This window comes from Pseudomonas sp. R25(2017), from assembly GCF_002112565.1.
Classification (GTDB): Bacteria; Pseudomonadota; Gammaproteobacteria; order Pseudomonadales; family Pseudomonadaceae; genus Aquipseudomonas; species Aquipseudomonas ekonensis.
Map to the genome: position 1 here is coordinate 283,450 of NZ_NEHZ01000005.1, position 52,104 is coordinate 335,553.

Sequence of the window (52,104 nt, forward strand, 5' to 3'; positions counted from 1 at the left end):
GCTGTCGCCGGTGCGCGGGCACAGCAACGTGCAGGGCGACCGCACCATGGGCATCAACGAACTGGCGCCCAAGGATCTGATGGATGCCCTGGAGAAACGCTTCAAGTTCAAGGTGCCGCGCCTGCACGGGCACAACACCGTCATGGCCATCGGCGCCATGGAACGGGGCGAAGCCAAGGTCTTCATCGGCCTGGGCGGCAACTTCGCCCAAGCCACCCCGGACACCCCGCGCACCCACGCGGCGATGCGCAACTGCGACCTGACCGTGCACATCTCCACCAAGCTCAACCGCAGCCATCTGGTGACCGGCCGCGACGCGCTGATCCTGCCGTGCCTGGGCCGCACCGACATCGACGTCCAGGCCGAAGGCCCCCAAGGCGTGACCGTGGAGGACACCTTCAGCATGGTGCACCTGTCGTTCGGCCAGCTCAAACCCAAGTCGCCGCACCTGAAATCGGAACCGGCGATCATCGCCGGCATCGCCGCCGCGACCCTGGGCAAGCACCCCATCGACTGGGAATGGGCGGTGGGCGACTACGGGCGCATCCGCGACCTGATCGCCGACGTGATTCCGGGCTTCGAGCGGTTCAACGAAAAACTGCTGACCCCCGGCGGCTTCCATCTGGGCAACGATGCCTCCGACCGGGTCTGGAACACCGCCAGCGGCAAGGCCCAGTTCACTCCGTGCGTGCTGCCCGAGCACCTGATCAGCGAAGGCGTGCGCAACCTGCCGGTCAAGCCGCACCTGATCCTGCAGACCATGCGCTCCCACGATCAGTACAACACCACCCTGTACGGGCTCGACGACCGCTACCGCGGGGTGTACGGCATGCGCGACGTGGTGTTCGCCAACGAGCAGGACATCCGCCGGCTCGGGTTCGAACCGGGGCAGAAGGTCGACCTGGTGGCGCTGTGGGACGACGAGCGCGAGCGGCGGGTCAGCGGTTTCACCCTGATCGCCTACGACATCCCCGCAGGGCAGGCCGCCGCGTACTACCCGGAGACCAACCCGTTGGTGCCGCTGGAAAGCTACGGCGACCGCACCTACACGCCGACGTCCAAGTTCGTGGCGATCCGCCTTGAGGCGGCCGAGGCGAGCAACCTGATTCCGTCGTCGGTGGCGTAACCGCCCGAAGCGATCCGACCCTTTCGCAATTCGACTGGCTGCAGGCGTTCGCGCCTGGCGGTGGCCCGGCCGTGTGCCGCCGCTTTTCAGCCTTGATGAGGACATCATCATGTTCAACCTGGAGGCACTGGACCTGGCGCGGATTCAATTCGCGTTCACGGTTTCGTTCCACATCATTTTCCCGGCGATCACCATCGGCCTGGCGAGCTTCCTGGCGGTGCTCGAAGGCCTGTGGCTCAAGACCGGCAACGACACCTACCGCGACCTGTACCATTTCTGGTCGAAGATCTTCGCCGTCAACTTCGGCATGGGCGTGGTGTCCGGCCTGGTCATGGCGTACCAGTTCGGCACCAACTGGAGCGGCTTCTCGGACTTCGCCGGGAGCGTCACCGGGCCGTTGCTCACCTATGAGGTGCTCACGGCGTTCTTCCTTGAGGCCGGGTTCCTCGGCGTGATGCTGTTCGGCTGGAACCGCGTGGGCCGGGGGCTGCACTTCTTCGCCACGGTGATGGTCGCCATCGGCACGCTGATCTCGACCTTCTGGATCCTCGCGTCCAACAGCTGGATGCAGACCCCGCAGGGCTTCTCGGTGGTGGACGGGCGGGTGATGCCGCTGGACTGGCTGGCCATCGTGTTCAACCCGTCGTTCCCGTTCCGCCTGGCGCACATGGCCATCGCCGCGTTCGTCGCCACGGCGTTCTTCGTCGGTGCGTCGGCGGCCTGGCACCTGCTGCGGGGCAACGACACCCGACAAGTGCGCAAGATGTTTTCCATGGCGCTGTGGATGGCGCTGATCGTCGCGCCGATCCAGGCGGTGGTCGGTGACGCCCATGGCCTGAACACCCTGGAGCACCAGCCGGCGAAGATCGCCGCCATCGAGGGCCACTGGGAAAACCACGGCAACGAGCCGACCCCGCTGGTGCTGTTCGGCATCCCGGACATGCAGGCGGAGAAGACCCAATACGCGCTGGAGATCCCGTACCTCGGCAGCCTGATCCTGACCCACAGCCTCGACAAGCAGATCCCGGCGCTCAAGAGCTTCCCCAAGGAAGACCGGCCGAACTCGACCGTCATCTTCTGGAGCTTCCGGGTCATGGCCGGGCTGGGCATGTTGATGATCCTGGTCGGCGTGCTCGGCTTTGCGCTGCGGCGCAAGGGCGCGGTTTACCGCCACCGAGGCTTCCAGCGCCTGGTGCTGCTGATGGGGCCGAGCGGTCTGGTCGCGCTGCTGGCCGGCTGGATCACCACCGAAGTCGGGCGTCAGCCGTGGGTGGTGTACGGCCTGCTGCGCACCCATGACGCGGCGTCGCACCACTCGGTGGCGCAGATGAGCACGTCGCTGGCGCTGTTCGTGGTCATCTACTTCTCGGTGTTCACCGTGGGCATCGGCTACATGATGAAACTGGTCGCCAAGGGCCCGCAGCCGCACCACGACCACGATCCTGAGGACGACAGCCAGCAGGCACCGCGCCGGCCGCTTTCGGCCGCCAACGTCCACCTCGAATCCGCCAGCCGGATCCACTGAATAAGGAGCGTTGAGACATGGGTATTCAAGGCATCGACCTGTCATTGATCTGGGGCGTGATCATCGCCTTCGGGGTGATGATGTACGTGATCATGGACGGCTTCGATCTGGGCCTCGGGATCCTGTTCCCGATGATCCCGGACGGGCAGGAGCGCGACGTGATGATGAACACCGTCGCGCCGGTGTGGGACGGCAACGAAACCTGGCTGGTGCTGGGCGGGGCGGCGTTGTACGGCGCGTTCCCGCTGGCCTACGGGGTGATCCTGGAGGCGCTGTACCTGCCGCTGGTGTTCATGCTGGCGGGGCTGATCTTCCGGGGCGTGGCGTTCGAATTCCGCTTCAAGGCGCCGGCCGAGAAGCGGCATCTGTGGGACTTGGCGTTCATCGGCGGTTCGCTGCTGGCGACGTTCTCCCAGGGCGTGGTGATCGGCGCCTACGTGGCCGGGATCCCGGTGGTGGACCGTCAGTTCGCCGGCGGCAGCCTCGACTGGCTGGCACCGTTCCCGCTCGCCTGCGGCGTCGGCCTGGTGGTGGCGTATGCGCTGCTGGGCAGCACGTGGTTGCTGGTCAAGACCGAAGGCATGCTCGAATCGCGGATGCGCCACTACAGCCGTCCGCTGGCGTGGCTGCTGCTGGCGATGGTGGTGGTGATCGGCGTGTGGACGCTCAAGCTGCATCCGGAACTGGCGGGGCGCTGGTTCACCCATGCGCACCTGACGGTGTTCGCGGGGCTGGTGGTGTTGGCGCTGCTGGCGCTGTTCGGCCTGCTGCGCTCGCTGCGCCGGCGTCACACCCATTGGCCGTTCGTGTTCACCCTGGTGCTGATGTTCCTGGGCTACATCGGCCTGGCGCTGAGCATCTGGCCGAACATCATCCCGCCGTCGGTCAGCCTGTGGGCGGCGGCGTCACCGGCCACCAGCCAACTGTTCGCCCTGATCGGCGCGCTGTTCATCCTGCCGGTGATCCTGATGTACACCTTCTGGAGCTACTACGTGTTCCGCGGCAAAGTGAGGATCGGCGATGGCTACCATTGAGCGACGTGACGTGAAACCGCAGCGCTGGCATCGGCGCCTGGGCTGGCTGTTGCTGATCTGGCTGGGCAGCGTCGCCTCGCTGGCGGTGGTGGCCAGCGTGCTGAAGCTGTTGATGTATGCGGCGGGGATGAGGACCCACTGACCCTGCAGAAAAGACCGGAGCCTGGCTCCGGTTTTTTAATGCGCCCAGGAAACCTGTGGGAGCCAGCCTGCTGGCGATGGCGTCACTCGGCGCCGAACAGGGCGGTCCAGTAGATGCCCGCGTCGCTCTTCGGGTCCACCGCGTAGGCGGCGCCGAGTTCGCGGTACTGCGGGTTCATCAGGTTGGCGCAATGGCCGGGGCTGGCGAGCCAGCCGGCCACCACTTTCTGTACGGTGTCTTGGCCGGCGGCGATGTTCTCGCCCACCTGCTGGCCGCCGTAGCCCGCCAGTTCGGCGCGGTCGCCCGGCGTGCGGCCGTCGCGGTCCTTGTGGTCGAAGTAGTTTTTGTTGGCCATGTCGCGGCTGTGGTCCTGGGCGACGGTGCCGAGCACCGCATTCCACGCCAGCGGCCCGGCGGCGGAGAACGCTTGGCCGCCGCACTGGCGCGGCTGGGCTCGGGCGGCGTTGAGTTGCTCCAGCAGTTTCTGGCCTTCGCTTGGCCCGTCGCCGAGGCGGGCGGACAGCAACGGCCGGGCCAGGGTGATGCGCCAGTCGCGGTCGCTGCGGCTGACGCCGACATCGACGAACTGCGGATCCAGCACCACCTGGCAGAAACTCTCCTGGATCGCCTTCATCGCCGCCGCCGCATCCCTCGGCCCGTTGAGGCTGATCGCCTGCACGTTGACCATCGGGTAGCTGGCGCGGGCCATGGCCTGCTGCAGGTCGACGACGCCGCTGGCCGGCAGGATCAGGCGCGGGTCGGCCGACAGCGGCGGCAGTTCGCTGGACGCCTGGGTGCCGCAGCGCTGGGGCTGGCTGCGGTAGCTGTTGATCGACTCGACCAGTTGCGACTCGTCGGTGGCCATGGCCGAGGCGGCGAACGCCAGGCCCACGGACAACGCGGCAAGGCGCAGAGCGGATGGCATGAAGCGCATGGAAATCTCCCTTGGGCTGAGTGCGCACATCATGCGCGAAAGGGCCCCGGTGGGTGCAATGCCTTTTTCTTCGCGGCGGCGATTTTTCCGCGCCCCATGGCCTCGGATTTTGCCGTCTACACTCTGCGAGAGCCCCGCAATCCGGGTGTCTCAGCCGCACAACACATTGCCCGGACCGGGCGCTGCCGGAAGTGTCGATCATGGGATTCAAAGGCGTGGTTGTCTGTCTTGCGTTGACCTTGTCGTGCGGCCCGGCGTTGGCCGCCGAACAAGCCCCGATCCAGGAAAAGGCCGAAGCCAAGGCCCAGGTGCTGGAGGAAAAGGCCGCCGACCAGGTCAGCGCCGCGCCGGCGCCCAAGTCGCAAGCCATCACCCCGACCGAAGTGCAGGCGGTCGATCCGGCGGGCGCGGCACCGTTGGACGATCCCATTACGTGCCTGGCGCGCAGCATCTATTGGGAAGCCAAGGGCAAGGACACCGCCGACATGGAAGGCGTGGCCAGCGTGGTGATGAACCGGCTCGGCCACGACGGGTTTCCCGGCACGGTCTGCGAGGTGGTCAAGCAGGGGTCGGAGACCAAGAGCTGCCAGTTCTCGTGGTGGTGCGACGGCAGGCCGGACCAGGTCAAGGAAGATGCCGAGTACGCGCTGGCCAAGGAGATCGCCGCCAAGGCCCTCAACCGCCAGCTGACGGATCGCACCCACGGCGCGTTGTATTTCCATGACCGCAACGTTCACCCGAGCTGGGCGAACGAGTACCGCAAGACCGCCGAGACGGCGAAATTCCTCTTCTACAAACCCGCCGGCGGCGACGCCCGTTAGGCGCAGACCTGGCGCACGCAGTCGCGCAGCCAACGGTGGGCGGGATCGGCGTCCATCCGCGGGTGCCAGAGCATCGAGACGGTCAGCGGCGGCAACGTCACCGGCAGGCTGAAACTGTGCAGGCCTGCGCGCAGGGAGCCGGTGTGGCGCTCCGGCACCGTGGCGATCAGGTCCGAGTCGCGCACCAGCGCCAGGGCGGCGGAAAAGCCGCCGACCAGCGTGACGATCTCCCGCGCCAGCCCTTGGGCGTGCAGCGCATCGTCCACCAGGCCGGTCTCGCGCCCGTGCCGCGACACATGGACGTGCGCGCCGGCGGCGAAACGCTTGGCGCTGACCTTGCCCGACGCCAACGGATGGCCCGCCCGCACGACACCGACCCAACGGTCCTCGAACAGGATGCGGCTGTGCAGGGTGTCGTCGGTGCGCGTGCCGACCACCCCGGTCTCCAGGTCGACCCGTCCTTCGCGCAGGGGGGCGCTGTCCTGGTCGGCTTTCTGCAGAAAGCGCAGGCGCACGCCGGGCGCCTGCGCCGCGATGAGGGCGAGCAGGGCGGCGGCGAAGGTCTCGACGAAACCGTCGCTGCTGCGCAGGGTGAAGGTGCGTTGCAGTTGGCCGAGATCCAGCGCCTGGACGGGGCGCAGCACCGCTTCGGCTTCCTGCACCAGGCGGCCGACCTGTTCGCGCAGGGCCACGGCCCGAGGCGTCGGCACCAGGCCGCGCCCTGCGCGCACCAGCAACGGATCGCCCGTGGTGTCGCGCAGACGGGCGAGGGCGCGGCTCATGGCCGACGGGCTCAGGCGCAGCCGCTCGGCGGCGCGGGCGACGCTGCCTTCGCTGAGCAGCACGTCGAGGGTGATCAGCAGGTTCAGGTCCGGTGCATTCATGACATGGCGTTTCATGCAGGTATGGAGTGCAAAGCATGCGTCTTCCGCCTTGTCTCGTCCAGACATAGGCTGCGCCCATGACCTTCGCGAAGAGCGCCTGCCATGTCCCCACAGCCTTTACACCGTTCCTCCCGCTGGGCCCTGACCGGCCTTTCCCTGTCCATGCTGATGCCGTCCCTGGACACCAGCATCGCCAATGCCGGCCTGCCGACGCTGGCGGCCGCCTTCGGCGCCGCGTTCGCGCAGGTGCAGTGGGTCGTCCTCGCTTACTTGCTGGCGATCACCACGTTGATCGTCAGCGCAGGTCGCCTCGGTGACCTGATCGGGCGGCGTCGCCTGATGCTGATCGGCATCGGCCTGTTCACCGCCGCGTCGTTGTGTTGCGCGCTGGCGCCCGGATTGGGGTGGCTGATCGCGGCGCGGGCGGTGCAGGGGCTCGGCGCGGCGGTGATGCTGGCACTGACGGCGGCACTGGTGGGCGATGCGGTGCCCAAGGCGCAGACCGGCCGGGCGATGGGGCTGCTGGGCACGATGTCGGCCATCGGCACTTCGTTGGGGCCGTCGTTGGGCGGGCTGCTGATCGCGCAGACGGGGTGGCCGTCGATCTTCCTGATCAACGTGCCGTTGGGACTGCTCAACGGCTGGCTGGTGTGGCGTCACCTGCCGGCGGATCGGGGGGTGGAGAAGCGGGTGCGGTTCGACCACGCCGGGACGTTGGCGCTGGCGCTGACCCTGGCGGCGTATGCGTTGGCGATGACCGTCACGGGAACGCCGGGCGCCACGGTGGCGCTGTTGTCGATCAGCCTGCTGCCTGGGCCTGTTTGTCGTAGTCGAGCGGCGTGCGGCGGCGCCTTTGATGCGCATGGCGCTGTTTGCCGATCCGCGCCGTGCTGCCGGTCTGGCGATGACGGCGTTGGTGGCGACGGTGATGATGACGACGCTGGTGGTGGGGCCGTTCTACCTGAGCCGAGGGTTGGGGCTGGGCAGCCTGGCGGTGGGCCTGGCGCTGTCGGTCGGGCCGTTGGTGGCGGCGCTCGGCGGCGTGCCGGCGGGATGGCTGGTGGATCGCTTCGGGACGCGGCGCATGGTGGCGGGCGGATTGGCGGCCATGGCCGGCGGCTGTGTGTTGCTGGCGGTGTTGCCGACGGGCCTTGGGTTGCCGGGGTATCTGCTGCCGATCGCGTTGGTCACCGCCGGGTATGCGCTGTTTCAGGCGGCCAACAGCAGCGCCCTGATGGCGGACGTCGGCCAGGACCTGCGCGGGGTGATGTCGGCGATGCTGGGGCTGGCCCGTAATCTGGGGCTGATCACCGGGGCGGCGGCGATGGGGACGGTGTTCGCCCGGGTCGCCGGCGATCCGGCTCAGGCACCGGCCGCGATGATTGCCGCAGGCTTGCACCTGACCTTTGGCGTCGCCGCGACGCTGATGGTCATCGCCATTGCCGTAAACGGCACGGCCCGCAACCTGTCGGCGTTGGTGGGGCAGCGGTAGCGGAGTGTCAGGTGATGGGGATGGCGGCAGTGCCGGCCTCATCGCTGGCAAGCCAGCTCCCACAGGTTTTGTGGTGTACCTGGATCCTGCAAACACCCAGGGTCCCCTGTGGGAGCCAGCCTGCTGGCGATGGCGGTGGGTCAGGCGACGGGGATGTCGGCTGGGCTGGCCTCATCGCTGGCAAGTCGAGTCGTCGCACCGCAGCTCCCACAGGGCCCAAGGTGAATACTGAACCCGCGCACACCACAAAAACCTGTGGGAGCCGGCTTGCCGGCGATGGCGGTGGGACAGGCGATGGGGATGTCGGCGGGTTCAGGGGTGTTCTCTGGACGGCGTTTGGCGGGCGGGGAAGAAGAGTTCGAAGCAGGTCTCGCCGTCGGCGCTGCTGGCGCTGTAGCGGCCTTGATGCAGTTGCATGATGGTGGCGACGATGGACAGGCCCAGGCCGTTGGACTGGGCCGAGCGCTGGCGGGACTGGTCGACGCGGTAGAAGCGTTCGAACAGCCGCGGCAGGTGTTCGGCCGGGATGGTCGGGCCGTGGTTGCGTACCCGCAGGCGGCTGCCGTCCGGTCCGGCGGCGGCTTCGACCCGCACCGTCGAATCCGCGGCGCCGTACTTGATCGCGTTGGCGCACAGGTTGGCCAGGGCCCGGCGCAGCAGCATCGGTTCGGCCCAGATCACACCGCTGCCGCGGGCCTCGATGCAGATGCCCGCGTCCGCCGCCAGGCCTTCGAAGTAGTCGGCGATGCGCTGCATCTCGTCGGCGGCGTCCAGCTCCTGGCGCTGGCTCATGGCACTGGCCGGATCGGTGCGGGCCAGGAACAGCATGTTGTCGAGCATCCGCGCCAGCCGTTCCAGTTCCTCGACGTTGGAGGCGAGCAGTTGCTGGTAGGCCTCGACGCTGCGGTTCTGCTGCAGCGCGACCTGGGTTTCGCCCAGCAGGTTGTTGATCGGCGTGCGCAGTTCGTGGGCCATGTCGGTGGACACCTGGCTCAGTTGCGCAAAACCCTTGGCGAGTCGGTCCAGCATGGCGTTGAACGCATCGATCATCGGCTTCAGCTCCCGGGGCGTGCCGTGGCTGTCGAGGCGCTCGCCCAGGTTGCCGACGCCGATGCCGTGGGCATGCCGCGCCAGCCGGCGCAACGGCAGCAGGCCACGGTACACCAGCAGGCAACCGATCAGCGCCAGCACCGCCGCCGCCAGCGTCGCCAGGCCGTAGACGCTGAGCCGGTAGGTGGCGAGCATCGCCGTGCGTTCGGTCATCAGGCGGCCGGTGAGCACTTGCAGGTTGCCCAGTTCGCCGGAGTCGATGGTCGCCGCCACCGCCGAAAACGGCACGCCGTTGATGCTCGGCAGATGCTTCACGTCGCTCAGCGCCATCGGGTGGCCGATGGGCACGGCGGGCACGCTGGGGGTGGCGAGGTTGCCGGGGTTGACCACCAGCAGCGGCGGTTGCCCCGGCGCGCCGATGGTGAGCAGGGCCTCGCGGTTGCCGAGCATGTTCTGGAACAGCGCCGGCTTGTTCTTGATCAGCTCCAGGGTGTTGCTGTCGTTGAGGAAGGTGCGCAGCTGATCGACCCGGCTGGCCAGTTGGATGTCGTCGCGGCGGATCAACTGTTCTTCGAGCTCGTTGTACAGTGCCGCCCCGAGGCCCGCCAGCGACGCGAAGGCGAGCAAGGCGAAGACCAGCGCCAGGCGCAGGGTCAGCGAATAGGTGCCGTTGGTTTTCATGGCTGAATGTCGAAGCGGTAGCCGATGCCGCGCACGCTGTGGATCAGCTTGAGCGCGAACGGATCGTCGAGCTTGGCCCGCAGGCGACGCACCGCGACATCGACCACGTTGGTGTCGCTGTCGAAGTTCATGTCCCACACCCGCGAGGCGATCAGCGAACGCGACAGCACTTGGCCGGTGTGGGTGGCGAACAGTTGCAGCAAGGCGAACTCCTTGTTGGTCAGGACGATCCGCGTGCCGGCGCGGGTGACCCGGCGCTTGAGCACGTCGATCTGCAGGTCGGCCACCTGCAGCTGTTCCTCTTCATGGATCGGCCCGCGCCGGGTCAGGGTGCGCAGGCGCGCCACCAGCTCGGCGAAGGAGAACGGCTTGATCAGGTAATCGTCGGCGCCCAACTCCAGGCCCTTGACCCGGTCGGCGATGTCGTCGCGGGCGGTGAGGAACAGCACCGGCGTGTCGGCTTCCTTGCGCAGCCGGCGCAGGACTTCCCAGCCGTCCATCTGCGGCATCATCACATCCAGCACGATCACGTCGAAGCCGTGCTCCAGCGCCAGGTGCAGGCCGTCGGCGCCGTTGCGCGCCAGGCTCACGCTGTAGCCCAGTTCCTGCAAGCCGTTGAGCAGGTAGTTGCCGGCCTTGGGTTCGTCTTCGACGACGAGGATGTTCATGGGCGTTTGGCCTCAATGGTCATTGGTGCAGCCGCTGCCTTGCACCTGATAGTCCAGCACATGTTCGCGGCCCTGGTGGTCGAGGTAGTTGAGCCGCGCCGGAATCACGCCGCAGGCCTGGGAAATATCGGTGCTGGACAGGACTTTGTCGATATCCAGATGAACGAAGAAGCCGCTTTGGTCGTGGATCACGGTCGGTTCCGGCGCAGGCGCGGCGAACGCGGAACCGGTGGCGAGGAGGGCGGCGAAGGCGAGGATCAGGGTTTTCATGATGGGGTCGCTCGGTGCGTGAAGTGGGTCGGCACAGGTGCCGGGACAACTTCAGGCTACCGGGCGATCCGCTCGGCAAACCGACAGCTTGATTACAAAGCTGTAATGAAACGGTGGTCGAGAAGGTCGGCGTGAGCGACGGTCTTGGCCGGTTCTGCGGTGCGTTCGCTGGCGCTATCGTCAGCAGTCTGGCGCCCGCAGGGGATTGTGCAGGGCTCCAATGATGCAGGGATCAGTTGCCGGCGGAGCTGATGATCCCGGCGACCTGCTGCGGCTGGCAGTTGAGGTACGGCGAGGACTTGAGCCAGTGCTGGTCGGGGTACCAGGAGAACATGAACTGGCCGTCCTTCAGGCTGTCGATCACTCGCTTGGCCACCTGCGGGCGCACCGCCGGGCAGCCCTGGCTGCGGCCGATGCGGCCCTGGCGCTGGCTCCACAACGGGTTCACGTAGTCGGCGGCGTGGATCACGATGGCGCGGTCGCGGGCCATGTCGTTGAAGCCCGGTTCCAGGCCGTCCATGCGCAGCGAATAGCCGTGGGTGCCTTCGTAGCTTTCCTGGGTGCGGAACAGCCCGAGGCTGGACTGGTAGCTGCCCTCGCGGTTGGAGAACTGGGTGGCGTAGTTTTCCCCGGAGTTGGAGCCGTGGGCGACCAGGTCGCGCAGCACCAGTTTCCGGCGGGCGAGGTCGAAGATCCACAGGCGGCGGGCCGTGGACGGCTGCGAGTAGTCGATGATCGCCAGGTGGCGCGATTGCCGGGCGCCGCTGTTGACCGCGCACTGCATGGCGTTCAGGGCACCTTTCAGCGCCTGGGGATTGAGTTCCGGTGCGGCGTGCGCGAGGCTGTTGTAGAGGGATGGCCGGGCAGTGCCGGCGGCAATGGCTGGGCTGGTCATCGAGGCGGCAATCAAGGCCGGGACGATGGCAGTCAGCAGAAGTCGGCGAAACGTCGTCAACATTTACAGAGAGTCCTCACTTGCTGCTTGTCTGGCTAGGCTCCTGACGTCCAGTCGTCCCCCGCAAGCCCGGGAATCGGGCCTGACTGTTCACCGCACCTGATGTAAGGTTGACCGTCATTCAGGACGGCCATGGATTGGAGTAAAGCAGTTGTTCAAAAAACATGCATGCTACTTGAGCATTTGTTTGCTCGCTGCGCCGTTTGTCGCTTGTGCCGGTGAGCCGTTGCCGGGGCTGCCGACGTTGCCGGCGGACGTGACGGTCGATGCGCCGGTGGCCGCGCCGGCGCCGGTGCAGAGCCCGTTGCAGGCGTCGCTGGTCAGCCTGCCCCAGGCCTGTCCGGCCGTGGCGGCCCGGCTCGACGCCCCCGCGCTCCAGCAGTTGCAGGCGTTCTATCAGCAGCAGGACTGGCTGCCCGTGTGGGCAGACCGCGAGCGGCTCACGACATTGCATGCGCAACTGCAACTGCTGGCCGATGACGGCCTCAATCCCCAACGCTATCCGGTGGCGGGCAGCGTACCCCAGGACGGCGACCTGTGCGCCGACATCGACATCAGCCGCCACTACCTGCAAGCCCTGCAGGACCTGCATTACGGCCGCCTGCTGCAATCGCACTTCGAACCTCTGTGGCATGCCGACGACACGCCCCGCGACCGGCAGGCCGAACTGCTGGACATCGCCGTGCCGGGCATGCACGACATCGCGGCGGCGTTCGACCGCGCCCGTCCGCGCCTGGCGCAGTACCGGGACCTGCGTCACCTCTACGCCGCCCAGCGCCAGCAAGCCTTGCCGCATTGGGGGCCCGTGAGCAACGGGCCGCTGCTGCGCCCGGACATGGCGGACAAGCGCGTGCCGGAACTCGCTCAGCGCCTGTACAGCGAAGGCTACCTGCACAGCGCGGCCGGTACGCCGGGCAACGCCTACGACGGCGTGCTGGTGGAGGCGGTGAAGAGCTTCCAGGCCAACCATTCGCTGCAGGCCGACGGCGTGGTCGGCCCCGGCACCATCGCCGAGCTCAACATCAGCCCGCTGACCCGCCGTGACCAGTTGCGGGTCAACCTCGAACGCTTCCGCTGGCTGGCCCAGGACATGGAGCCGGACGGCCTGCTGGTCAACGTCGCCGCCGCCGAACTGACCCTGTACCAGGGCGGCCTGCCGGTGTGGAAGACCCGAACCCAGGTCGGCCGCGCCGAACGCCAGACCCCGCTGCTCAAGTCCCGGGTCACCCGGCTGACCCTGAACCCGACCTGGACCGTGCCGCCGACCATCTGGAAGGAAGACAAGCTGCCGGAGATCCGCAAGGACCAGACCTTCCTCAGCCGCCAGAACCTGCAAGTGCTCGACGCCAACGGCCAGCCGCTGGCCGCCGCCGACATCGACTGGGACAACCCCGGCAACATCCTCCTGCGCCAGGACGCCGGGCCGCGCAACCCGTTGGGGCAAATGGTCATCCGCTTCCCCAACCCGTTCTCGGTGTACCTGCACGACACGCCGAGCAAGGCGCTGTTCGACAAGGGGCCGCGGGCGTTCAGCTCCGGTTGCGTGCGGGTCGAGCATCCGATGAAGCTGCGCGACCTGCTGCTCAGCCCGGCGGAAAAGGCGCGCACCGATACCTTGCTGGCCACCGGCACCACCCACGAATTCCGCCTGGCCAACCCGGTGCCGATCCTGATGACCTACTGGACCGCCCAGGTCGACAGCCACGGGCGCGTGCTCTACGCGCCGGACATCTACAGCCGCGACAGCGCGCTGCTGGCGGGGCTGGACCGGGCGCACTGACCTCAGCGGGCGTGGCGCCGCCAGAACACCCTGGCCAGCCACGCATCCACGCTGAGCTTGCCGGCCCCGGCGAACACCAGCGGCAGCAGCGCCGCCAGGTAAATGGCCGGCAGCTTGAAGTTGCCGAAGCCCTTGTTGGTGATCGCGTAGCCTTGGGCCAGTTCGCTCAGCGACGACCAGTCCGCCGGCCAGTGCACGGCGGCGGTGGCGACCACGGTCACCACGATCAGCGAGACCGCCGAGAAGCGTGTGCCGAGGCCGATCAGGATCGCCAGCGCGCCGATCAGCTCGGCCCACATCGACAGTTCCCAGTTCAGGGTCGCCGGCAGATGGTCGAAGGGGAAGGGGAACCGATCCTGGATGTCTTCGAACCAGTTCTGGCCGTTGAACTTCTCCAGGCCCGATTCGAAGAATTCCCAGGCGATGAACAGCCGCAGCGTCAGCGGCGCGAGCCATTGGCCGGCGCGGTCGAGGTTCAGGTGCAGGCCTTTGACGGCGGAGGAAAGAGAGGGGGTCATGATCAAACGCTCCATGGTTTACAGGGGAAACGGGGCAACGGCGTGCCCCGTGCCGGGCGTCATTCGCCGGCGCCGCACTTGCCTTCGCCGCATTTGCCTTCCGACGACTTTTCCGTGGCGTCGGCCTTGGCCTGGCTGTAGCCGTGATCCAGTTGCTTGACGCTGAAGGCCTCGGAGGCCGAAGCGGCGTTGGACAGGGCCAGGCCCGAGGCGATCAGCAGGCCGAGGGCGAGGGACTTTTTCGAGAGCTGAGTCATGGTGGTTCTCCGACGTATCGAGTGGTTTGAAAGGCTTGACCGGCAGTGCCGGTCGACAGGTTCATTTGAACGCCGGGGTGTATCGGCGATGTGTCGCGCAGAGGCAAAAGTGTGGGCGCCGTGTGTCTGCGGCGAGGCGGTACACACTGCGATACAGACCCAGGGGGTGTCAGGCATGGAATGCATCGACGGTGCGGGCCTCATCGCCAGCAGGCTGGCTCCCACAGGTTTTGCGTGCTGCACATCACTTGTAGGAGCCAGCCTGCTGGCGATGGCGTCGGTGAGGACACCACTCAATGGATTTGATCGGGCGCTGTGATCCGGCAGCGGTCCGCAGCGTCTAGCCACGGTGTCCCCGCGATCCCACGGGGCGAGACTTCGGAACCCGGCATGCAAGCGCTGTTGAACGAGATCCTTGACGCTGTCCGGCCCCTGATCGGGCAAGGCAAGGTGGCTGACTACATTCCCGCCCTCGGCACCGTGCCGGCCAATCAGTTGGGCATCGCCGTGTACGGCAACGACGGCGAAATGTACTGTGCCGGCGACGCCGACACACCGTTCTCGGTGCAGAGCATCTCCAAGGTGTTCAGCCTGGTGCAGGCCATCGAGCATTCCGGCGAGGCGATCTGGGAACGCCTGGGCCACGAGCCCTCCGGCCAGCCGTTCAACTCGCTGGTGCAGTTGGAGTTCGAGCGCGGGCGGCCGCGCAACCCGTTCATCAACGCCGGGGCGCTGGTGATCTGCGACATCAACCAGTCGCGCTTCGCCGCGCCGGCGCTGTCGATGCGCGATTTCGTCCGGCGGCTGTCGGGCAACCCTCAGGTGATGGTGGACGGCAAGGTCGCCGAGTCCGAATACCAGCACCGCGCCCGCAACGCAGCGATGGCGTACCTGATGCAGTCGTTCGGCAATTTCCACAACGACGTCGAGGCGGTGCTGCGCAGCTACTTCAGCCACTGCGCGCTGCGCATGAGCTGCATCGACCTGGCCCGCGCGTTCTGCTTCCTGGCCAACGACGGCTTCTGCAAGCACAGCGGCGAACAGATCCTGACCCGCCGCCAGACCCAGCAAGTCAACTCGATCATGGCCACCAGCGGCCTGTACGACGAGGCCGGCAACTTCGCCTACCGCGTCGGCCTGCCGGGCAAGAGCGGCGTGGGCGGCGGCATCGTCGCGGTGGTGCCGGGGCAGTTCACGGTGTGCGTGTGGTCGCCCGAGCTCAACACGGCGGGCAACTCGCTGGCAGGCATGGCGGCGCTGGAGATGCTCAGCGCGCGGATCGGCTGGTCGGTGTTCTGACCGGCACAGCCATTCGCCGAGTGTAGGAGCGAGCCTGCTCGCGATGGCGGTGGGCCAGGGACATAGGGGCCGGCTGACCTGACGCCATCGCGAGCAGGCTCGCTCCCACAGGGTTCTGTGGGTTGCCTTGGTGGCGGGCCTTCCTATACATTTTTTGCCCGCTCATTCCTATGGTGAATCCGCTTCATGTCTCTCGCGCTCGAACGTCTCGTCGCTGGCACGCCCATCCCTTTCGCCGGCAACCGCGTCACCGTGGTCAGCCCCGAACTGGCTGAGCGTTTCCGACCCGGTGACCACCTGCTCGTGGAGCAGGTCAGCGGTGAGCTGCTGCTGATTCCCGTGGCCGACCAGCAAGCGGCGGCGGTGGCGATCGAACGCGCCGCCGCTGCCTTCAGCGCATTGTCTTCGGTGTCGGACGAAGCCATCGGCCGCTTCTTCGACCTGTTCGCCCAACGCCTGGAGTCCGCCGAGTGCTGGGCCCTGATCGAAGCGGCCAACCTGGCCGACATCGAAAGGGCCAAGGCCCGCGGCCGTTCCACTACGCGCCTGCTGGCCGACGAGCGCATGCGCCGCGACATGATCGCCGGCCTGCGGGCCTGGCGCGATGCGCCGGCCACCCGTGGCCAAGTCATCAGCTGCGTCGAGCACGACGGCTGGAAAGTGGAGCAAGTGGTGTCGCCGCTGGGCATCGTCGCCTTCGTGTTCGAAGGCCGCCCGAACGTGTTCGCCGACGCGGCCGGCGTACTGCGCACCGGCAACACCGCCGTGCTGCGGATCGGCAGCGATGCGCTGGGCACCGCGCAAGCCATCGTCGCCCATGCGCTGAACCCGGCGCTGGCCGATGCCGGTCTGCCGGCCGGTGCGGTGTCGCTGGTGGAAAGCGTCAACCACGCCGCCGGCTGGGCGATGTTCGCCGACCGGCGCCTGTCGCTGGCGGTGGCCCGGGGTTCGGGCCGGGCGGTCAGCCAGTTGGGCAGCATCGCCCAGCAGGCCGGCACCGCCGTCAGCCTGCACGGCACCGGCGGCGCGTGGCTGATCGCCGACCGGGAGGCCGACGCCGAACGTTTCGCGGCGGTGGTGCGCAACTCGCTGGACCGCAAGGTCTGCAACACCCTCAACGTCTGCCTGATCCACCGCGAGCGCGCCGCCGAACTGGTGCCGCTGTTCCTCGATGCGCTGCGACAGGCCGGCGCCGCGCGCGGTCAGGCCTGCAAGCTGCACATCGTCGAGGGCAGTGAAGGATGCCTGCCGGATGAGTGGCGCAACGCGACGGTCGAGGTCTACCGCGCCGAAGGCTACAAAACCGAGGCCCAGGCTGAAGCGCTGCCCGAGGCGCAGCTGGGCCGCGAGTGGGAATGGGAAGAGACCCCGGAAACCAGCCTGATGATCGTCGACGGCCTGGACCAGGCGATTGCCTTGTTCAACCGCTACAGCCCGCAGTTCACCGTGTCGCTGATCAGTGAGAACGTCGCCGAACAGCAGCGCTTCTACAGTGCGGTCAACGCGCCGTTCGTGGGTAACGGCATCACCCGCTGGGTCGATGGCCAATACGCGCTGAACAAGCCGGAACTGGGGCTTTCGAACTGGGAGAGCGGACGCCTGTTCGCCCGCAGCGCGATCCTGTCCGGCGACGGTGTGTTCACCGTGCGCAGCCGCATGACCCAGGTCGACCTGGGCGTCAAACGCTGAACGGCAAAAGGCCGCGCCCGTCGGGATGACGGGCGCGGCCTTTTCGTTTCACTTCGCGGTGGCGGCCGCTTCGATCAGGCTGGCCACGGTTTTCGGATTCGACACCATCACCACATGGGACGCGCCTTTGACCACCACGGTCTGCCGGGCGTGGGCCCGTTCGGCCATGAACGCCAGCGCCTGGGGCGGGATGTTCTTGTCCTTGTCGCCGTACACGAACCACGACGGGATCGACTTCCACGCCGGCTCGCCCGACGCCTCGTTCAGCGCCGCTTCGGTGATCGGGCGTTGGGTGGCGGCCATCAGTTTCGCGTCGGCGTTCGGCACGTCGGCGGCGAACTGGTCGTGGAACTTGTCCTGCTGGATGTACAGATCCTTGCCGCCATCCTTCAAGGCCACGGGCGGGGCGAGGGTCGGGCCCAGGGTGCTGCCGGGGAAACGGCCGGCCAGCCCGGCCACGGTTTCGCCCGCCTCAGGGGCAAACGCGGCGACGTAGACCAGTGCCTTGACGTTGGCGTTGCCGTAGGCCGCCGCGCTGATCACAGGTCCCCCGTAGGAGTGGCCGACCAGCACCACCGGCGACTTGATCCCGGCCAGCACATCGGCCACCGATTGCGCGTCGCCCTTGACGGAGCGCAGCGGGTTGGCGGCGGCCACCACCGGATAGCCGTCCTTTTCCAGAATCTTCACCACGCCGTTCCAGCTGCTGGAGTCGGCGAAGGCGCCGTGCACCAGCACGACGGTGGGCTTGGCGTCGGCGGCCATGGCCGAGGCGGCGCCGGCCATGGCGGCGGTGAGGGCAAGTCCTGCAAACCACTTGTTCATCGTGTGTTCCTTGTGTCGGGAGGAGGGATACCGCGTTCAGGCCTATTGAAGGCGCTGGCTGTATCGGCGATGTGTCGGGCTCCCGCCGTGGATGCGTTGGACTGTGTCTGGCGACGCGCAGGCTACAGAGCGATACAAAGCGAACGCCCCGAAGGGTTCGGGGCGTCGGGTTCAGGCGGCTGCGGCGGACGTGGCCGGTATCGCGCAGGTGGCCGGGTGCTCGGCCAGCGACACGAACGTGCGGCGGTCGCTGCCGAGGGCGTCGACGGAGCCGGTCTCGATGTCGTAGACCCAGCCGTGCAGGTTGAGCAGGCCTTTTTCCTGGGCCAAGCGCACGCTGGGGTGGGTCTGGATGTTCGCCAGTTGCGCGATCACGTTCTCCCGCACCATCGAACTCAGCTTCGCCGCGTCATCGGCATGGGGCCGGGACTCGTTGACCACCTTCGCCGACTCGGCGTGCTGCAGCCAGCCGCTGACGGCGGGCAGGTGATCCATGCATTTGCATTGGGCGATGGCGGTCATCGCGCCGCAGTCGGAGTGGCCGCAGACGACGATGTCGGTGACGCCGAGCACGGCCACCGCGTACTCCACCGTGGCCGATACCCCGCCCGGGTGCGGGCTGTAGGAGGGCACGATGTTGCCGGCGTTGCGGATCACGAACAGCTCGCCGGGTTCTTGCTGGGTCAGCAGTTCCGGCACCACGCGGCTGTCGGAACAGGTGATGAACAGCGTGCCGGGCTGTTGGGTGGTGGCCAGGTGCTTGAACAGTTCGGTGCGTTGCGGAAACGCTTCGCTCTGGAATTTCAGGAAGCCTTCGATCAGGTTTTTCATGGTGTCGTCCTCTCAGTTGGAGCAGCCGGTGCCGAATTCGCTGTATTGAAGGATGTGTTTGTCGCCGTGTGAATCGAGGTAGGTCATCTCGACGGGCACCACGCCGCAGATGTCCGCGACCGGGGTGACGCTCACGACCTGGGCAATGTCCAGCGCCATGCCGTAGCGGTAGGCGACGGCTTCTTCATCGGCCTGGGCCTGGGCGGCAAGACCGGCGAGCAGGGCGAGGAGCAACGGAATCTTTTGCATGGGGCAGCCTCCAGACAAGTGGTGTGACGATGTCGGCTATCGGGGTAGGGGAGGCCCGCACGCCGGGTGCGGGCCGGGTGGATCAGAACGGACGCAGCGGCAGGAACTTGCCGTCGAGGGTGACCACGGCGCGGGAGCCGCCTTCTGGGTCTTCGACTTTCTTGATGTCGAGCTTGAAGTTGATCGCGCTGATGATGCCGTCGCCGAACTGCTCGTGGACCAGGGCTTTGAGGGTGGTGCCGTAGATCTGGATCATCTCGTAGAAGCGGTAGATGGTCGGGTCGGTCGGCACGCCGCTCAGGCTGCCGCGCAGCGGGATGACCTGCAGGGCGGCGACGTCGGCGGCGTCCAGTTCCAGCTTGTCGCCGACGGTCTGCGCGGCGGCCGCCGGCAGCGGGTGCTGGCCGAGCAGGGCGGCGGTGACGTAGGCCAGGCTCAGGCCGGTGTCGTCGGCCAGGTCCTGCCACGACAGGTCTTTGCGGGCCTTGGCGTCGAGGACGCGGGTGGTCAGGGCCAGGCTGGTGTCGTTGTAGGCGTGGGACTGTTGCATGGTGTCACTCCTTTCGGGGTTGGCTTGGGTGTGGAAGCGATCTTGCGCCGATCGATCCATAGCGTCCAAGATCGATATACAATGCTTCGCATAAGTCCTGCCTATAGATGGTGTGCCCATGCTGCTGCGACATCTGCGTTACCTGCTGGCCGTGGCCGACCACGGCGGCTTCACCCGCGCGGCGGAGGCGCTGCACGTGTCGCAGCCGACCCTGTCGCAACAGATCCGCCAACTGGAGGACAGCCTCGGCGTGACGCTGTTCGACCGCACCTCGCGCACGGTCCGCCCCACCGACGCCGGCCTGGCCTACATCGAATGCGCGCGGCGGGTGCTGGTGGAGCTGGAGGCGGGCAAGCGGGCGCTGCATGACGTCAAGGACCTGACCCGCGGCACCTTGCGCCTGGCCATGACCCCGACGTTCATGGCGTACCTGGTCGGGCCGCTGGTGCGGGATTTCGCGGCGCGGTTTCCCGGCATTCACCTGGAGATCTTCGAGCTGTCGATGGACGACATCGAGGCGGGGCTGGCGGACGACTCGCTGGACATCGCGATCGCGTTCGCACCGGCGCGCCATCCCGACATCGAGTGCATTCCCGCATTCGTCGAGACGTTGGGGATCATGGTCGGGCGCGGCCATCCGCTGTACGGACGTGAGTCGCCGCTGAGCCCGGACGAGGTGGCGCAGCTGGATTTCGCCTTGCTGGCGCCGGGGTTCATCACGCGCCAATCCACCGACGAATACTTCCGCCGGCAGGGCATCTCCCCCCGGGTGCAGATCGAGGTCAACTCCGTGAGCACGCTGCTGGAAGTGATACGCCACACGCCGATGGCGACCATGCTGCCGGAGGCCATCGCGACCCTGGACCGGGGGCTGCACAAGGTCCGCGCCGAAGGCGAGGCGCCAGAGCGCGGAGCGGCGGTGTTGCGGCGCCGCAACAACTACCACAGCGCCGCGTCGGTGGCGTTCATGAACCTGCTGCTGGGAACGCCTGACGCCTGAGCCTTCCTCCGCTAGGCTTTGGACAGCCTCACGGAGGAATGCAGCGATGCCGGTGATTGTGCTGATCGTGCTGATGGTGTTGACGGGCTGCACCCGGGATCCGCAGGATCAGAACCTCCGGGTCTCGAACGATCACCAACTGTCCGGGCCGAAGATCCAGTTCCTCGGTGTCGGCGGGTGGCTGCTGCACTGGAAGGGCGAGGGCCTGATGCTGGCGCCGTCGTTCAGCAACCCCAGCCTGTTCGGCCTGCGCGGCGTGCCTTCCCCGCTGGTGCTGGCCAATGAGCGCAAGATCGATGACGCCATGCGCGACGTGCCCGACGCCGCTGACGTGCGGATGCTGCTGGTGGGGCATGGCCATTACGACCATCTGCTGGATGTGCCGATCATCGTCCGCAAGTACACGCCTCAGGCGACGATCTACGGTTCGGAGACGGTCAAGCACATCCTCCAGGGGTTCGATGAGCTGAAGCGGTTTCCCGTTGTCGATGTTCAAGACGACATGGCGAAACTGAAAGGCTTCGGCGAGCCCGGCCCGCTGATGAAGGAGGGGCAATGGTTCCCGTCCCCCAGCGGCCGCATCCGGGTGATGCCGATCCAAAGCGAACACGCCGGCCATGTCGCCGGCCTGAACCTGGTGCCCGGCGACTATCACACCGATCTGACGAAACCCGAGCTGTCGCTGTGGCGGTGGAAGCCCGGCCAGAGCCTGGCCTGGGTCATCGACCTGATGGACGACGCCGGAAAGTACCCGGTCTATCGCATCCACTATCAGGATTCGGCGGCCACGCCGCCGCTCGGCTACATGCCGGCGCTGGCCGACGGCAAGGGCGTCGACGTTGAAATACTCTGCGCCTCGTCGTGGAAACAGGTACGCCACTATCCGCAGCGGGTGCTGGAGCGGCATAGGCCACGGATGGTGCTGATCGGCCATTGGGAAAACTTCTTCGGCAACGATCCCCATGAACCGAGGCTGTTGGTCGGGCAGGATGTGCGCTCGATGATCCGGGTGGTGCAGACCACGGTCGGCCCGCAGGTGCCGGTCGTGCTGCCGGCGCCGCTGTCCGAGGTGCGCTTTCCGGCGCCCGAAAAAAAAACCGCTCCCTTGAAGGGGAGCGGTTTTTCATGGCGTTCGCCGATCAGCAGAGGCGGTCGATGACCCGGGCCTCAGTCTGGTTCTGCATCGAGTCCCACGCCTGTTTCAGCGTCTGCAGGACATTGCCGATGAAGTCCTTGTCGGCGGCGGCCTTCTTGCCGACATAACCCTGGCCGCGGCGGTACATCTTCAGGCGGGCCAGCAGGTTCTGGTTGTTCTTGTCGAACTCTTCTTCACCGGCGTGGGGCGACAGGCAGTCGATCTGTACCTGCCCCGACTTGCTGATCCACAGGATATGGCTGTCGTGGGTGTCTTTCTTCGCTGCGAAAAGACGAGCCAATTCTTCGATGGTAGGTTGATTGTTCAGATTCATGTTCATGCCCCTTGACCAGTTTGGTGATCTTGCAAAGTTGATTCGCTAATACAGGTAGCCCATCGGTTAGTTGATCCCTGGCACCGAAACCAGGACGTCAGCGGTCGCCCGTGATAAGTACGGGGTCATGCGTCTGTTGCATGTAGTCGTGTTGAATAACTGCTACGCGATAGCGTCACAACGAAGAGAAACAGCGAAAACCGGGAGGCTCCTTGACGACTTTTTCAGGGTTCGCCACAAGCGACTTGAGAATTTTCGCCAGCGTTTCCCGTCCTTGTACTGGACGTTCAGGCCAGGTCAGCTTCTTCAATCTGCCTTGTGGGCAGCGTGTATCCGGAAAAAACAACTCGGCGGTCAGACGAGCTTGCTCAAGCGTGTTGCCAGTGCTCCCGATCGGGGAGACGTCTGCATCATGCAAAAGCCGAACGACGTCGTCAACGGTTTTGTAGTGATTATTTTTGGTCACTACATATTGTCGGACAAAGTCGTTTTGGAATGAGGAAAAGGGGAGTTCAGGCCATGGGAGCGGGGCTTTGGAGGCCGTAGACGGTGCAAGGGTAGCCGTCTATCACGCGTTGCTCGCAGGTGAATGCGCCGCTGCTCAGCGCCGGAATGGCTCCGGCCCAGAACCGCTGTGCCGGGCGGTTGGCGTCGATGTGGAAAATCTGCCATTGGCCGGGGATGCGGCTCAAGAGGTCAGAGACGACAAATTGCGCGACGCCTCGGCCACGCCAGCGCCGGCAGACGAAGAGATAGCCCAGGTTGTGCTCGGCGCCCTTGAGGTGTGTGTTGCCGTCCACGCTGATGAACCCCGCCAGTTCGTTGTCCACCCGGATCAGGAAGGCGCGGGTGGCGGGGTGGCGCCAGTAGTCGAGCGTCGGCCCGATGGGATAGAACCCGTTCTCCCCGAGTTTCAGCGGCAGCCATTCGCTGAAGTCGTGCAGGTAGAACTGCATCAGGCTGTCGAGGGTGTCGTGGTCGTCGCGGTGGGCGGCGTGCAGTTCGATGCTGGGCATGGCGCGGGTTCCTGGCAATCGCTTCAGACACTCTAGTGCGCGGTTTACGGTTTGGCGGCCGCTTTTGCCGTGCGTCTTCCGGCGCCGGCGGTTTTGCGTCCGGTGCTCTTGCGTTTTTTCTTCCACGGCGCCGCAGCCTTGCCGGAGGGTGGCGGGCCGCTGATGGTCAGGCTCAGGCCGGCGCAGCGGGTGACTTGCTTGCTCATCCAGGCCGCCTGTTTGGTGACGAACTCTTCCAGGCTCATCTCGCCGCTCTGCACCATGTCCAGCGCCTGTTCCCAGATCGCCGTGGTGCCGGGGTCGGCGATGGCCCGTGGCACGGCGTCGATCAGGCTGAACGCCGCAGGCGTCGCCGACAGTGCCTTGCCGTTCTTCACCAGGTAACCGCGGTCCAGCAGGCCCTGAATGATCGAGGCGCGGGTGGCTTCGGTGCCGATGCCGGTGGTGTCCTTGAGTTTCTGCTTGAGCAGCGGATCCTCCACCAGTTTGGCGACGTTCTTCATGGCCTTGATCAGGTCGCCTTCGGTGTAGGGCTTGGGCGGCTGGGTCCACAGATCCTTGAGCTTCACGTCCGCCACCGTGCAGTCGTCGCCCTGGCTCAGCGCCGGCAAGGTTTGCGGCGCCGGTGCCTCGCGCCCCCTGGCCGCGGCCAGCGCTTCAGGCAAGGCGCGTTTCCAGCCGGGCTCGACGATCTGTTTGCCGACGGCGCGCAAGGCCTGGCCGGCGCAATCGAAATCCGCCTGGGTGCGGTCGTATTCGTGGTCGGGCAGGAACTGCGCCAGATACCGTGCGCGGATCAGGGTGTACACCGCGCGGTGCTTGCCGGTGAGCCGTTCGAGGTTTTTCGCGGCGGCGGTGGGGATGATGCCGTGGTGGGCGCTGACCTTGGCGTCGTTCCAGGCGCGGGAGCGGCGTTGCGGTTGCAGGTGGCCGTGCAGGGCTTCGAGGCTCGGGTCGGCCTGACGCAGCGCCGCCAGGATCCCCGGTGCCTCGGCGTGCTGGCTCAGGGGCAGGTAGCCGCAGTCGCTGCGCGGGTAGGTGATGACCTTGTAGGTCTCGTAGAGGGCCTGGGCGACGTCGAGGGTCTCCTGGGCGCCGAGGCCGAGCTTCTTCGAGCAGACTTCCTGCAAGGTGCCCAGGTCGAAGGGCAGGGGCGCCACTTCCCGCAGGCGTTCGGTGCGCAGCTTCACCACCCGGGCGCTGGCGGCGCCGCGGATCGCGTCGGCCGCCTGCTGCGCCAACGCCTGGTTCAGGCAGCGGTCCTGGTCGTCGCAGGCATCGGACGGTGCGCGCCATTGGGCGGTGAACGGCAGGCCGTCGTGCAGCAACTGCACGTCGATGGCCCAGTAGGGCACCGGTACGAAGTCCGCGATGCTGCGGTCGCGATCCACCACCAGGCGCAGGGTCGGCGTCTGCACCCGGCCCACCGGCAGCACGCCCTGATAGCCCGATTGGCGGCCTAGCAGGGTGAACAGACGGCTCATGTTCATGCCGATCAGCCAGTCGGCCCGTGAGCGTCCCAGCGCCGAGTGATAGAGGCTGAAGGTCTCGGCCCCCGGCTTGAGCGCGGCCAGGGCCTTGCGGATCGAGGCTTCGTCCAGGGCCGACAGCCACAGGCGGCGGATCGGCCCGCGGTAGCGGCAATGCTCCACCAGTTCGCGGGCGATCATTTCGCCCTCGCGGTCGGCGTCGGTGGCGATGACCAGTTCGCTGGCCTCGCCGAGCAGGCGCTTCACTGCCTTGTACTGGCTGGCGGTGCGCGGCTTGACGGTCATTTTCCAGCGGTCGGGGATGATCGGCAGGTCCGCCAGCACCCAGCGCTTGTAGCGGGCGTCGTAGGCGTCCGGCGGCGCGGTCTCCAGCAGGTGGCCGATGCACCAGGTCACCGTGACGTCCGTTCCCAGCCAGCAGCCGTCGCCCCGGCGCTTGGCGCCCAGCACGGCGGCGATGTCTTTCGCCTGGGAAGGTTTTTCGCAGAGGTACAGCCGCATGGACACCGTCGTCGATCAAAGTCCGAAGAGGCGCACAGGATGGCTGGAGTTGCGCCGATGGGCAACTTTTATCTGTATGGATGTACAGCTTTCGTGTTGCCGGAGGTTGCCGCGCCTTGCGTTCCTGCCGACCGTTGCTTAACTGAGCAATCAGGGCGCCCCCGAACGGTTTCGGCGGAGCCCGTTTCGTTCGATGGCTGTGTCCTGCGGCGAATTCTCGGAACGAGACTCCTTATGGATCAGGCCCGGCCCGCTTCATCGGTGAAGCGGCGCGGCCACCTTGGAGCGTCCAGTGGAGAGGGCATTTGCATGATGCAGCCGAGCCGCGTTTCCCGTGCTTTCCTCCGGCATCCTTCCTTGCGCCAGCGTCGCCCGGCCATTGGCGGACTCTGCCTGTCACCCAGATCTTCCGGCCTCGCGGCCCAGGAGTTGCCATGGCCTATCTGATCGCTCGTCCCCTGCTCGGCGCGCCCGATGAGATCAAGCTGTGGGTGGGGGCGTTTGACGTGCCCAAGCCGCCCACCGTCAGTTTCACGGTCGGTTCCCAACCCTTCGTGCCGGTGGCTGCCGGCGTGTTTGCGCCGATCCGTGACCGCAAGCCGGGCAACCCGTACTCCAACTTTCAGGCGGTGTTCACCTTCAAGGCGCTGGGCGCCGGGGTCGAGCACCCCGTCCGGGTCGACGCCGGGGCCGGTTTCACGCCGTATTTCCTGCGGGTGACCTCGTTGCCGGCCAGCGTGCCGGCGAAGTTGCAAGGCAGCTTCAAGATCCTGCTCGCCTCGTGCTACTGCTGCGAAACCGACGCGGTGGACGTCGGCCGGTTCATTCAACGCCTGCCGGTCAAGCCGGACATGGCCCTGTTCGCCGGCGACCAGGTCTACCTCGATGCCCCGGCGCTGGAGTCCATGCCCCAGACCGAAGACGCGCTGCGCCAGGCCATCTCGCGCAAGTACCGGCACAACTGGCTCTCGGAGATGACCGGCGGCATCGGCCTCCAGCAAGGGCTGAGCAAGGCCCCGGCCTTTTGCCTGCCGGACGATCACGAGTTCTGGAACAACTACCCGTGGAGCCAGTTCTGGAAGAACGGCACCCAGACCGCGCCGACACCCGCCGGCGGCGTCAACCTGTGGGCCGACGCCGCCCGTGAGATGTACGCCGACTACCAGCAGGGCGGCACCGTGGCGCAGACCAGCCTGCGCCTGGACATCGAGCCGCTGAGCATGCTGTTTCTCGACACGCGCAGCCAGCGCATGGCCGATTTCAACCACCCCCAGGGCCTGATGCCGATCGATGCCGAGAACGCGTTCAAGCTGTGGGCCAATGACCTGATCGCTTCCCAAGGCAAGGGTCAGCCGCGCATCGGCGTGCTGGCCACCGGGCAGACGCTGTCGGCCCAGCCGGCCTTCATGGACAAGCTGGGCGACGCCGAGCTGGCCAACTACGGCGTGCAGTACAAGATGATGATCGACACCCTCGACCGGTTGGGGCAGCACGGCATCCAGGTGGTGTTCCTCACCGGCGACGTGCACTGGAGCCGGGTGATGCAGGCCAGCAACATGAAGACCTCGCGCACCTGCCTGACCGAGGTGGTCTGCTCGCCCACCAGCCTGGTGCCGACGCCGGTGGTGGATCAACTGGCCAAGGCGGGCGACTTCCTGCACGGCATCTTCGGCGACCGCCAGCAATGGCCGTTGCATTCCGATCCCGAAAAGGCCCCGGCCTCTTTCGGCAACAAGGCGTTCCGGCCGGACGAGCCGACGCGGCCGCAGGGCTGGCGGGGCAACCATGTCGCGCTGGTGGAGTTTTCCCGTTCAGGGTTCGGCGTGGAACTGAAGGTCACCTACTACCCGATCACCGCGCCACCCACGCCGGCGTCGTCCGCCGGCCCTTTCACGTTGCTCAATGCCTGATGACCCCGTTCATGGAGAACCGACATGCCCGTCAAATTCACAGAGGTCGCGCGGTCCAACCCGCAGATCAGCACCTTCAAGCGCAAGGCCAAGGAAGACAACGTCGGCTGGCTGGAGCGCGCCGTCGGCGAGCTGGCGGACAAGAAGAACCCCGACCAGTCCTATGTGCTGCTGGCCGGCGCCAACGACACGATGGCCTGGCGCTTGCGCACCGGCCAGTCGCACTTGCGCTTTGACCTGCTGCCGTCCTACTGGTCAACGTCAGCCTTCCTGAAACTGTCGCCCAAGGGCGTGGCGCACTCGACGATCCTGCACGTGCCGTTGTTCCAGCCCGAAGGCGGCGTGTTCGCCACCGAGCGCAACGGTGTGGTGGAGTCCCCGGTGCAGCTGCTGGCGGACGAGGGCCGCTGGAAAAACATCGCCGTGATCGCCTGGCCCCGTTCGCAGGAGGACGTGCTGAGCAAGCGCGAACTGTTCGAGAAGGGCCGGGCCTATGTCGATGCGCTGGAGCACGTCGTGCGTTGGCTGGCGTTTTCCTGGGGCGTGGCGCGCACGCCCAACCCGATCCACGACGGCATCGGGCTGCCTACGGCCTGCATGCTGGAAACCCTCTACGCGGCCACCGGCCTGGACCTCACGCCCGGCCTCGAATCGCGCGCCTCCAGCCCCGAAGCGATCTGGGCGACGGCGATGTACTGGTACGAATACTTCACCAAGAACAACGTGGCGCCGCCCAAGGGTCGGTACACCGCGCCGCACGACTACAACATCCACGACGGCAAGTGAGCCGACGGCAACTGAGGTGAAGGGAAGAGCGGGGACGCGGGCGGGAGTATCGAGAAATTGATTGGCGCCCTGTTTCGGGCTGTGTCAGGTTCACCGCGCCTGCCGTTTCGCGACGGCAGGGGCGAGTGACAGGACGGTCTCGCCGGAGATCGCCGTGGTCTGTCGGACACCGACAATTCTGAAACAAGGACGTACACCATGCCTCAAGCCTCTTCCCAGGCCAGCAACGCCTTCACCGAAATCGACACCTTCCGCCACCTGTACGACCGCGGCGACGGTCAGGTCAACGGCAAACCGTCGTTCACCGCCGACCAGGCCGCCGCCGAGATCCTGCGCAAGGGCATGTCCTGGCAGGACAAGAACGGCGACGGCAAGATCGACCTCAGCTACACCTTCCTGACCGACAAGCCTGCCAACTACAACCCGAAACTGGGCAACTTCGGCGAGTTCAGCGCCCTGCAGAAAGCCCAGGCCGTGCTCGCCATGCAATCCTGGGCCGACGTGGCCAACGTCACCTTCACCGAAGGCAACGGCGGCGACGGCCACATGACGTTCGGCAACTACGACGTCAGCACCGGCGGCGCGGCGTTCGCCTACCTGCCCCAAGGCAGCAGCTACGACGGCCAGTCCTGGTACCTGATCAACGACCAGTACCAGGTCAACAAGACCCCGGGCACCAACAACTACGGGCGCCAGACCCTGACCCACGAAATCGGCCACACCCTCGGCCTGTCGCACCCCGGCGCCTACAACGCCGGCAACGGCAACCCGACTTACGGTGACGCCAAGTACGCCGAAGACACCCGCGGCTACAGCCTCATGAGCTACTGGAGCGAAAGCAACACCGCCCAGAACTTCAGCAAGGACGGCAGCGGCGCCTACGCATCGGCGCCGTTGCTGGACGACATCGTGGCGGTGCAGAAACTCTACGGCGCCAACCTGCAGACCCGTGCCGACGACACCGTCTACGGCTTCAACTCCAACGCCGAGCGCGACTTCTACAGCGCCACCTCCAACAGTTCCAAGGTGGTGTTCTCGGTGTGGGACGGCGGCGGCAACGACACCCTGGACTTCTCCGGCTTCAGCCACAACCAGAAGATCAACCTCAATGAAGGTTCGTTCTCCGACGTCGGCGGCCTGGTGGGCAACGTGTCCATCGCCTATGGCGTGACCCTGGAGAACGCCATCGGCGGTTCGGGCAACGACCTGCTGATCGGCAACGCGGCGGCCAACGAACTGGTGGGCGGCGCCGGCAACGACCTGATCTACGGCGGTGGCGGCGGCGACACGCTGTGGGGCGGGGAAGGGGCCGACACCTTCGTGTTCGGCGCGGCCAGCGACTCGACCATGACCGCGCCGGACTGGATCATGGATTTCACCAGCGGCCTGGACAAGATCGACCTGTCGGGCATCGCCGGCTTCGCCACCGGCGCGGCCACGCTGAACTTCGTCAGCGGCTTCACCGGCCATGCCGGCGATGCGATCCTCACCTACTTCGCGCAGACCAACCAGACCAGTCTGATGATCGACCTGACCGGCCAAGGTTCGGTGGACTTCGCCGTGGGCGTGGTGGGGCAGGCGCTGGCAAGCGACATCGTCGCGTGACCTGACCTGCGCAAAAAGAAACCGCAGCCTGCGAAGGCTGCGGTTTTTTCATGGGCGGTGCGCCGTTCGGCTGCGGATCCGGCGCGGTCGGGTCGCATGGGTTATACCTGAACCGATCCCTGTACCGCCGTCAGGAGCAGTCGATGAAACGTTCAGGCCCCAGACCCGTCATCTCCCTCGAAGAGCTTTCCGGTTGCCTGCTGGTGAAATTCCACGGCATCCAGGTGGCCGCTTCCTCCCACGTGCTGATCCTCAAGGAAGCCAACTACCCGCCGGTCTATTACGTCCCCCGCGAAGACATCGACGAGAAATACTTCGCCCGCACCGACCACACCAGCTACTGCCCGTACAAGGGCGACGCCAACTACTTCAGCCTGCAGGTGCCCGGCCATGAAGGCGCCAACGCGGTGTGGACCTACGAACGCCCCAAAGTGTCGGTGGCGGCGATCCGCGACTACGTGGCGTTCTACCCCGATCAGGTGAAGTTCCAGGTGATCAGTTGAACCGCCGGGCTCAGCGCCAGACCTGCAACGTGACTGCCCCGGTGTTGTTGAAGTACATGATCCGCACATCGTTGGCGAAGCACCTGAGCTGACCGCTGGCCGGTGCGACCCAGCCGTCGGGCCAGCGCAGGCCGTCGCCGATGGGGAAGAAACTGTCCCGGTCCTTGTCGACCGCGCCGATCAGCGTGAACCAGGTGGCGCCTGGTGCCTTGCAGCGGATGTACGGCAGGAACTTGTCGAGTTTGGGTTGCGGCTCACCGTTGGCGTTGTGCTGTGTGCCCCAATCGAACCAGTTTCCCCAGGCCCGGAAGAAATAGCGTTCCCCGGCGGTCAGCATCACCGAGGTGGGGAACCAGGGTTCGACGGCCCGGACGTCGACGGTGCGCAGCAGTTCGCTTGCGCCCGGTGGAGCGAGGGTTGAAGGCGTCATGTGCGGGCTCCGGTGCTCAATAGTTCAGGTCGACGATGCGCTCTTTCAGGTTGACGTCGGGGTCGAGCCGCAGAATGGTCTTAAGGGCCGAGGTCATGACATTCACGTCGTTGTCGAATCCGCCGTGGGAGGTGTCGTGCTTGTCTTTGTCGTCGGGCCCGTACTTCATTTTCGTGTCGTTGTAGATGTGCAGGGTTCGTGCGGCCTCCTCGGTCAGGCCTTTGCCCGTCAGGGCGAAACCCGAAGGCGCATTGCCGTTCCAGTAGAAGTTGTTCCACTGCAGGGTCATGTCTTTGGCGGCGGGGTTCCATTCGCTCAGTTTGGGGTCGCTGAAGGTGTGATAGGCACCGTCGAGGCTCTTGGCCATGCCCAGCAGCGGCATGCGTTGCAGTTCCTCGAACGAGCGGGAGACGAGGTAAAGCAGCGATTTTTGATAGACGTGGATGACGTTGTCGTCCTGTTCGCGATTGTCGGACATGATGTGCAAGTGGAAGTCGCTGCGTTGCAAGCCGCCGTCTTCGATGACCCTGCGATAGGTCCGATTGGCGAAGTCGAGCGTGCAGGCCGGCGCCAACAGTGTGGACGTGGCGGTGGGCAAATGCCTGGACCAGAGCAACTGGATCAGATGCCCATTGATCAACGACCCGGCGGAGTGGCCGATCAGGTGCAGTTCGACGTTGGCTGGCCCCAGGTCGGCGGCGAGCGCCTGCAGATTGTCGGCTATCTCCACCAACGCCCGCGGTGTGAATCCGCTGACCGAACCGGCCAGCGCGTTCTGCTTCGTCTGGCTCCATTGGTCGCCGCCGAATTGTTTGGTGAGCATTTCCAGCGTGCGATCCATGTCCTCCACGAATTCGTCCTTGGCGTCTTTGATCGAGTCGATGATGCCGCCCGAGGAGAAAAGCAGGCCGGGGAAGTTGTCTTTGACGATATCCGCCACGGTCTCCAGCACGCCGGTGCGCCAGGTGATGAACAACGGGTAGACGCCGTTTGCGAGGAAGTAGGGGGCCATCGCGCAGATGCGATCGATCGAATCGCTCTCGGTGTTGAGGCCGCCGTGGGAGAAGACCGCGATACGCAGCTTGTCCGGCCGGTCTGAGTCCTTGAGGTTGCCGTACCACACCTTCGGCGCTTGCCGAACGATATGCATCACGGCGGTGCGCACGTTTTCCTTGTCTACGAGGCGTGGGCCGATGGCGCCGTTGTTTTCCATGACCACCGTCATTCCATAGGCGGCTTTCGGCTCCAGGGCGGGCAGGCCCTTGCGGGGCTTCTTGAACAGGTCGAACGACAACAGGGAAAGACCTGCGCGCTTGGCGTTGACCGGAGACAAGGCATCGATGAACGGGGACGAAGCACCGCCCCGGACGTCGGCAGGCTGCAGATTGCGCGCAACCGTTCCGTGCTTGATCGGCACCCCCAGCGACACTGTCCAGGCATCGGTGCCGTTGGCCAGCCAGTCTTCGAACGTCAGGATCGCAAAGCCCGAAAAGCCCCAGGCCGTGGACCAGGAGTTCTGCACGATGAACCCCTCGTGGGTGTAGCCGAGGAGGGCGAACGCGTGTCCGCCTTCGGGCTTGGACGTCCACTTGATCACCGGCAGCTGGGAGGTGCTGTGGAACGCCTGGGTGCCCGACTTGCCCTTGTGCTGCAGATCCCAGCCCTTGTGCACATTGGCCGACACGTAGAGCACTTTCGTTTCATGCAGCGCCGCCATCATCGCGGTGATGTCGTCTTTCTCGACGCGGTAGTAAACGCCCAGCGGCCGGGTCACGGCGTCCTGCGCCCAGTTGGCGGCCGGCGCTTCGAAGTCCGGCGCCGAGCCGTTCGGCGCGACGGTGTAGGGCCACAGGCTGCGTTCGCAGGCACCGTGCTTGTGCCAGCCCTTCAAGGCCCCGCGGCAGCTGGAGCCGGTGTAGTCCTCGCCCGGCCACTCGTCGTAGAGCTTGGCCAGATGGTAGAGCTGGCGCGGGCTGGTCAGCACCGACTGGCGGTCGCGCCACCACAGCAGGTAGTTGATGACCGCCGAAAGGCCGAAACCGGTGCAGGCCCCTTCGTTGCCCTGGTACAGCACCATGCCGCGGTTCAGGTAGTCGGCCAGCTCATGGATGATGTCGTCATCCGACGGGAACGCGGCGGGAAGCGACTGCACGCGCGGGGTGAAGATCCGGTCGCGCAGGTCCAGGCGATCCGGGCGGGCGTCGAGGGTGAGGGGAGTCTTGGCGAAGGAAAACACGGAAGCAGGCATGGGGAAATCCTCGATCCGAGAGGCGCGTACCCCCACGCCACGAACGCTTTCTGCGTCGCAGGGTTTCGTTGGTGAGGTTTAGCGTAGACGAGAATTTCCGGGCGCAGGCGCGGGGTACGGCGAGCCGATGAAGCGTGGTCGGCGAAGGGGTGCCCCTCGCCGACAAGGACCGGCGTCAGTTCTTGTTCAGGTCGATGTTCTTGGTCTCACGCAGGCACAGCATGCCCACCACCAGGCTCACCCCGGTGATCAGCACCGGGTACCACAAGCCGTAGAAGATGTCCCCGGTGTACACCACCAGCGCAAACGACACGGTCGGCAGGAAGCCGCCGAACCAGCCGTTGCCGATGTGGTAGGGCAACGACATCGAGGTGTAGCGGATGCGGGTCGGGAACAGTTCGACCATCAGCGCCGCCAGGGGGCCGTAGCACATGGCGGAGATGATGATCAGCGCCACGATCAGGGCGACGATCATCGGCTTGTTGATCTGCTGCATGTCGGCCTGCTGCGGGTAGCCGGCCAGGGTCACGGCGCCGCGCAGGGCGGCTTCGTCGAAGCCGTCGAGCTTGACGTCGCCGACGCTCACCTGCACGCCGCTGCCGGCCGGCAGGGCTTCGCTGTTGTAGGGCAGGCCCTGCTTGACCAGGAAGGTCTTGACCTTGTCGCACGGGCTGTCGAATTTGGCCTTGCCCACCGGATCGAACTGGAAGGTGCAGGTGGCCGGGTCGGCGGACACGGTGATCGGCGCCTGGCGGCTGGCCTGGTCGATGGCCGGGTTGGCGTAGTGCGCCAGGGACTTGAAGATCGGGAAGTACAGCGCCGTGGCCAGCAGCAGGCCGATCATCAGCACCGGTTTGCGCCCGACCTTGTCCGACAGCCAGCCGAAAATGATGAAAAACGGTGCGCCGATCACCACGCTGACGATCAGCAGGCTGTTGGCCACCGCCGCGTCCATCTTCAGGAACTGGGTGAGGAAGAACAGCACGTAGAACTGCGCCGCGTAGAAGGTCACCGCTTGCCCGGCGTTGATGCTGAACAGCGCGGTCAGTACCACCTTGAGGTTTTCCCACTTGCCGAACGACTCGCGGATCGGCGCCTTGCAGGTCTTGCCTTCCTCTTTCATCTTCAGGTACGCGGGCGACTCGTGCAGGCTCAGGCGGATCCAGGTGGAGATGCCCAGCAGCACGATCGACAGCAGGAACGGAATGCGCCAGCCCCACACCTCGAACTGATCGCCGGTGAAGTAACGGCAGCCGAGCACCACCAGCAGCGACAGCAGCAGGCCGAGGGTGGCGGTGGACTGAATCCAGCTGGTGTGGAACCCACGCTTGCCGATGGGCGCGTGCTCCGCCACATAGGTCGCGGCGCCGCCGTACTCGCCGCCCAGGGCCAGGCCCTGGAGCATGCGCAGCACCACCAGAATGATCGGCGCGGCGATGCCGATGCTGGCGTAGGTCGGCAGCAGGCCCACGGCGAACGTCGCCACGCCCATCAGGATGATCGTCGCCAGGAAGGTGTACTTGCGCCCGATCATGTCCCCCAGCCGACCGAACACCAGCGCTCCGAACGGCCGCACGATGAAGCCTGCGGCGAACGCCATCAGCGCGAAGATGAACGCCGTGGTGTCGTTGACCCCGGCGAAGAACTGCTTGCTGATCACCGCCGCCAGGGCGCCGTAGAGGAAGAAGTCATACCACTCGAACACCGTCCCCAGGGACGACGCGAAGATGACCTTGCGGGTATCGGGGGTGGTCTGCGTGGCGCCCACGGCGTCCAGCGGCTGAACGTGTTCTGACATATCGGTATCCCTCACAGTGATTGTTTTTGTTGTTTCCACTGGTGTTGCGTGTCCCGGTGACGCGCGATGTCTGTGAAGCGGGTGCAGCGTCCCCTGTAGGCGCCAGCCTGCTGGCGATAGCGGTAATTCAGGAGATCGCCAGCAGGCTGGCTCCCGCAAGGTCTGCGGCGACGGTCGGGGAAAGGATCAGTTGCGCCGCCTTCTCGGCAATCATCAGCGTAGGCGAACAGGTGTTGCCCGAGGTGATGCGCGGCATGATCGAGGCATCGGCGATGCGCAGGCCCGGTACGCCGTGCACGCGCAACTGCGCGTCCACCACTGCGTCCGCCCCGTGGCCCATGCGGCAGGTGCCCACCGGATGGAAAATCGTCGTGCCGATCTTCGCCGCCGCCTCGTGCAGTTCCTCTTCGGTCTGCAGGTTGGCGCCGGGCAGGTACTCCACCGGGTTGAACACGCGCAGGGCCGGGGCGGCGACGATGCGCCGGGTCAGGCGGATCGCGTCGGCGGCCACGCGCAAGTCTTCGGGATGGCTGAGGTAATCGGGCTGGATCAGCGGCGCCGCCTGGGGATCCGCCGAGCGGATCTCCACCCGGCCGCGGCTCTGCGGACGCAGGTCGCACACCGAGGCGGTGAAGGCGGGGAAGGGGTGCAGCGGTTCGCCGAAACGCTCCAGCGACAGCGGCTGCACGTGGTACTCAAGGTTGGCCGAGGTCTGCTCCGGCCCCGAGCGGGCGAACGCGCCCAACTGGCTCGGCGCCATCGACAGCGGCCCGCTGCGGTCATACAGGTAGCGCAGGCCCATGCCCATCTTGCCCCACGGGCTGGCGGCGATCTGGTTGAGGGTGCGGGCGTTCTCCAGCTTGTAGATCAGCCGCAGTTGCAGGTGGTCCTGCAAGTTGCCGCCCACGCCCGGCAGTTCATGGACGACACCGATGCCGAGGCGCTCCAGCAACGGCCGCGGGCCGATCCCGGAGCGCTGCAGAATGCTTGGCGACCCCACGGAGCCGGCGCACAGCACGATCTCCTTGCGCGCCTTGAACGCCTTCGCCTGGCCTTGCCAGCGTGCACGGACCGTATTGGCCCGGCCGCCCTCGAACAGCACCCGGTCCACTTCGGCCCCGGTCAGCACGGTCAGGTTGGCCCGGTCGCGGATCGGCTTGAGAAACGCCTTGGCCGCATTCCAGCGCACCCCGGCCTTCTGGTTGACCTGAAAGTAGCCGCAGCCCTCGTTGTCGCCCAGGTTGAAATCGTCGATGCGGGCAATGCCGCTTTGCTCGGCGGCCTCGCGGAACGCATCCAGGATCGGCCACGACAGGCGCTGCTGCTCGACCCGCCATTCGCCTTGGTCGCCATGGAACTCGGCGGCGCCGGCAAAGTGGTTTTCGCTCTGCTTGAACAGCGGCAGCACGTTGCGCCACGCCCAGCCGGGATTGCCCTCAGCGGCCCAGCCGTCGTAGTCGCCGGCCTGGCCGCGCATGTAGATCATGCCGTTGATCGAGGAACAGCCGCCCAGCACCTTGCCGCGCGGGTAGCTCAGCGCGCGGCCGTTGAGGCCGGGTTGCGCTTCGGTCTTGAAGCACCAGTCGGTGCGCGGGTTGCCGATGCAGAACAGGTAACCCACGGGGATGTGGATCCAGGGATAGTTGTCGCGCCCGCCGGCCTCCAGCAGCAGGACGCGGTGCCGGGCATCGGCCGACAGCCGATTGGCCAGCAGGCAGCCGGCGGGACCGGCGCCGACCACGATGTAGTCGTATTCATCAAGGGAAGTCTGCATTCCCTGACCTCGCTTCTTGTTTTTGTTGTCGGTCATCCTAGTTGTTAGCTTTCGTCAAAAGAATGTTAGTTTTTGCGCAGCCGCTGTGCGTTTTCAAACAGCGCCCCTCCCGCGTAGCCAACAAGGACAAGCGATGTTCGACTGGAATGACCTGCGCTTCTTTCTGGAACTGCAACGCAGCGGCCGCCTGCTCACCGCCGCCCGCCGGCTCAACACCACCCACGCCACCGTCGCCCGGCACATCGAGGCCATCGAGAAGAGCCTGGGCACCGCGCTGTTCATCCAGCACGCCCAGGGCTACGAAATGACCCCGGCGGGGGAGGCGCTGCTCAAGCACGCCGAAGCCATGGAAAACGTCGCGCTGCTGGCCCAGGAAGAGATCACCCAATCCACCGCGCCGCTGGGCAAGATCCGCGTCGGCGTCACCGAGGGGTTGGGCATCATGTTCCTGGCCAGCCGCATGGGCGGGCTGTTCGAGCGGTATCCGGGGCTGGAGGTGGAACTGGTGGCCGTGCCGCGCTTCGTCAGCATCCTCAACCGCGAGGCGGAAATCAGCATCCACCTCGAACGCCCGGCGGCCGACATGCTCGTCACCCGCAAACTCACCGACTACCGCCTGGCGCTCTACGCCAGCCGCGCCTACCTCGACGGCGCGCCGCCGCTGCGCAGCCGCGAAGACCTCGGCCGCCACGCCTGGATCGGCTACGTCGACGACTTGCTGTTCAGCCAGGAGCTGATGTTCCTCAACAGCTTCTGCCGCAACCCCCGCGTGGTGTTCCACAGCACCAGCGTGATCGCCCAGCAACAGGCGGCGCGCTCGGGGCTGGGGATCGCCGTGCTGCCGTGCTACATGGCCGCGTCCGACCCGGAGCTGGTGCCGCTGCTGCCCGACGAAAGCATCGAGCGCAGCTACTGGATCAGCACCCGGCGGGAACTGCACAAGTCGGTGCGGCTACGGGTGGTCTGGGATTATGTGGTGAGCCTGTGCGAGGCGGAGCGGGGGTTGTTGCAGGGGTGAAGTGGCGCAGAACGTTGCTGGGTTGAAGCATTGTTTCTGTGGTAAAGGGGCTTGTCGAATCGTCGCACCGTCCCGCTGGGGTGCGACGATTCGACAAGCCCCCTCACCACAGGTGCGGTGTCCTAGCGGTTCTTCACGTACTCGTCGTATGCCGATTTGCTCATCAAGGCCGTATTGCTTCTTTCAGAGGTTTTGATCTTGAACAACCATCCCTGATCCTCCGGGCTTTCATTGACGAGTTCGGGGGAGTCATTCAGCGCCTCATTGATCGCAATCACTTCTCCGGAGACGGGAGCCAATATTTCGGATTTTGACTTCACCGACTCTACTTCAGCTATGTATTCACCCTGACTGGCGTTTGTGCCGATGTTCGGTAAACCAACGTAGACAATATCGCCCAACGCATCCTGGGCATGAACCGTAATGCCCACCGTCACGATATCCCTGTCGAACAACAGCCACTCATGTTCCGTCGTATACATTTTCCCCATCTCGATCCACTCCAGGTCGATTGAATTATCCCTGTGGCGAGGGAGCTCGTTCCTGCGCAGCAGGTCACGCTTTTTTGGCTCGCTTCGCCATCCAGCCATTCCGTGAATGGGGCCAGCGTAATCAGAACCCGGCCAAAAGTGACCTGACAGAAATGACAGTCCGTTAGAGCGTTTGGCGATTCCCTCAATCACGGATAGATCGAAAAAAGCGTCGTCCGCTGGACGCCCCGGGCGTTCTGGACTTCAATCCGTCATCAAACCCAGGAGCCCGCCCCATGACCGATGACACCAAACCCAAGGGCCCGGCCTCGTACTTCCCGTCCATCGAAAAAAAGTAACGTCGGGCAAACGGCATTGCGGCGCACGCGCCAACGCTGCCGCTCAAGCCCCGTTGCCCAACAACCGGCTCAACGCCTCCAGCTCACCTTTCTCCACATCGGACACCAGCACGAAACGCATGTGATCCGCCTGCCACGACACCACGTTGAAGCCGCGTATCGTCTGCACCTGCTGCGGCTGATCGGCCCCCGGCGTGGGCAGGATGAACACATTGATCACGTGTTTGGCCCGGCCATAGGTCAGGGCCGCCGCCGTCTGGTGCTGCAGGTAGTCCAGCCGCCCACCCAGCAGCGGGAAGCCGTGCGCCGCGTAGTCGGCCACCGGCGGCGAGAAGTCGAGCTTGCCGGTGAACCAGGGCTTGACGGTGTGGCGGTCGGAGGACACCACATCGTTCAGGTGCCCGCCCATCAGCGAGCGCACGTGGCTGGAGACCGCCTCATCCATCAGCGGCTGTTCGCCGCCCGGCGTCGCCACATAAAGCACCATCGCCAGGGCCAACGCGGCGGCAGAGAACGCCGGCGCGAACCATGCACGCCAGCGCCCGGCGGTGCGCGGGGCCGGTTCGACCGCCGCCAACACACTGGCCGCCAACCCGGGCGGCGCCGGGTAATACGCCGCGTGCTGCTTCACGGCGGCCTTCAGCGATCGGTACTCGTCATGCAATTGCGCACACCCGACGCACGTGGCCAGGTGCGCCGCGACCTGTGCCGCTGCCGCCGGGTCGAGTGCCTGATCCAGGTAACCATGCAGCTGGGTGCGGCAAACCGTGCAGTCGAATTCATTCATGGTCGTGCAACTTCAGCAGTTCGAGCTTGAGCAGGGCGCGGGCCCGGGCGAGCCGCGACATGACGGTGCCGATGGGAATGTCCACCACCAGGGCGATGTCCTTGTAGGGCATGTCTTCCAGCTCCTTCAGCACAATCACCTCGCGAAAGGCCGGCGGCAGGGCACACAGCGCCTGCTGGAGCAACGCCGCGTTTTCCGTGTGGATGGCCGAAAGCTCCGGGCCCTGCTGGTGGGCGGGCGCCGTTTCGTCGACGCTCAGGTCGTCATCGATGGCCACCCAGCGGTGCCCGGCCGACGCCTTGAGCCAGGTGTAGCTTTCGTTGCGCACGATGGTCAGGAACCACGCCTTGGCATTGCCCTCGGCGAAACGCTGCAAGAACCGAAAGGCGCGCAAGGCGCTTTCCTGCACGACGTCGCGCGCGGCGCTGTCGTTGCCGGTGAGCCAGCGCGCGAGGTTATAGGCGGCGTCCAGATGGGGCGCAATCAGTTCCTCGAATCGCGTCATAGTGATTCCCGCACCGTCACACCCCTATAACCGTGATGCTTCGCCTTTTATTCCCTGAAAAGAATTTGTTTTTCGGCGCGGAATAAACCCGCGCCCCGAAAGGTTCATTCCCTGTCGGCTACATCACTGTAGCCCGCCAGCGAGGACACACCGATGGACATTCGATCAAAACACCCCCGGCGCACCGACGGCCCGGCCAACCCTGACCGCCGCACACTGCTCAAATGTTCGGCGTGGGCCGGCGCCGGGGTGCTCTGGGCCCTGAGCGGCGGCGTTCCCCGGGCGTTCGCGCTGGACGCGGCGGGCAACGTCAGCGACCCCAAGGCCCTGGACAGCACCTTCCACTTCGTGCAGATCAGCGACTCGCACATCGGCTTCAACAAGGAAGCCAACCCGGAGCCGGCCAAGACCCTGCAAGCGGCCATCGACAAAGTCGTCGCGCTGCCCAAGCGGCCCGCGCTGATCCTGCACACCGGCGACATCACGCACCTGTCCAAGGCCGAAGAGTTCGACACCGCCGCGCAATTGCTCAAAGGCCTGCCGTCCCCCGTGCACTACGTGCCGGGCGAGCACGACACCCTCGACGAGGGCGGCGGCAAGCTTTACCTGGAACGCTACGGCAAGGGCACCAAGGGCAACGGCTGGTACAGCTTCGACGACCACGGCGTGCACTTCATCGCGCTGGTCAACGTGTTCAACTTCCAGGCCGGCCGCGAAGCCAACCTCGGCGCCGAGCAACTGGCGTGGCTGGCCGACGACCTGCGGGCCGTGGCCACCAGCACGCCCGTCGTGGTGTTCACCCACATTCCGCTGTGGACGATCTACCAGCCCTGGGGCTGGGGCACCGAGGACGGCGACCAGGCCATCGCGATGCTGCGCAAGTACGGCTCGGTCACGGTGCTCAACGGGCACATCCACCAGGTCATCCAGAAGGTCGAAGGCAACATCACCTTCCACACGGCCCGCGGCACGGCGTACCCGCAGCCGGCACCGGGGGCGGCGCCGTCGCCGGGGCCGATGACCGTCGCCGCCGACCAGTTGCGCAACTACCTGGGCCTCACCGACGTGCGGGCGACCCAGGGCGAGCACCCGTTGGCGCTGATCGACTCGACACTGGTCTAGGGGAGGGCAGGCAAATGAAAACGCGACTGTTGGCCGTGGTCGGCCTGATGCTGTCGGTGCCGGCGTGGGCGCAGGACGTGAAGATCGACATCAAGGAATTCATGTTCGGCCCCAAGGACCTGACCGTGGCCGTGGGCACCAAAGTGACGTGGGTGAACGACGACCAGATCCCCCACACCGTGGCGGAAACCCACAAGGCGTTCCGCTCGGGGGCGCTGGACACCGATGACACGTTCTCCTGGGTGTTCGATACGCCCGGCGAGTTCGACTACTTCTGCGTGCTGCACCCGCAGATGATCGGCAAGATCGTGGTGACCCCATGAGCACCCGCCCAAGCGTGCCCCGCGCCGCGGCCTATAGTGAAGGGGTGGTCCTGCGGGGCCACCCCCCATGAACCCTGCGCACGAAGAGACTGTTATGGACAACACTCTGATTTCATTGATTGGTTTTGTACTGGGCATGAGCATCGCCACCGAACGGCTGGTCGAGATCGTCAAAGGCTTCATCCCGATGCTGAATCAGACCAGCGACGATGCGAAGGTCGAGGCGCGGCGCCGATCCTACCTGCAGATACTGGCCGTGGTCGGCGGCGTGGTGACGGTGCTGTTGTCCCGGGAAGCGATTCCGGCGGACATCCCGTTCTTGAGAAGCGACTTCGGCGTCGTTTGCCTGGGCCTGTTGGCCAGCGGCGGCTCCGGCTTCTGGAACACCGCCCTGACGTACGCCACCCAGGCCAAGGAACTGAAGAAAGTCGCGGTGAAGAAGGCCCAGGAGGCGCCAGTGATCGCACCGGTGGCAGCGGTTGCCGCTGTCGTGCCGGTGGGGCCTGCCGGTGACCCTGTCTGAGTTCTGCGACACCCTCCTGTTTGCCTGACCCCCTTCGCCCGGAGGGGGCCAGGTTTCATGTTGAAGCGGTTCGGTGGCGGGTTGTTTCAACAGCTGTCGGCGCTGCTGTTTAAGTGACGCATCCGGTCATGGGTCAGTGCCCACGATGCCTTGCGCCATGGCCTACGCGTGGGCCAGAATCCGCCGCTTTGTGCGCCTTGTGCGCCTTGGGGTGCGGGTTTTATCGTTTTCGGGTCACTGGGTCCCGGAAGGGCCTGGCAAGAAAAACCACTATCCACCCCAACCCTACGCCGAGTATCCAAAGTTCTTGGCGAGCTACAAGTCAGCTGGAGGCACTGCGAAATGAAGGCCCCGATCCTCTTGTTCCTCGCAATGTATGGCGCGGGAACCAGCTTGGCATTTGCCGGTGGTTCACAGGCGATAAACGACAAACAGGGGCCAGCAGGCATCGCCGTCGGTGAATCTTTGGTGGCGGCCAGGTCCAAGTTGATCAAACAAGGATGGAAGCCAACCCCGATGCACAACCGCGATGGCTATGAGTACAGCGGTGTCGAGCGCGAGCTGGCTGCACGCAAATTCCTGGAACTTGATACCTGCTCCTTTGATAGCTCGCGCTGCATCCTGTTCTATTCAAAGAAAGGCGCCTGCTTGCGCATCGACACCATCGGTGAGCAACTCAAAGACATGACGGTGACGCGATGGGCCGATGAATGCCCGCAGGCGCCTGCCGAACCCAATGGCGGCGACGCGGGTCAGTAACGAGCTTGTAAATGGGGCAAAGGGGGACTGATGTATTGCTCAAATACATCAGTCCCCTTTTTCTGAAGCGGTTCGGTGGCGGGCCGTTTCAACAGCTGTCGGCGCTGCTGTTTAAGTGACGCATCCGGTCATGGGTCAATGCCCACGATGCCTTGCGCCATGGCCTACGCGTGGGCCAGAATCCGCCGGCTTGTGCGGCTGGGGCGCGGGTTTTATCGTTTTCGGGTCACTGGGAAACAGTGATCGGGTTTGGTAGCCCGTCTTCCGTCAGAAGCACAAGACTACTGTCTTGCGGGGACTTCATCGTCTCTGTTTTATGGTGGTCATGCGCGGGGCACCCTCGGGTGCGCCGGGGTTCCTGACGACCGGTCTACCAACCTGCGTATGGCCTCCACCCATCGTTTGGTAGCGAGGGTGCTGGCTCCTAACCGTTCTTGCGTCGGGAGTTACACCATGATCAAACCCACACCCAATCCGCCCATCCTCGATCCGGCATCCCCCTACGAATCCATCGATTCCAGAAAACTCAACGAAGCCGCCGAACGCGCCCTCGACCACTACCTCAACCCGGCCCCCTCCATCATGGCCAGCGCCAACGCGGCCGAACCCATGTACTTGCCCAACCCGGCCTACGACACCGAATCCCTGCTGGCCAACGCCTGCGAAAACCTCGGCGCCGCCTCCGAAATGCTCAACAACTTCGCCGCCGTCCTCGACGCCGGCCACCGCCGCACGGCGATCGGTATCGCGCAGTTGGTGATGCTGGGGGAAGTGGCGGTGGGGCAGGCGTTGGATAACGTCGAGCCGAAGGGGTAGGGCCGAGGCGTTTTGCGACGACGGCGGGGCCTGCATCTGATGGCTTGGGTTGCAGGCCCCTCTGTCCTACCATCGGCACATCGACAGAACGGAGGTTGATATGGAAGGTGGTCAGGACAAACGAATCATCATCGTGGGCGCAGGCATCGTCGGCGCATCGCTGGCGTATCACTTGGCCCGGCACGGTGCGCAGGTCACCGTGGTCGAGGCCGAAGAGATCGCATCGGGCGTGACCGGCCGCTCATTCGCCTGGCTCAACACCTCACACCCCGAACCCGACCCGATTGCGCCACTGCGCGGGGTTGCCATCGAGGAGTACCACCGGCTCGAAACCCAGGTGCCCGACCTGAAGATCCGCTGGACAGGCGCCTTGACCTACGGCGTGACGGCGGGCGGCGTACCGCCGGCCAACCGGGTGACCCGTTCGCAGATCCTCGACCTCGAACCCAACCTCAAGAACCCGCCTCAATCCGCCGGGTACGCGGCGCAAGAAGGCGCGCTGGACGCCGTGGCCGCCTCGCATGCGCTGATCGCGGGCGCCGAGGCACACGGAGCGAAAACGCTCACCCAGACGCGAGTGCTCGGTTTCGTGACGCAGGCCGAAAGGGTGACCGCCGTCGAAACCACCCGAGGCACCCTCCATGCCGATGTCGTCGTATTGGCCGCCGGCACAGGCACCGCGAAGCTGACAGAGAGGCTGGGCGCGCCCCTGCCCATCAACGCCTCGCCCGCCATTTTCATCCGCTACAGCGCACCGCCCAACCTCGTCCATACCCTCATCTCCAGCCCCGACATGGAAGTGCGGCAAAGCGCGGACGGCGCGTTGCTGGCGGCAGAGGATTACCTGGACGACACCGCAGAAAACCAACCGGCAGCGATCGCACGCCGGACGGCCCAGGCCATTCAGAACGAACTCCATGTGGCTGAGTCCCTTGAACCGGAGTGGGCCTGCGTCGGCCTCAGGCCCATGCCGGCCGATGGCGTTCCCGTCATTGGTTATCTGCCCAATGTGGGCGGTGTCTATGTGTGCGCCATGCACCCTGGGGTTGTGTTGGCGGCGGTGGTGGGGCGGCTTGTCAGTGAGGAGATCATCGACGGAAGGGTGGCAGGAGAGCTTGATCCTTGTCGGCCGGATCGGTTTTTCCGGGCTTAGTGGGGTGCTAGCAGGTCTCGGACAAATCCTAGAACCGGGACGGCGGCTCATCTCCGGCGTTGATGTGGGAAAAGACAGCGTCTGGATTCGCCTGGCACCAATACCGGAACAGCAGCGAAGGTTCGGCCCCCGCAAAAAATTGACCGACAGTGCGCTCGGCCGGGACAAGCCACTTAGGCGTGGGCCATTGCTGAGCAAAAACACCGATGGGCTTGCCGGATGAACAGATGATCCAGGTCGCCAGTCCGCCACTGATGCCGGGAAGGTAGCCGGTGCCTTGTATCGCTTCGAACAAGCCGTCCAGCGTGGCGGTGGGATCGATCCTGATCGAAGTCCTGTGGCTGTGCAGGTCATCCCCAGCATGCACGCTGTCTCGATCGAGGGTGATGATCTGCATGAGTGTTCCTTCTTCCCGTTCTGGGCTAACGCCCTTTCAAATCAGCCTGGCCACGGAGCCCGCAGGCAATGTCCGAGCGGCCTCCATTGCCTTCAGCTGTTCAACGATCCGGTCACGCTCGTCCTTTGGCGTCTCTCGGTCGTTGATGGCGTAGGGCTGGCTGTCGACCCAAACGCTGAGCTGCTCAAGCGCCGACGGCTCGCTAGGGCTGTGGTTGAGTTGCTGGAGCAGATACCCTGCCTGGCTCCACTTGGGCATCAGTCCAAGGAGCGCCAGGCGCCGGGTGGGTGACAGCGTTGCCCAGATCGTGTCGAGCTGATGGATGAACGGCGAGCCGATGACGCTCCAAGGCTGAGTGCGTAAACCCAGGACGCCGGCCTCAAAAACGGCCCGGGCCGGCTCTGCGACCGCGGCGATCAGCCTCTCAGGGTTGTCTTCCCCTTCGAGCATCAACACGAGCGAACGCACCGCGCCGCTGCTTTGGCTCAAGGCCGCGGTCATCCAGTGTTCAGGAATACGCAGCTTCAGGTCCTGCGCCAACCCGAGGAGGCCGAGCCAGCGGGCCTTTGTGGCAGGCAACTCGCCCGCCAACTGGGCCTGCAGCATCTGCAGCGGGTCGACGCCGTACTTTCCGGCGGCCCACAGCGCAGTGGACCTGGCCGCTGGCGACGGATCCAGCAAAAACGCTTCGATCAGTTGCGTGCGGCCGGTCTGCAAGCGGATCGCTTCCAGGAACGACTGCCTCCTGAGGATGCTGCTCTTGCTGGCGAGCCCGAACGCGATGGCCCGCTGGGCCGACGCCGGCTCAAGCTCCATCGCCTTGCCGAGCGCCAAGCGGCGCACGCTGAAATCGACATGGTGAAGGCACGCCACCAGAAACGCCTCCCGCTCATCCTCAACCTTCGTCTGAACGAGCACCCGAAACAGCAACCGCGCGCACGAGCCTCGGCTGGCGTCGAAACCCGCCGCGCAGCGCTCGACGCATTCAGGCGTTGCCAGCAATGCTTCAAGCTTGTTGATCGTCGAACGGTGGTCGTCGCGATGGCGATGCTCAAGCGCCAGAATGGCGGGCATTTGAGCGACCAGCCAACCGGCATGCTGCGGCGTCAGGTAGTCTTCGAAAGCCTCACGCGCGACTGCGCGAACCTGAGGCACCCAATCATTGAGCCGCACGATGATCGCCGCCAACCGTTCCGCCGACAGAGAAGACCGAACCGCCCGCAGGCCGGCTTCCCGGTCGAATCCGCTCCACGAGGTGATAAGCAACGTCCAGTCACGGAGGGGGGAGGGATCTGGTGGCGTGGCTGTGGTGCTTGGGGTTGCGATGGCTGCGGCTGTGTGGCTTAGGGTGTCTGCCGTGGCGGGCGTTTTGCCGATGAATCGTTGCAACCAACTTTTCCACATGAAGCTGAATATCCCTGAGTTTGAACGGTGGCGTGGGGGTAGCATGCCTGTTCAGGGGGTGTTTTGGAACGGCTCGCTGGAAACCATCGGATCAGCCCTGCACTGAGTACGATGAAGTGGAAAAAACACATAAGGGATTTGGTGGACTGCTAATTGGAACTTAGAAAACGGCTAGTCGGCCTCGTTTGTGTGGTCAGCTTCTGTGCTCAGGCGGTCGATGTTCCTATCAAAGAAGGGATGCCGTTTGTCAGTGCCAGAAAGGCGTTGATCAACAGTGGGTGGAAGCCGAACCCTACGTACTCGGGTGAGTTTGGGGTGGAGAGCATCCTTGTGAGGAAGGGCTATACAGAGATTGAGTCTTGTACGGAGGGGGTTAGGTATTGCAGCTTCAATTACGTCAAGGATGGGGTGTGTCTGGGTGTGGGGGTTGTTGGGGAGGAGGTTGGAGGAATGAAGGTTTACTCATGGGCCTTCAAGTGTCCTGAGACGGAGTGAGGAAAAGCCGGTTTAAACGGTCGGAATCGGCGCTGTTTAAGTGAAGCATCCAGACACCGGCCAATGCCCACGATGCCTTGCGCCATGGCCTACGGCTGAGCCAGAATCCGCCGGCTTGTGCGTCTGGGACGCTCCCCGTAACTTGATTTCCGTCACTGCCTATCAGTGATCGGGTCTGCAAGCCCGCCGGAAAACCAGTCGCACAGCCTAGCCAAAAGGACGCTTTCCTGTGTCCGCTCAATGGCGGCTTTGTGCGGGAGACCTTCGGGTCTGCCGGGTGCCTGGTTTCCCGGTCTTGCAGACCCGCACACAGCTGCCACCCATCATCTGCAAGTGATGGCGGCCGCTCCGACCGGAAAACCAGGAGACTCGCCATGATCAAACCCACACCCAACCCGCCAGCCCTCGACCCGGCATCCCCCTACGAATCCATCGATTCCAGAAAACTCAACGAAGCCGCCGAACGCGCCCTCGACCACTACCTCAACCCGGCCCCCTCCATCATGGCCAGCGCAAACGCGGCCGAACCCATGTACCTGCCCAACCCGGCCTACGACACCGAATCCCTGCTGGCCAACGCCTGCGAAAACCTCGGCGCCGCCTCCGAAATGCTCAACAACTTTGCCGCTGTCCTTGACGCCGGACATCGCCGCACCGCGATAGGGATTGCGCAATTGGTGATGTTGGGGGAGGTGGCGGTGGGGCAGGCGTTGGATAACGTTGAGCCGAAGGGGTAGGGCTGACGCGTTTTGCGACAACTGGTGGTACGAGGGGGCATGCGATCAAGTTGCTTGGTTGCATGCCCCATCGGTTTTTTTGTCGGGTGGGAGTCAATCACAATGGCTGCTTTCGGCCAGAAGCGGACGGTGGTACGTGCCATTTTCGGCTAGAAACAGCTGTTTGCTGTGTCAAAAAAACCGGGACGATTCAATTAGCTACTGTTTGCGACCGGCGTCTCATTGAGGCTCAAGATCAAACGCCAAGGTACTGGCCAAAATCAATGGGGCTCATGTGGATCGATTCATCTAACCGAGCTATGGTTTGCTGACCCGATTGCAGGCAGCTTCGCATCAAGTCCAGGGAGGGTGGCACATGCTTAAGAGCATTGAGAAAATAAAGGGTCTTGGCGTTTATCAAAACTACAACAAGCCTTTGGGCACCCAAGAGTTCGGAGTCAAGAACCTCATTTACGGCTGGAACTATTCTGGAAAGACCACTCTCTCACGCCTGTTCGCCCAGCTTGAGGCGAAGATAGCCAACCCAGACTTGTCGGGATGCGAATTCTCCTTTGGCACCGGCGATGATGCGATCACCGAAAAGAACTTCTCTCGGAGCAACATATCAGTTCGCGTATTCAATTCCGACTTCGTAAAAGCCAACCTGCACTTCGATGGCGGAAACTTCAACCCCATCCTTCTGCTCGGTAAAGAATCCGAGGAAGCACAGCGAAAGATCGACAATCTAGGGACGCGGATCAAACGTTCTGATTCAGTTCAGCGCAAGCTGAATGGTGAGATCGAGGCTCTAAAGCTACGCATTTCCCAGGTTAAGACAGAAACGGCAAAGTTCATCCGCCAACGCTTAAAAGTTGATCCCTACACAGCTGCACATTTAGTGCAGGATGTGTTGGTCGTGAGTATTCTCGACTCCCAGCTTTTGATGGAGAATGAGCTCTCCGATGCCATTGAGTTAGCATTGACACCTGACTCTAAGAGACCAAGCATTGTCGATGAGCTTCAGGCATCTCCCGCGATTGAGGAACTACACAAAGAGGCCGTGACGCTGCTGGCCGCAACGCCTAGCTTTTCCAACACCCTGAAGCATCTTGCAGAAAATCCAGCTATTGAACGCTGGGTGCAAAGTGGTTTGCATTTACACTCCACCGCTGGGGCATGTGAGTTCTGCGGTAACGAGCTAACACCGGCACGTCTTGAGGAGTTACTCACTCATTTTTCGAAAGATTTGGCAGACCACCAAGATAAAGTTGACGGGTTGCTTGAGCGAGCGAAAGCGGCAGAGTTCAAATTGACATGGCCGAAAGCTGCCGAGCTCAACCCGCAATTTCGAGACAGCTACAACCTCGCAATCGATTTATTGCCGGCTGCCCTCAATGCATTCAACCAAGCGGTCAAGAGACTTGTTGGCGAAGTTCAATGCAAGGCCGATGACTCACGCAAAGCGATGAAGCCCACCCCGTTGGCTCAAGGTCTAGAGGTGGACATCAAGGACGCAGTAGCAGCGGTCAATGCAATCATCAAACAAAACAATGAACTGGCCTCGAATTTCACCAAAGCTAAAGCGGACTCCCTAAGAAAGGCAAAGTATCACTACGTACAACAATTTATTGATGAGCAGGATGCTGCCGGTCTGAATGTGAAGAAGGATCGGCAGGTCAAGCGGTGCGACAGGCTGAAGGCCTACGTCGACAAACTCCAGCCAGAAATCGACAGGCTCCAAGCCGAGATCAGCCAAGCTCAACAAGGCAGGGAAAAAATCAATGAACGCTTGGCTTCGATGATGGGGAGCGAGGCTGTTCAGATAAAGGTCGTCAAAGATCCAGCAGGCCAAGACCGATTTCAAATGATCCGAAAGGGCGGGGCCGTCGCAAAGAATCTCAGCGACGGGGAGCGAACCGCCATTGCTTTCTCTTACTTCCTTACGAAACTACAAGGGATCAAGCCTGCAGAGTTCAAAGAGACCATCGTCTATATCGACGATCCAATTTCGAGCTTGGACGCTAACCACATTTTTCAAGTGACTGCAGCTATACGGGCGCTGTTCTTCACGCAGCAGGACAGGAATGAACCGTGGAAAACGACATGCAAGCAGCTTTTCGTCTCCACGCACAATTTTGAGTTCTTCAACCTGCTCAGGGAAATTAAGCCTGTAGCAAACAAACAGGGGGCACGGCTCTTTCTTATCCGACGGATTGCTGAGAAATCATCAATGCTGGAAGACATGCCGGCATCGCTGGCACGCTATCAATCTGAATACCACTTCTTGTTCGAAGTCATCCATCGGTTCAATCAGGCACCTGACAAAACTGCATATGACGTACTAATGATGCTCCCGAATGCGATGAGACGCTTTGTCGAACTCTATACTTACTCCAGGCTTCCTGGCCCGAAGGACGCTGAGCAGGTGGACGAGCGCGCAGAGGCTCTCTTTGGCGTCGAGCGAGCGAAACGAATCCTCAAAATTTTCCACTACTTCAGCCACGGCAACACGCTTGAGCGGCTGGCAGGCAACAACGAGCTGATCTTTGATCTGGAGCATGCCGTCAAAGACCTGATCGATGCCATCACTGAAAGAGACAAGCCGCACATGGACGCCTTGATTGCAGCGATACACGCCTGACTGAATCGCCCCTACGGACTTAGATAATTCCACGCGATAGCTTCATCAGACAAGTGTCTGCTTCTGGTCGGAAGCAGACGGCCAGAAGCGGGCGTTCGGGTTCGCCCGTTTAGGCTTCAAAATGTGCTATTGCAACTCAACAAATGTCAGGGTTAAATCAAGCATGAGGGCTGCTGGCTGTTCTGTACTGTTCGGGGAGTTCGGCGTCCATGGTATCAATGCTGATTGTAATTTAGTAGCACTACAAGAGTGCTGTCTGTGAATTATGTTTAATACTAAAATTTATATTAGTATTGAATATTTGACATGTTACATGCACAAGTATTTTGGCTAATCGATGCAAGGAGGCGTAAGTGAAAATTGAGAATATTTCGATCAGCGACATTGGAGGGATTCATTCATTATCCTTGAATTTCAATCCAAGAATGAATATTTTATGCGGCCCAAACGGAATAGGCAAAACAACCATACTTGAGTGTATCGCCCATTGCTTTACGGCTGGTGAGACTTTTGTCTTACGTCGCAACGTCCTCGCCCCAAGCGGCAAGATAAAAGCGTCACTCTCTCATAATAGCGTCGCCTCTACAATTGGCTTTGAACTTACCCAATACGAGCCACATCAGGGTGCCGGCATACATGGGGATGCCACTAATTCAGGTTATTTGCTTTCACTTAAAACTTCTAGGACGTTTGCATACACTCCTCTGCAATCAATCTCGAAGGATGTAGAGAAGCAGATACATAATATTTGGCAAGAAGGTAGAGCCGGAGTGGGGCTGCACGATATAAAAAACTGGTTTGTTAACAGATATTTATACTCGGCCCATGAAGGAGCCCTATCAGAAGCGCAGAAAAATAATTTTGCTCTGGCTAAGAAGTGTTTTTCAGCGTTAAACCCAGAGTTCTCGTTTAAAAGAGTAAATGCATCAACTAATGAAATACTTGTAGATTCGCCTGGCGGGCCGATATATTATGAGTATCTTTCTTCGGGATTCAAGTCTTGTCTTGCAATTTTTTTTGGTATAATAAAAGAAATAGAGTTTCGTTTTTCTGACGTTCGCGCAGTGGATTTCGAGGGGGTTGTTCTTATTGATGAAGTCGAACTTCACCTCCATCCAGAATGGCAAAACAAAATAGCAGGATTGCTTTCTGAAATATTCCCTATGGTTCAGTTTATCGTAACCACTCATAGCCCTCACGTTATCCAGTCCGCTGAGCGAGATCAAATACTAGCTCTTGAAGTTCGCGACGGACAAGTTGCCCCTCGAAAGCTTCCAGTATCTGATTATGGGTTTATGGGATGGACAGTTGACGAGGTTCTCACGGACGTTATGGGCATGACCGATACTCGGACGGAAATATTCAACAAGCTTATGAACGAATTTACGTCCGCCATAGATCAGGAGAATTTTGCATCAGCTAGCCTGGCCTACGGCGAACTAGATAGCTTGCTCCATCCCCTAAGTCACCTTCGAAAACTACTCCGGCTTCAAATTGCTTCATTAGGCGGGAGTCAATAATGATTAAACTGGAGCGAAATTTTCATCCGCTATGCCTGAGTCCAAACGAAACAGCGCGATTAACCGATATTTTCAAAGAAAAAAATATCTCGGTTTGGAATTTTTATGAGTTAAAGTCTGCATTGCTCGAAACTAGTTTTGGGAAGTGCGCCTATTGCGAGTGCGATTTAACAAAAGAAAGTAAATACATGGAGGTTGAGCATTTTCGGGGAAAAGATACATACCCTGACGATGTTATGAATTGGAGTAATTTATTACCCGCATGCAAGAGGTGCAATGGAACCAAGGGCGACCATAATGTTGAAGAAGTGCCAATTATTAACCCATATGAAACGAACCCTCGTGAACATTTTAATTTTCGCTTATATCGTTTTCGTGCCAAAACTAATATTGGGTTGGAAACCATCGGCGCGTTTGATCTGAATAACTCCGACCGCGCAGTTATGGTGCGCTTCGAGATTGGCGAGCGACTTCATGAAGCCTTAATAAAAGCCCGAGAGAGGCTGGATGCGTACAAGCTGAATTTATCTACAAGAACTAAGAATTTGTTAATAGGTACAGTTAAATCTATTTTGGCCGAGTGTCAATGCTCTTCCGAGTATGCCGCTACAACTGCTACTATTTTACATTCGGACGCTGAATACTCTCATATAAAAAATGAAATTATGAAATTAGGTTTTTGGGATCAAGAGTTGCTGGATTTAGATGCTTCTTCCATTTTGCTTAAGCTGGATATCGGATAAAAAATCGCCCCAATAGCACTAAGGCATGTTTGCGGGAATTATAGCTTTGGGATTCAATTGGCGTGTCGTGGGGTGGGTCGAAAATGAAACATTCCTCTCGCGGTTCCAATCCCTAATCGGAGCGATCGAACGGATGTTTGTGGCCCGCAGCAGACATAGTCGAACGTCTGCTTCTGGCCGAAAGCAGACTCTCTCCAAATCAAAAAGCCCACCCCATCTATCTCCCAACCTCAAACCCCCCAC

At 63.6% G+C, this 52,104-nt stretch carries 51 protein-coding genes and 1 pseudogene (1 of these 52 only partly in view); 28 read left to right on the forward strand and 24 right to left on the reverse strand.

The annotated features are described in order from the left end of the window. The 4 genes from CAG31_RS08900 to CAG31_RS08915 form a co-directional block, all read left to right on the forward strand. On the forward strand, nucleotides 1–1,126 hold the 3' portion of the coding sequence (locus CAG31_RS08900) for an FdhF/YdeP family oxidoreductase (RefSeq protein ID WP_085579987.1). The gene continues 1,199 nt to the left of window position 1, outside the view; only the last 1,126 of its 2,325 coding nucleotides appear in the window; its start codon lies beyond the left edge, outside the window; its stop codon occupies nucleotides 1,124–1,126. 109 nt (nucleotides 1,127–1,235) lie between these two features. Next, complete coding sequence (locus CAG31_RS08905) at nucleotides 1,236–2,651, forward strand: cytochrome ubiquinol oxidase subunit I (RefSeq protein ID WP_085580109.1); 1,416 nt, start codon at nucleotides 1,236–1,238, stop codon at nucleotides 2,649–2,651. A gap of 17 nt (nucleotides 2,652–2,668) precedes the next feature. Next, nucleotides 2,669–3,685: a cytochrome d ubiquinol oxidase subunit II gene (gene cydB, locus CAG31_RS08910; protein WP_085579989.1), complete on the forward strand. Its 1,017-nt coding sequence runs from the start codon at nucleotides 2,669–2,671 to the stop codon at nucleotides 3,683–3,685. Next, complete coding sequence (locus CAG31_RS08915) at nucleotides 3,672–3,827, forward strand: DUF2474 domain-containing protein (RefSeq protein WP_085579991.1); 156 nt, start codon at nucleotides 3,672–3,674, stop codon at nucleotides 3,825–3,827. Before cydB ends, CAG31_RS08915 begins: the two co-directional genes overlap by 14 nt. Before the next feature lie 82 nt (nucleotides 3,828–3,909). Here CAG31_RS08915 and CAG31_RS08920 read toward each other — a convergent pair whose 3' ends face one another. Beyond that, nucleotides 3,910–4,761 carry a CAP domain-containing protein gene (locus CAG31_RS08920; RefSeq protein ID WP_085579993.1) on the reverse strand — a complete coding sequence of 284 codons (852 nt, stop codon included), beginning with the start codon at nucleotides 4,759–4,761 and terminating at the stop codon, nucleotides 3,910–3,912. 200 nt (nucleotides 4,762–4,961) lie between these two features. Here CAG31_RS08920 and CAG31_RS08925 point away from each other — a divergent pair, with 200 nt between their 5' ends. After that, a complete protein-coding gene (locus CAG31_RS08925; RefSeq protein ID WP_085579995.1) occupies nucleotides 4,962–5,582 on the forward strand; it encodes a cell wall hydrolase in 621 nt (206 codons plus the stop codon). On the opposite strand, the gene CAG31_RS08930 is transcribed toward CAG31_RS08925, so the two are convergent. Then, nucleotides 5,579–6,466, reverse strand: a complete 888-nt coding sequence (locus CAG31_RS08930; protein WP_085579997.1) for a LysR family transcriptional regulator — start codon at nucleotides 6,464–6,466, stop codon at nucleotides 5,579–5,581. The two genes, CAG31_RS08925 and CAG31_RS08930, sit on opposite strands and share 4 nt — an antisense overlap. A gap of 102 nt (nucleotides 6,467–6,568) precedes the next feature. Between CAG31_RS08930 and CAG31_RS08935 the strand changes: the two are divergent. Next, nucleotides 6,569–7,958: pseudogene (locus CAG31_RS08935) on the forward strand (MFS transporter). Between the two features lie 312 nt (nucleotides 7,959–8,270). On the opposite strand, the gene CAG31_RS08940 reads toward CAG31_RS08935, so the two are convergent. The 4 genes from CAG31_RS08940 to CAG31_RS08955 form a co-directional block, all read right to left on the reverse strand. Next, nucleotides 8,271–9,689 (reverse strand): heavy metal sensor histidine kinase, encoded by a 1,419-nt coding sequence (locus tag CAG31_RS08940; RefSeq protein ID WP_085579999.1) that lies wholly within the window; start codon nucleotides 9,687–9,689, stop codon nucleotides 8,271–8,273. Further along, complete coding sequence (locus CAG31_RS08945) at nucleotides 9,686–10,357, reverse strand: heavy metal response regulator transcription factor (RefSeq protein ID WP_085580001.1); 672 nt, start codon at nucleotides 10,355–10,357, stop codon at nucleotides 9,686–9,688. The genes CAG31_RS08940 and CAG31_RS08945 overlap by 4 nt, the downstream gene beginning before the upstream one ends. 12 nt (nucleotides 10,358–10,369) lie before the next feature. Then, nucleotides 10,370–10,627, reverse strand: a complete 258-nt coding sequence (locus CAG31_RS08950) for a DUF2790 domain-containing protein (RefSeq protein WP_085580003.1) — start codon at nucleotides 10,625–10,627, stop codon at nucleotides 10,370–10,372. A 232-nt stretch (nucleotides 10,628–10,859) separates the two neighbouring features. Continuing rightward, nucleotides 10,860–11,585, reverse strand: a complete 726-nt coding sequence (locus CAG31_RS08955) for a murein L,D-transpeptidase catalytic domain family protein (protein WP_085580005.1) — start codon at nucleotides 11,583–11,585, stop codon at nucleotides 10,860–10,862. 148 nt (nucleotides 11,586–11,733) lie between these two features. Here CAG31_RS08955 and CAG31_RS08960 point away from each other — a divergent pair, with 148 nt between their 5' ends. After that, nucleotides 11,734–13,362 carry a murein L,D-transpeptidase gene (locus tag CAG31_RS08960; RefSeq protein WP_085580007.1) on the forward strand — a complete coding sequence of 543 codons (1,629 nt, stop codon included), beginning with the start codon at nucleotides 11,734–11,736 and terminating at the stop codon, nucleotides 13,360–13,362. A gap of 2 nt (nucleotides 13,363–13,364) precedes the next feature. On the opposite strand, the gene CAG31_RS08965 is transcribed toward CAG31_RS08960, so the two are convergent. Then, nucleotides 13,365–13,880: a DoxX family protein gene (locus tag CAG31_RS08965; RefSeq protein ID WP_085580009.1), complete on the reverse strand. Its 516-nt coding sequence runs from the start codon at nucleotides 13,878–13,880 to the stop codon at nucleotides 13,365–13,367. A 59-nt stretch (nucleotides 13,881–13,939) separates the two neighbouring features. Then, entirely contained in the window at nucleotides 13,940–14,137 is a 198-nt protein-coding gene (locus CAG31_RS08970) for a hypothetical protein (protein ID WP_085580010.1), read from the reverse strand. Between the two features lie 390 nt (nucleotides 14,138–14,527). Here CAG31_RS08970 and glsB point away from each other — a divergent pair, with 390 nt between their 5' ends. Then, a complete protein-coding gene (glsB, locus tag CAG31_RS08975; protein ID WP_085580012.1) occupies nucleotides 14,528–15,436 on the forward strand; it encodes a glutaminase B in 909 nt (302 codons plus the stop codon). A gap of 186 nt (nucleotides 15,437–15,622) precedes the next feature. Further along, a complete protein-coding gene (locus CAG31_RS08980; protein ID WP_085580014.1) occupies nucleotides 15,623–17,125 on the forward strand; it encodes an aldehyde dehydrogenase family protein in 1,503 nt (500 codons plus the stop codon). Nucleotides 17,126–17,173: 48 nt separating this feature from the next. Here CAG31_RS08980 and CAG31_RS08985 read toward each other — a convergent pair whose 3' ends face one another. The 4 genes from CAG31_RS08985 to cynS form a co-directional block, all read right to left on the reverse strand. Next, a complete protein-coding gene (locus CAG31_RS08985; RefSeq protein ID WP_085580016.1) occupies nucleotides 17,174–17,950 on the reverse strand; it encodes an alpha/beta fold hydrolase in 777 nt (258 codons plus the stop codon). 171 nt (nucleotides 17,951–18,121) lie between these two features. Then, nucleotides 18,122–18,781, reverse strand: a complete 660-nt coding sequence (locus CAG31_RS08990) for a carbonic anhydrase (protein ID WP_085580018.1) — start codon at nucleotides 18,779–18,781, stop codon at nucleotides 18,122–18,124. Nucleotides 18,782–18,793: 12 nt separating this feature from the next. Continuing rightward, complete coding sequence (locus tag CAG31_RS08995; RefSeq protein ID WP_085580020.1) at nucleotides 18,794–19,030, reverse strand: DUF2790 domain-containing protein; 237 nt, start codon at nucleotides 19,028–19,030, stop codon at nucleotides 18,794–18,796. Between the two features lie 82 nt (nucleotides 19,031–19,112). Then, nucleotides 19,113–19,580 (reverse strand): cyanase, encoded by a 468-nt coding sequence (cynS, locus tag CAG31_RS09000; protein WP_085580022.1) that lies wholly within the window; start codon nucleotides 19,578–19,580, stop codon nucleotides 19,113–19,115. A 118-nt stretch (nucleotides 19,581–19,698) separates the two neighbouring features. On the opposite strand from cynS, the gene cynR reads away from it, so the two are divergent. Both cynR and CAG31_RS09010 read left to right on the forward strand, forming a co-directional pair. Beyond that, entirely contained in the window at nucleotides 19,699–20,580 is an 882-nt protein-coding gene (gene cynR, locus CAG31_RS09005) for a transcriptional regulator CynR (protein WP_085580024.1), read from the forward strand. Nucleotides 20,581–20,626: 46 nt separating this feature from the next. Beyond that, the gene (locus CAG31_RS09010) at nucleotides 20,627–21,739 is read left to right on the forward strand and encodes an MBL fold metallo-hydrolase (protein ID WP_139831331.1); all 1,113 of its coding nucleotides are present in this window, start codon (nucleotides 20,627–20,629) and stop codon (nucleotides 21,737–21,739) included. Here CAG31_RS09010 and CAG31_RS09015 read toward each other — a convergent pair. Further along, a complete protein-coding gene (locus CAG31_RS09015; protein ID WP_085580111.1) occupies nucleotides 21,720–22,049 on the reverse strand; it encodes a hypothetical protein in 330 nt (109 codons plus the stop codon). The genes CAG31_RS09010 and CAG31_RS09015 overlap by 20 nt on opposite strands. Before the next feature lie 127 nt (nucleotides 22,050–22,176). Between CAG31_RS09015 and CAG31_RS09020 the strand changes: the two genes are divergently transcribed. After that, nucleotides 22,177–22,548 carry a hypothetical protein gene (locus CAG31_RS09020; RefSeq protein ID WP_085580026.1) on the forward strand — a complete coding sequence of 124 codons (372 nt, stop codon included), beginning with the start codon at nucleotides 22,177–22,179 and terminating at the stop codon, nucleotides 22,546–22,548. 13 nt (nucleotides 22,549–22,561) lie between these two features. On the opposite strand, the gene CAG31_RS09025 is transcribed toward CAG31_RS09020, so the two are convergent. Both CAG31_RS09025 and CAG31_RS09030 read right to left on the reverse strand, forming a co-directional pair. Continuing rightward, nucleotides 22,562–23,065 carry a GNAT family N-acetyltransferase gene (locus CAG31_RS09025; protein WP_085580028.1) on the reverse strand — a complete coding sequence of 168 codons (504 nt, stop codon included), beginning with the start codon at nucleotides 23,063–23,065 and terminating at the stop codon, nucleotides 22,562–22,564. Between the two features lie 44 nt (nucleotides 23,066–23,109). Then, nucleotides 23,110–25,056 carry a DNA topoisomerase III gene (locus CAG31_RS09030; RefSeq protein WP_085580030.1) on the reverse strand — a complete coding sequence of 649 codons (1,947 nt, stop codon included), beginning with the start codon at nucleotides 25,054–25,056 and terminating at the stop codon, nucleotides 23,110–23,112. A gap of 434 nt (nucleotides 25,057–25,490) precedes the next feature. Here CAG31_RS09030 and CAG31_RS09035 point away from each other — a divergent pair, with 434 nt between their 5' ends. From CAG31_RS09035 to CAG31_RS09050, 4 genes are all read left to right on the forward strand, one after another. Next, the gene (locus tag CAG31_RS09035) at nucleotides 25,491–26,966 is read left to right on the forward strand and encodes an alkaline phosphatase D family protein (protein WP_085580032.1); all 1,476 of its coding nucleotides are present in this window, start codon (nucleotides 25,491–25,493) and stop codon (nucleotides 26,964–26,966) included. Between the two features lie 24 nt (nucleotides 26,967–26,990). Continuing rightward, nucleotides 26,991–27,752 carry a hypothetical protein gene (locus CAG31_RS09040; protein WP_085580034.1) on the forward strand — a complete coding sequence of 254 codons (762 nt, stop codon included), beginning with the start codon at nucleotides 26,991–26,993 and terminating at the stop codon, nucleotides 27,750–27,752. Between the two features lie 198 nt (nucleotides 27,753–27,950). Beyond that, nucleotides 27,951–29,357, forward strand: a complete 1,407-nt coding sequence (locus CAG31_RS09045) for a serralysin family metalloprotease (protein ID WP_085580036.1) — start codon at nucleotides 27,951–27,953, stop codon at nucleotides 29,355–29,357. A gap of 143 nt (nucleotides 29,358–29,500) precedes the next feature. Continuing rightward, the gene (locus tag CAG31_RS09050; RefSeq protein ID WP_085580038.1) at nucleotides 29,501–29,860 is read left to right on the forward strand and encodes a DUF427 domain-containing protein; all 360 of its coding nucleotides are present in this window, start codon (nucleotides 29,501–29,503) and stop codon (nucleotides 29,858–29,860) included. Between the two features lie 10 nt (nucleotides 29,861–29,870). On the opposite strand, the gene CAG31_RS09055 is transcribed toward CAG31_RS09050, so the two are convergent. The 4 genes from CAG31_RS09055 to CAG31_RS09070 all read right to left on the reverse strand — a co-directional run bounded on the left by CAG31_RS09055 (nucleotide 29,871) and on the right by CAG31_RS09070 (nucleotide 36,110). Beyond that, nucleotides 29,871–30,290, reverse strand: a complete 420-nt coding sequence (locus CAG31_RS09055; RefSeq protein ID WP_085580040.1) for a hypothetical protein — start codon at nucleotides 30,288–30,290, stop codon at nucleotides 29,871–29,873. A 16-nt stretch (nucleotides 30,291–30,306) separates the two neighbouring features. After that, entirely contained in the window at nucleotides 30,307–32,538 is a 2,232-nt protein-coding gene (locus CAG31_RS09060) for a C1 family peptidase (RefSeq protein WP_085580042.1), read from the reverse strand. Nucleotides 32,539–32,713: 175 nt separating this feature from the next. Continuing rightward, nucleotides 32,714–34,336, reverse strand: coding sequence for an MFS transporter (locus CAG31_RS09065; RefSeq protein WP_085580044.1), 1,623 nt, complete (start codon nucleotides 34,334–34,336; stop codon nucleotides 32,714–32,716). Nucleotides 34,337–34,463: 127 nt separating this feature from the next. Next, nucleotides 34,464–36,110 (reverse strand): GMC family oxidoreductase, encoded by a 1,647-nt coding sequence (locus CAG31_RS09070; RefSeq protein ID WP_085580046.1) that lies wholly within the window; start codon nucleotides 36,108–36,110, stop codon nucleotides 34,464–34,466. Between the two features lie 133 nt (nucleotides 36,111–36,243). Between CAG31_RS09070 and CAG31_RS09075 the strand changes: the two genes are divergently transcribed. Continuing rightward, the gene (locus CAG31_RS09075) at nucleotides 36,244–37,128 is read left to right on the forward strand and encodes a LysR family transcriptional regulator (RefSeq protein ID WP_085580048.1); all 885 of its coding nucleotides are present in this window, start codon (nucleotides 36,244–36,246) and stop codon (nucleotides 37,126–37,128) included. Between the two features lie 122 nt (nucleotides 37,129–37,250). Here the strand turns inward: CAG31_RS09075 and gcvH are convergent, their stop codons facing one another. The 3 genes from gcvH to CAG31_RS09090 form a co-directional block, all read right to left on the reverse strand. Then, complete coding sequence (gene gcvH, locus CAG31_RS09080; RefSeq protein ID WP_371856132.1) at nucleotides 37,251–37,811, reverse strand: glycine cleavage system protein GcvH; 561 nt, start codon at nucleotides 37,809–37,811, stop codon at nucleotides 37,251–37,253. Nucleotides 37,812–38,000: 189 nt separating this feature from the next. Then, entirely contained in the window at nucleotides 38,001–38,744 is a 744-nt protein-coding gene (locus CAG31_RS09085; protein ID WP_085580052.1) for an anti-sigma factor, read from the reverse strand. After that, complete coding sequence (locus CAG31_RS09090; protein ID WP_085580054.1) at nucleotides 38,737–39,249, reverse strand: sigma-70 family RNA polymerase sigma factor; 513 nt, start codon at nucleotides 39,247–39,249, stop codon at nucleotides 38,737–38,739. The genes CAG31_RS09085 and CAG31_RS09090 overlap by 8 nt, the downstream gene beginning before the upstream one ends. 153 nt (nucleotides 39,250–39,402) lie before the next feature. On the opposite strand from CAG31_RS09090, the gene CAG31_RS09095 reads away from it, so the two are divergent. The 6 genes from CAG31_RS09095 (at nucleotide 39,403) to CAG31_RS09120 (ending at nucleotide 43,945) form a co-directional block, all read left to right on the forward strand. Further along, the gene (locus CAG31_RS09095; RefSeq protein WP_085580056.1) at nucleotides 39,403–40,371 is read left to right on the forward strand and encodes a metallophosphoesterase; all 969 of its coding nucleotides are present in this window, start codon (nucleotides 39,403–39,405) and stop codon (nucleotides 40,369–40,371) included. Nucleotides 40,372–40,385: 14 nt separating this feature from the next. Continuing rightward, entirely contained in the window at nucleotides 40,386–40,694 is a 309-nt protein-coding gene (locus CAG31_RS09100) for a cupredoxin family copper-binding protein (protein ID WP_085580058.1), read from the forward strand. Between the two features lie 94 nt (nucleotides 40,695–40,788). Continuing rightward, complete coding sequence (locus CAG31_RS09105; RefSeq protein ID WP_139831332.1) at nucleotides 40,789–41,217, forward strand: hypothetical protein; 429 nt, start codon at nucleotides 40,789–40,791, stop codon at nucleotides 41,215–41,217. A gap of 342 nt (nucleotides 41,218–41,559) precedes the next feature. Further along, on the forward strand, nucleotides 41,560–41,976 hold the full coding sequence (locus tag CAG31_RS09110; protein WP_085580063.1) for a hypothetical protein: 417 nt from the start codon (nucleotides 41,560–41,562) through the stop codon (nucleotides 41,974–41,976). Between the two features lie 453 nt (nucleotides 41,977–42,429). Continuing rightward, nucleotides 42,430–42,792 (forward strand): DUF6124 family protein, encoded by a 363-nt coding sequence (locus tag CAG31_RS09115; RefSeq protein WP_085580065.1) that lies wholly within the window; start codon nucleotides 42,430–42,432, stop codon nucleotides 42,790–42,792. Nucleotides 42,793–42,871: 79 nt separating this feature from the next. Continuing rightward, on the forward strand, nucleotides 42,872–43,945 hold the full coding sequence (locus tag CAG31_RS09120) for an NAD(P)/FAD-dependent oxidoreductase (RefSeq protein ID WP_371856133.1): 1,074 nt from the start codon (nucleotides 42,872–42,874) through the stop codon (nucleotides 43,943–43,945). A 28-nt stretch (nucleotides 43,946–43,973) separates the two neighbouring features. On the opposite strand, the gene CAG31_RS09125 is transcribed toward CAG31_RS09120, so the two are convergent. Further along, nucleotides 43,974–44,342, reverse strand: coding sequence for a hypothetical protein (locus tag CAG31_RS09125; protein WP_085580069.1), 369 nt, complete (start codon nucleotides 44,340–44,342; stop codon nucleotides 43,974–43,976). Between the two features lie 36 nt (nucleotides 44,343–44,378). Next, nucleotides 44,379–45,731, reverse strand: coding sequence for a hypothetical protein (locus tag CAG31_RS09130; RefSeq protein ID WP_139831333.1), 1,353 nt, complete (start codon nucleotides 45,729–45,731; stop codon nucleotides 44,379–44,381). 168 nt (nucleotides 45,732–45,899) lie between these two features. Between CAG31_RS09130 and CAG31_RS28570 the strand changes: the two genes are divergently transcribed. The 5 genes from CAG31_RS28570 to CAG31_RS28105 all read left to right on the forward strand — a co-directional run bounded on the left by CAG31_RS28570 (nucleotide 45,900) and on the right by CAG31_RS28105 (nucleotide 51,861). After that, complete coding sequence (locus CAG31_RS28570) at nucleotides 45,900–46,241, forward strand: hypothetical protein (protein WP_256578073.1); 342 nt, start codon at nucleotides 45,900–45,902, stop codon at nucleotides 46,239–46,241. Nucleotides 46,242–46,615: 374 nt separating this feature from the next. Then, a complete protein-coding gene (locus CAG31_RS09140; protein ID WP_085580075.1) occupies nucleotides 46,616–46,978 on the forward strand; it encodes a DUF6124 family protein in 363 nt (120 codons plus the stop codon). 355 nt (nucleotides 46,979–47,333) lie between these two features. Further along, a complete protein-coding gene (locus CAG31_RS09145) occupies nucleotides 47,334–49,598 on the forward strand; it encodes an AAA family ATPase (RefSeq protein ID WP_085580077.1) in 2,265 nt (754 codons plus the stop codon). Between the two features lie 353 nt (nucleotides 49,599–49,951). Beyond that, entirely contained in the window at nucleotides 49,952–51,118 is a 1,167-nt protein-coding gene (locus tag CAG31_RS09150; protein ID WP_085580079.1) for an AAA family ATPase, read from the forward strand. Further along, nucleotides 51,118–51,861, forward strand: coding sequence for an HNH endonuclease (locus tag CAG31_RS28105; RefSeq protein ID WP_139831334.1), 744 nt, complete (start codon nucleotides 51,118–51,120; stop codon nucleotides 51,859–51,861). The genes CAG31_RS09150 and CAG31_RS28105 overlap by 1 nt, the downstream gene beginning before the upstream one ends. The last annotated feature ends 243 nt before the right edge of the window (nucleotides 51,862–52,104 follow it).

Excerpts from the sequence above, each read along its gene's own strand:
- CAG31_RS08905 (WP_085580109.1), top strand. The coding sequence starts at position 1,236 with ATGTTCAACCTGGAGGCACTGGACCTGGCGCGGATTCAATTCGCGTTC.
- cydB (WP_085579989.1), top strand. The coding sequence starts at position 2,669 with ATGGGTATTCAAGGCATCGACCTGTCATTGATCTGGGGCGTGATCATC.
- CAG31_RS08915 (WP_085579991.1), top strand. The coding sequence starts at position 3,672 with ATGGCTACCATTGAGCGACGTGACGTGAAACCGCAGCGCTGGCATCGG.
- CAG31_RS08920 (WP_085579993.1), bottom strand. The coding sequence starts at position 4,761 with ATGCGCTTCATGCCATCCGCTCTGCGCCTTGCCGCGTTGTCCGTGGGC.
- CAG31_RS08925 (WP_085579995.1), top strand. The coding sequence starts at position 4,962 with ATGGGATTCAAAGGCGTGGTTGTCTGTCTTGCGTTGACCTTGTCGTGC.
- CAG31_RS08930 (WP_085579997.1), bottom strand. The coding sequence starts at position 6,466 with ATGAATGCACCGGACCTGAACCTGCTGATCACCCTCGACGTGCTGCTC.
- CAG31_RS08940 (WP_085579999.1), bottom strand. The coding sequence starts at position 9,689 with ATGAAAACCAACGGCACCTATTCGCTGACCCTGCGCCTGGCGCTGGTC.
- CAG31_RS08945 (WP_085580001.1), bottom strand. The coding sequence starts at position 10,357 with ATGAACATCCTCGTCGTCGAAGACGAACCCAAGGCCGGCAACTACCTG.
- CAG31_RS08950 (WP_085580003.1), bottom strand. The coding sequence starts at position 10,627 with ATGAAAACCCTGATCCTCGCCTTCGCCGCCCTCCTCGCCACCGGTTCC.
- CAG31_RS08955 (WP_085580005.1), bottom strand. The coding sequence starts at position 11,585 with ATGTTGACGACGTTTCGCCGACTTCTGCTGACTGCCATCGTCCCGGCC.
- CAG31_RS08965 (WP_085580009.1), bottom strand. The coding sequence starts at position 13,880 with ATGACCCCCTCTCTTTCCTCCGCCGTCAAAGGCCTGCACCTGAACCTC.
- CAG31_RS08970 (WP_085580010.1), bottom strand. The coding sequence starts at position 14,137 with ATGACTCAGCTCTCGAAAAAGTCCCTCGCCCTCGGCCTGCTGATCGCC.
- glsB (WP_085580012.1), top strand. The coding sequence starts at position 14,528 with ATGCAAGCGCTGTTGAACGAGATCCTTGACGCTGTCCGGCCCCTGATC.
- CAG31_RS08980 (WP_085580014.1), top strand. The coding sequence starts at position 15,623 with ATGTCTCTCGCGCTCGAACGTCTCGTCGCTGGCACGCCCATCCCTTTC.
- CAG31_RS08985 (WP_085580016.1), bottom strand. The coding sequence starts at position 17,950 with ATGAACAAGTGGTTTGCAGGACTTGCCCTCACCGCCGCCATGGCCGGC.
- CAG31_RS08990 (WP_085580018.1), bottom strand. The coding sequence starts at position 18,781 with ATGAAAAACCTGATCGAAGGCTTCCTGAAATTCCAGAGCGAAGCGTTT.
- CAG31_RS08995 (WP_085580020.1), bottom strand. The coding sequence starts at position 19,030 with ATGCAAAAGATTCCGTTGCTCCTCGCCCTGCTCGCCGGTCTTGCCGCC.
- cynS (WP_085580022.1), bottom strand. The coding sequence starts at position 19,580 with ATGCAACAGTCCCACGCCTACAACGACACCAGCCTGGCCCTGACCACC.
- cynR (WP_085580024.1), top strand. The coding sequence starts at position 19,699 with ATGCTGCTGCGACATCTGCGTTACCTGCTGGCCGTGGCCGACCACGGC.
- CAG31_RS09010 (WP_139831331.1), top strand. The coding sequence starts at position 20,627 with ATGCCGGTGATTGTGCTGATCGTGCTGATGGTGTTGACGGGCTGCACC.
- CAG31_RS09015 (WP_085580111.1), bottom strand. The coding sequence starts at position 22,049 with ATGAATCTGAACAATCAACCTACCATCGAAGAATTGGCTCGTCTTTTC.
- CAG31_RS09020 (WP_085580026.1), top strand. The coding sequence starts at position 22,177 with ATGCGTCTGTTGCATGTAGTCGTGTTGAATAACTGCTACGCGATAGCG.
- CAG31_RS09025 (WP_085580028.1), bottom strand. The coding sequence starts at position 23,065 with ATGCCCAGCATCGAACTGCACGCCGCCCACCGCGACGACCACGACACC.
- CAG31_RS09030 (WP_085580030.1), bottom strand. The coding sequence starts at position 25,056 with ATGCGGCTGTACCTCTGCGAAAAACCTTCCCAGGCGAAAGACATCGCC.
- CAG31_RS09035 (WP_085580032.1), top strand. The coding sequence starts at position 25,491 with ATGGCCTATCTGATCGCTCGTCCCCTGCTCGGCGCGCCCGATGAGATC.
- CAG31_RS09040 (WP_085580034.1), top strand. The coding sequence starts at position 26,991 with ATGCCCGTCAAATTCACAGAGGTCGCGCGGTCCAACCCGCAGATCAGC.
- CAG31_RS09045 (WP_085580036.1), top strand. The coding sequence starts at position 27,951 with ATGCCTCAAGCCTCTTCCCAGGCCAGCAACGCCTTCACCGAAATCGAC.
- CAG31_RS09050 (WP_085580038.1), top strand. The coding sequence starts at position 29,501 with ATGAAACGTTCAGGCCCCAGACCCGTCATCTCCCTCGAAGAGCTTTCC.
- CAG31_RS09055 (WP_085580040.1), bottom strand. The coding sequence starts at position 30,290 with ATGACGCCTTCAACCCTCGCTCCACCGGGCGCAAGCGAACTGCTGCGC.
- CAG31_RS09060 (WP_085580042.1), bottom strand. The coding sequence starts at position 32,538 with ATGCCTGCTTCCGTGTTTTCCTTCGCCAAGACTCCCCTCACCCTCGAC.
- CAG31_RS09065 (WP_085580044.1), bottom strand. The coding sequence starts at position 34,336 with ATGTCAGAACACGTTCAGCCGCTGGACGCCGTGGGCGCCACGCAGACC.
- CAG31_RS09070 (WP_085580046.1), bottom strand. The coding sequence starts at position 36,110 with ATGCAGACTTCCCTTGATGAATACGACTACATCGTGGTCGGCGCCGGT.
- CAG31_RS09075 (WP_085580048.1), top strand. The coding sequence starts at position 36,244 with ATGTTCGACTGGAATGACCTGCGCTTCTTTCTGGAACTGCAACGCAGC.
- CAG31_RS09085 (WP_085580052.1), bottom strand. The coding sequence starts at position 38,744 with ATGAATGAATTCGACTGCACGGTTTGCCGCACCCAGCTGCATGGTTAC.
- CAG31_RS09090 (WP_085580054.1), bottom strand. The coding sequence starts at position 39,249 with ATGACGCGATTCGAGGAACTGATTGCGCCCCATCTGGACGCCGCCTAT.
- CAG31_RS09095 (WP_085580056.1), top strand. The coding sequence starts at position 39,403 with ATGGACATTCGATCAAAACACCCCCGGCGCACCGACGGCCCGGCCAAC.
- CAG31_RS09100 (WP_085580058.1), top strand. The coding sequence starts at position 40,386 with ATGAAAACGCGACTGTTGGCCGTGGTCGGCCTGATGCTGTCGGTGCCG.
- CAG31_RS09105 (WP_139831332.1), top strand. The coding sequence starts at position 40,789 with ATGGACAACACTCTGATTTCATTGATTGGTTTTGTACTGGGCATGAGC.
- CAG31_RS09110 (WP_085580063.1), top strand. The coding sequence starts at position 41,560 with ATGAAGGCCCCGATCCTCTTGTTCCTCGCAATGTATGGCGCGGGAACC.
- CAG31_RS09115 (WP_085580065.1), top strand. The coding sequence starts at position 42,430 with ATGATCAAACCCACACCCAATCCGCCCATCCTCGATCCGGCATCCCCC.
- CAG31_RS09125 (WP_085580069.1), bottom strand. The coding sequence starts at position 44,342 with ATGCAGATCATCACCCTCGATCGAGACAGCGTGCATGCTGGGGATGAC.
- CAG31_RS09140 (WP_085580075.1), top strand. The coding sequence starts at position 46,616 with ATGATCAAACCCACACCCAACCCGCCAGCCCTCGACCCGGCATCCCCC.
- CAG31_RS09145 (WP_085580077.1), top strand. The coding sequence starts at position 47,334 with ATGCTTAAGAGCATTGAGAAAATAAAGGGTCTTGGCGTTTATCAAAAC.
- CAG31_RS28105 (WP_139831334.1), top strand. The coding sequence starts at position 51,118 with ATGATTAAACTGGAGCGAAATTTTCATCCGCTATGCCTGAGTCCAAAC.